At 64.4% G+C, this 53,181-nt stretch carries 66 protein-coding genes (1 of these 66 only partly in view); 25 read left to right on the plus strand and 41 right to left on the minus strand.

Annotated features, from left to right (window positions below; genetic code table 11):
• Window positions 1–50: 50 nt before the first annotated feature.
• The 3 genes from ISM_RS17725 to ISM_RS18260 all read left to right on the plus strand — a co-directional run bounded on the left by ISM_RS17725 (window position 51) and on the right by ISM_RS18260 (window position 2,365).
• Entirely contained in the window at window positions 51–1,085 is a 1,035-nt protein-coding gene (locus ISM_RS17725; RefSeq protein WP_156783351.1) for an AraC family transcriptional regulator, read from the plus strand.
• A gap of 50 nt (window positions 1,086–1,135) precedes the next feature.
• Window positions 1,136–2,026, plus strand: coding sequence for an alpha/beta hydrolase (locus ISM_RS08565; RefSeq protein ID WP_009813741.1), 891 nt, complete (start codon window positions 1,136–1,138; stop codon window positions 2,024–2,026).
• Between the two features lie 129 nt (window positions 2,027–2,155).
• Window positions 2,156–2,365: a hypothetical protein gene (locus ISM_RS18260; protein ID WP_156783352.1), complete on the plus strand. Its 210-nt coding sequence runs from the start codon at window positions 2,156–2,158 to the stop codon at window positions 2,363–2,365.
• Between the two features lie 33 nt (window positions 2,366–2,398).
• Here the strand turns inward: ISM_RS18260 and ISM_RS08570 are convergent, their stop codons facing one another.
• Window positions 2,399–3,007, minus strand: coding sequence for a TlpA family protein disulfide reductase (locus ISM_RS08570; RefSeq protein WP_083780917.1), 609 nt, complete (start codon window positions 3,005–3,007; stop codon window positions 2,399–2,401).
• 34 nt (window positions 3,008–3,041) lie between these two features.
• On the opposite strand from ISM_RS08570, the gene argH reads away from it, so the two are divergent.
• The 5 genes from argH (at window position 3,042) to ISM_RS08595 (ending at window position 9,892) form a co-directional block, all read left to right on the plus strand.
• A complete protein-coding gene (gene argH / locus ISM_RS08575; RefSeq protein WP_040617972.1) occupies window positions 3,042–4,433 on the plus strand; it encodes an argininosuccinate lyase in 1,392 nt (463 codons plus the stop codon).
• Window positions 4,430–4,609, plus strand: coding sequence for a hypothetical protein (locus tag ISM_RS08580; protein WP_009813745.1), 180 nt, complete (start codon window positions 4,430–4,432; stop codon window positions 4,607–4,609). Before argH ends, ISM_RS08580 begins: the two co-directional genes overlap by 4 nt.
• A gap of 107 nt (window positions 4,610–4,716) precedes the next feature.
• On the plus strand, window positions 4,717–5,910 hold the full coding sequence (locus tag ISM_RS08585) for a sugar-transfer associated ATP-grasp domain-containing protein (RefSeq protein ID WP_040617973.1): 1,194 nt from the start codon (window positions 4,717–4,719) through the stop codon (window positions 5,908–5,910).
• A 96-nt stretch (window positions 5,911–6,006) separates the two neighbouring features.
• Complete coding sequence (gene lysA / locus ISM_RS08590; RefSeq protein ID WP_009813747.1) at window positions 6,007–7,272, plus strand: diaminopimelate decarboxylase; 1,266 nt, start codon at window positions 6,007–6,009, stop codon at window positions 7,270–7,272.
• A gap of 37 nt (window positions 7,273–7,309) precedes the next feature.
• Complete coding sequence (locus ISM_RS08595; protein WP_009813748.1) at window positions 7,310–9,892, plus strand: TIGR02302 family protein; 2,583 nt, start codon at window positions 7,310–7,312, stop codon at window positions 9,890–9,892.
• 81 nt (window positions 9,893–9,973) lie between these two features.
• Here ISM_RS08595 and ISM_RS08600 read toward each other — a convergent pair whose 3' ends face one another.
• The 6 genes from ISM_RS08600 to pheS all read right to left on the minus strand — a co-directional run bounded on the left by ISM_RS08600 (window position 9,974) and on the right by pheS (window position 14,038).
• Window positions 9,974–10,255, minus strand: coding sequence for a YrhK family protein (locus ISM_RS08600; protein WP_009813749.1), 282 nt, complete (start codon window positions 10,253–10,255; stop codon window positions 9,974–9,976).
• A 99-nt stretch (window positions 10,256–10,354) separates the two neighbouring features.
• On the minus strand, window positions 10,355–10,909 hold the full coding sequence (locus ISM_RS18520) for a hypothetical protein (protein WP_040617974.1): 555 nt from the start codon (window positions 10,907–10,909) through the stop codon (window positions 10,355–10,357).
• Complete coding sequence (locus ISM_RS18525) at window positions 10,906–11,502, minus strand: hypothetical protein (protein ID WP_254655672.1); 597 nt, start codon at window positions 11,500–11,502, stop codon at window positions 10,906–10,908. The genes ISM_RS18520 and ISM_RS18525 overlap by 4 nt, the downstream gene beginning before the upstream one ends.
• Window positions 11,499–12,095, minus strand: a complete 597-nt coding sequence (locus tag ISM_RS18530) for a hypothetical protein (protein WP_254655673.1) — start codon at window positions 12,093–12,095, stop codon at window positions 11,499–11,501. Before ISM_RS18530 ends, ISM_RS18525 begins: the two co-directional genes overlap by 4 nt.
• A gap of 33 nt (window positions 12,096–12,128) precedes the next feature.
• On the minus strand, window positions 12,129–12,812 hold the full coding sequence (locus ISM_RS08620) for an imm11 family protein (RefSeq protein ID WP_009813755.1): 684 nt from the start codon (window positions 12,810–12,812) through the stop codon (window positions 12,129–12,131).
• A 155-nt stretch (window positions 12,813–12,967) separates the two neighbouring features.
• On the minus strand, window positions 12,968–14,038 hold the full coding sequence (gene pheS / locus ISM_RS08625) for a phenylalanine--tRNA ligase subunit alpha (protein ID WP_009813756.1): 1,071 nt from the start codon (window positions 14,036–14,038) through the stop codon (window positions 12,968–12,970).
• A 221-nt stretch (window positions 14,039–14,259) separates the two neighbouring features.
• On the opposite strand from pheS, the gene ISM_RS08630 reads away from it, so the two are divergent.
• A complete protein-coding gene (locus ISM_RS08630) occupies window positions 14,260–14,523 on the plus strand; it encodes a hypothetical protein (protein WP_009813758.1) in 264 nt (87 codons plus the stop codon).
• A gap of 3 nt (window positions 14,524–14,526) precedes the next feature.
• Here the strand turns inward: ISM_RS08630 and ISM_RS08635 are convergent, their stop codons facing one another.
• Window positions 14,527–15,456 (minus strand): fatty acid desaturase, encoded by a 930-nt coding sequence (locus tag ISM_RS08635; RefSeq protein ID WP_040618405.1) that lies wholly within the window; start codon window positions 15,454–15,456, stop codon window positions 14,527–14,529.
• Between the two features lie 112 nt (window positions 15,457–15,568).
• Here ISM_RS08635 and ISM_RS08640 point away from each other — a divergent pair, with 112 nt between their 5' ends.
• Both ISM_RS08640 and ISM_RS08645 read left to right on the plus strand, forming a co-directional pair.
• Window positions 15,569–15,922 (plus strand): cupin domain-containing protein, encoded by a 354-nt coding sequence (locus tag ISM_RS08640; RefSeq protein ID WP_009813760.1) that lies wholly within the window; start codon window positions 15,569–15,571, stop codon window positions 15,920–15,922.
• Entirely contained in the window at window positions 15,919–17,235 is a 1,317-nt protein-coding gene (locus tag ISM_RS08645) for an NAD(P)/FAD-dependent oxidoreductase (RefSeq protein ID WP_009813761.1), read from the plus strand. The genes ISM_RS08640 and ISM_RS08645 overlap by 4 nt, the downstream gene beginning before the upstream one ends.
• A 19-nt stretch (window positions 17,236–17,254) precedes the next feature.
• Here the strand turns inward: ISM_RS08645 and ISM_RS08650 are convergent, their stop codons facing one another.
• The 10 genes from ISM_RS08650 to mbfA form a co-directional block, all read right to left on the minus strand.
• Entirely contained in the window at window positions 17,255–18,181 is a 927-nt protein-coding gene (locus tag ISM_RS08650) for an alpha/beta fold hydrolase (RefSeq protein ID WP_009813762.1), read from the minus strand.
• Window positions 18,178–19,095 carry an ornithine cyclodeaminase family protein gene (locus ISM_RS08655; RefSeq protein ID WP_009813763.1) on the minus strand — a complete coding sequence of 306 codons (918 nt, stop codon included), beginning with the start codon at window positions 19,093–19,095 and terminating at the stop codon, window positions 18,178–18,180. The genes ISM_RS08650 and ISM_RS08655 overlap by 4 nt, the downstream gene beginning before the upstream one ends.
• The gene (locus ISM_RS08660; RefSeq protein WP_009813764.1) at window positions 19,092–19,709 is read right to left on the minus strand and encodes an HAD family hydrolase; all 618 of its coding nucleotides are present in this window, start codon (window positions 19,707–19,709) and stop codon (window positions 19,092–19,094) included. The genes ISM_RS08655 and ISM_RS08660 overlap by 4 nt, the downstream gene beginning before the upstream one ends.
• Complete coding sequence (locus ISM_RS08665; protein WP_009813765.1) at window positions 19,706–20,677, minus strand: DMT family transporter; 972 nt, start codon at window positions 20,675–20,677, stop codon at window positions 19,706–19,708. The genes ISM_RS08660 and ISM_RS08665 overlap by 4 nt, the downstream gene beginning before the upstream one ends.
• 129 nt (window positions 20,678–20,806) lie before the next feature.
• Window positions 20,807–21,259: a YaiI/YqxD family protein gene (locus ISM_RS08670; RefSeq protein WP_009813766.1), complete on the minus strand. Its 453-nt coding sequence runs from the start codon at window positions 21,257–21,259 to the stop codon at window positions 20,807–20,809.
• A 2-nt stretch (window positions 21,260–21,261) separates the two neighbouring features.
• Window positions 21,262–22,695: a Si-specific NAD(P)(+) transhydrogenase gene (gene sthA / locus ISM_RS08675; protein WP_009813767.1), complete on the minus strand. Its 1,434-nt coding sequence runs from the start codon at window positions 22,693–22,695 to the stop codon at window positions 21,262–21,264.
• Window positions 22,696–22,825: 130 nt separating this feature from the next.
• Window positions 22,826–23,656, minus strand: a complete 831-nt coding sequence (fghA, locus tag ISM_RS08680) for an S-formylglutathione hydrolase (protein ID WP_009813768.1) — start codon at window positions 23,654–23,656, stop codon at window positions 22,826–22,828.
• A gap of 4 nt (window positions 23,657–23,660) precedes the next feature.
• Window positions 23,661–24,356 (minus strand): nitroreductase family protein, encoded by a 696-nt coding sequence (locus ISM_RS08685; RefSeq protein ID WP_009813769.1) that lies wholly within the window; start codon window positions 24,354–24,356, stop codon window positions 23,661–23,663.
• Window positions 24,357–24,368: 12 nt separating this feature from the next.
• A complete protein-coding gene (locus ISM_RS08690) occupies window positions 24,369–25,301 on the minus strand; it encodes an AEC family transporter (protein ID WP_009813770.1) in 933 nt (310 codons plus the stop codon).
• A 367-nt stretch (window positions 25,302–25,668) separates the two neighbouring features.
• Entirely contained in the window at window positions 25,669–26,646 is a 978-nt protein-coding gene (gene mbfA, locus ISM_RS08695; RefSeq protein WP_009813771.1) for an iron exporter MbfA, read from the minus strand.
• A 199-nt stretch (window positions 26,647–26,845) separates the two neighbouring features.
• Here mbfA and ISM_RS18405 point away from each other — a divergent pair, with 199 nt between their 5' ends.
• Together ISM_RS18405 and ISM_RS08700 are read left to right on the plus strand one after the other, a co-directional pair.
• Complete coding sequence (locus ISM_RS18405) at window positions 26,846–27,010, plus strand: hypothetical protein (RefSeq protein WP_198011697.1); 165 nt, start codon at window positions 26,846–26,848, stop codon at window positions 27,008–27,010.
• Between the two features lie 123 nt (window positions 27,011–27,133).
• Window positions 27,134–27,757, plus strand: a complete 624-nt coding sequence (locus ISM_RS08700; RefSeq protein WP_009813773.1) for a TetR/AcrR family transcriptional regulator — start codon at window positions 27,134–27,136, stop codon at window positions 27,755–27,757.
• Window positions 27,758–27,769: 12 nt separating this feature from the next.
• Here ISM_RS08700 and ISM_RS08705 read toward each other — a convergent pair whose 3' ends face one another.
• The 7 genes from ISM_RS08705 to ISM_RS08735 all read right to left on the minus strand — a co-directional run bounded on the left by ISM_RS08705 (window position 27,770) and on the right by ISM_RS08735 (window position 33,025).
• Entirely contained in the window at window positions 27,770–28,948 is a 1,179-nt protein-coding gene (locus ISM_RS08705; RefSeq protein ID WP_009813774.1) for an amino acid aminotransferase, read from the minus strand.
• Window positions 28,949–29,806 (minus strand): 3-mercaptopyruvate sulfurtransferase, encoded by an 858-nt coding sequence (sseA, locus tag ISM_RS08710; protein ID WP_009813775.1) that lies wholly within the window; start codon window positions 29,804–29,806, stop codon window positions 28,949–28,951.
• Window positions 29,807–29,906: 100 nt separating this feature from the next.
• Entirely contained in the window at window positions 29,907–30,182 is a 276-nt protein-coding gene (locus ISM_RS08715; RefSeq protein ID WP_009813776.1) for a hypothetical protein, read from the minus strand.
• A 107-nt stretch (window positions 30,183–30,289) separates the two neighbouring features.
• Window positions 30,290–30,766, minus strand: coding sequence for an SsrA-binding protein SmpB (gene smpB / locus ISM_RS08720; RefSeq protein WP_040618406.1), 477 nt, complete (start codon window positions 30,764–30,766; stop codon window positions 30,290–30,292).
• Window positions 30,767–30,908: 142 nt separating this feature from the next.
• Window positions 30,909–31,130: a 50S ribosomal protein L31 gene (gene rpmE, locus ISM_RS08725; protein WP_009813778.1), complete on the minus strand. Its 222-nt coding sequence runs from the start codon at window positions 31,128–31,130 to the stop codon at window positions 30,909–30,911.
• 11 nt (window positions 31,131–31,141) lie between these two features.
• Window positions 31,142–31,525, minus strand: coding sequence for a 50S ribosomal protein L19 (gene rplS / locus ISM_RS08730; RefSeq protein WP_009813779.1), 384 nt, complete (start codon window positions 31,523–31,525; stop codon window positions 31,142–31,144).
• A 297-nt stretch (window positions 31,526–31,822) separates the two neighbouring features.
• Window positions 31,823–33,025 (minus strand): MFS transporter, encoded by a 1,203-nt coding sequence (locus ISM_RS08735; RefSeq protein WP_009813780.1) that lies wholly within the window; start codon window positions 33,023–33,025, stop codon window positions 31,823–31,825.
• A 67-nt stretch (window positions 33,026–33,092) separates the two neighbouring features.
• On the opposite strand from ISM_RS08735, the gene ISM_RS08740 reads away from it, so the two are divergent.
• Window positions 33,093–33,500 (plus strand): helix-turn-helix domain-containing protein, encoded by a 408-nt coding sequence (locus ISM_RS08740; RefSeq protein ID WP_009813781.1) that lies wholly within the window; start codon window positions 33,093–33,095, stop codon window positions 33,498–33,500.
• Here ISM_RS08740 and ISM_RS08745 read toward each other — a convergent pair.
• Complete coding sequence (locus tag ISM_RS08745) at window positions 33,497–34,087, minus strand: TetR/AcrR family transcriptional regulator (RefSeq protein ID WP_009813782.1); 591 nt, start codon at window positions 34,085–34,087, stop codon at window positions 33,497–33,499. The two genes, ISM_RS08740 and ISM_RS08745, sit on opposite strands and share 4 nt — an antisense overlap.
• 103 nt (window positions 34,088–34,190) lie before the next feature.
• Between ISM_RS08745 and ISM_RS08750 the strand changes: the two genes are divergently transcribed.
• A complete protein-coding gene (locus ISM_RS08750; protein ID WP_040618407.1) occupies window positions 34,191–34,772 on the plus strand; it encodes an NAD(P)H-dependent oxidoreductase in 582 nt (193 codons plus the stop codon).
• Here ISM_RS08750 and trmD read toward each other — a convergent pair.
• The 11 genes from trmD to ISM_RS08800 all read right to left on the minus strand — a co-directional run bounded on the left by trmD (window position 34,769) and on the right by ISM_RS08800 (window position 42,062).
• Window positions 34,769–35,593, minus strand: a complete 825-nt coding sequence (gene trmD / locus ISM_RS08755) for a tRNA (guanosine(37)-N1)-methyltransferase TrmD (protein ID WP_040618408.1) — start codon at window positions 35,591–35,593, stop codon at window positions 34,769–34,771. The genes ISM_RS08750 and trmD overlap by 4 nt on opposite strands.
• Window positions 35,594–35,665: 72 nt before the next feature.
• Window positions 35,666–35,827, minus strand: a complete 162-nt coding sequence (locus ISM_RS17965) for a DUF1328 family protein (RefSeq protein WP_009813785.1) — start codon at window positions 35,825–35,827, stop codon at window positions 35,666–35,668.
• A 157-nt stretch (window positions 35,828–35,984) separates the two neighbouring features.
• Window positions 35,985–36,488 (minus strand): ribosome maturation factor RimM, encoded by a 504-nt coding sequence (rimM, locus tag ISM_RS08765; protein ID WP_009813786.1) that lies wholly within the window; start codon window positions 36,486–36,488, stop codon window positions 35,985–35,987.
• 3 nt (window positions 36,489–36,491) lie between these two features.
• Window positions 36,492–36,629 (minus strand): hypothetical protein, encoded by a 138-nt coding sequence (locus tag ISM_RS18410; protein ID WP_198011658.1) that lies wholly within the window; start codon window positions 36,627–36,629, stop codon window positions 36,492–36,494.
• Complete coding sequence (gene bluB, locus ISM_RS08770; protein WP_040617975.1) at window positions 36,629–37,258, minus strand: 5,6-dimethylbenzimidazole synthase; 630 nt, start codon at window positions 37,256–37,258, stop codon at window positions 36,629–36,631. Before bluB ends, ISM_RS18410 begins: the two co-directional genes overlap by 1 nt.
• A gap of 19 nt (window positions 37,259–37,277) precedes the next feature.
• Window positions 37,278–37,682, minus strand: coding sequence for a 30S ribosomal protein S16 (gene rpsP, locus ISM_RS08775; protein ID WP_009813789.1), 405 nt, complete (start codon window positions 37,680–37,682; stop codon window positions 37,278–37,280).
• Between the two features lie 48 nt (window positions 37,683–37,730).
• Window positions 37,731–38,027, minus strand: coding sequence for a chorismate mutase (locus tag ISM_RS08780; RefSeq protein WP_009813790.1), 297 nt, complete (start codon window positions 38,025–38,027; stop codon window positions 37,731–37,733).
• Window positions 38,020–38,589 carry a GNAT family N-acetyltransferase gene (locus ISM_RS08785; RefSeq protein WP_040618409.1) on the minus strand — a complete coding sequence of 190 codons (570 nt, stop codon included), beginning with the start codon at window positions 38,587–38,589 and terminating at the stop codon, window positions 38,020–38,022. Before ISM_RS08785 ends, ISM_RS08780 begins: the two co-directional genes overlap by 8 nt.
• Before the next feature lie 2 nt (window positions 38,590–38,591).
• Complete coding sequence (locus ISM_RS08790) at window positions 38,592–39,122, minus strand: GNAT family N-acetyltransferase (protein WP_009813792.1); 531 nt, start codon at window positions 39,120–39,122, stop codon at window positions 38,592–38,594.
• A 4-nt stretch (window positions 39,123–39,126) separates the two neighbouring features.
• On the minus strand, window positions 39,127–40,638 hold the full coding sequence (gene ffh / locus ISM_RS08795; protein WP_009813793.1) for a signal recognition particle protein: 1,512 nt from the start codon (window positions 40,636–40,638) through the stop codon (window positions 39,127–39,129).
• Window positions 40,639–40,799: 161 nt separating this feature from the next.
• Entirely contained in the window at window positions 40,800–42,062 is a 1,263-nt protein-coding gene (locus ISM_RS08800) for an alpha/beta hydrolase (RefSeq protein ID WP_009813795.1), read from the minus strand.
• 162 nt (window positions 42,063–42,224) lie between these two features.
• Between ISM_RS08800 and ISM_RS08805 the strand changes: the two genes are divergently transcribed.
• Window positions 42,225–42,479 (plus strand): hypothetical protein, encoded by a 255-nt coding sequence (locus ISM_RS08805; protein WP_156783354.1) that lies wholly within the window; start codon window positions 42,225–42,227, stop codon window positions 42,477–42,479.
• Window positions 42,480–42,576: 97 nt separating this feature from the next.
• Here ISM_RS08805 and ISM_RS08810 read toward each other — a convergent pair whose 3' ends face one another.
• Window positions 42,577–43,371 (minus strand): carbon-nitrogen hydrolase family protein, encoded by a 795-nt coding sequence (locus ISM_RS08810; protein WP_009813797.1) that lies wholly within the window; start codon window positions 43,369–43,371, stop codon window positions 42,577–42,579.
• 164 nt (window positions 43,372–43,535) lie between these two features.
• Between ISM_RS08810 and ISM_RS08815 the strand changes: the two genes are divergently transcribed.
• Entirely contained in the window at window positions 43,536–44,078 is a 543-nt protein-coding gene (locus ISM_RS08815; protein ID WP_009813798.1) for a prolyl-tRNA synthetase associated domain-containing protein, read from the plus strand.
• Window positions 44,079–44,137: 59 nt separating this feature from the next.
• Here the strand turns inward: ISM_RS08815 and ISM_RS08820 are convergent, their stop codons facing one another.
• Complete coding sequence (locus tag ISM_RS08820) at window positions 44,138–44,881, minus strand: hypothetical protein (protein ID WP_009813799.1); 744 nt, start codon at window positions 44,879–44,881, stop codon at window positions 44,138–44,140.
• A gap of 579 nt (window positions 44,882–45,460) precedes the next feature.
• Here ISM_RS08820 and ISM_RS08825 point away from each other — a divergent pair.
• Window positions 45,461–46,342, plus strand: coding sequence for a LysR family transcriptional regulator (locus ISM_RS08825; protein ID WP_009813800.1), 882 nt, complete (start codon window positions 45,461–45,463; stop codon window positions 46,340–46,342).
• Between the two features lie 32 nt (window positions 46,343–46,374).
• On the opposite strand, the gene ISM_RS08830 is transcribed toward ISM_RS08825, so the two are convergent.
• Together ISM_RS08830 and ISM_RS08835 are read right to left on the minus strand one after the other, a co-directional pair.
• Entirely contained in the window at window positions 46,375–47,376 is a 1,002-nt protein-coding gene (locus ISM_RS08830; protein WP_009813801.1) for a glycosyltransferase family 61 protein, read from the minus strand.
• Window positions 47,366–47,695: an ArsR/SmtB family transcription factor gene (locus ISM_RS08835; protein ID WP_040618411.1), complete on the minus strand. Its 330-nt coding sequence runs from the start codon at window positions 47,693–47,695 to the stop codon at window positions 47,366–47,368. The genes ISM_RS08830 and ISM_RS08835 overlap by 11 nt, the downstream gene beginning before the upstream one ends.
• Before the next feature lie 240 nt (window positions 47,696–47,935).
• Between ISM_RS08835 and ISM_RS08840 the strand changes: the two genes are divergently transcribed.
• The 7 genes from ISM_RS08840 to ISM_RS08870 all read left to right on the plus strand — a co-directional run.
• A complete protein-coding gene (locus ISM_RS08840; protein WP_009813803.1) occupies window positions 47,936–48,283 on the plus strand; it encodes an AtpZ/AtpI family protein in 348 nt (115 codons plus the stop codon).
• 4 nt (window positions 48,284–48,287) lie between these two features.
• Window positions 48,288–49,085 (plus strand): F0F1 ATP synthase subunit A, encoded by a 798-nt coding sequence (locus ISM_RS08845; protein WP_040617976.1) that lies wholly within the window; start codon window positions 48,288–48,290, stop codon window positions 49,083–49,085.
• Window positions 49,086–49,167: 82 nt separating this feature from the next.
• The gene (locus ISM_RS08850; protein ID WP_008227326.1) at window positions 49,168–49,404 is read left to right on the plus strand and encodes a F0F1 ATP synthase subunit C; all 237 of its coding nucleotides are present in this window, start codon (window positions 49,168–49,170) and stop codon (window positions 49,402–49,404) included.
• A gap of 93 nt (window positions 49,405–49,497) precedes the next feature.
• The gene (locus ISM_RS08855; RefSeq protein WP_040617977.1) at window positions 49,498–50,073 is read left to right on the plus strand and encodes a F0F1 ATP synthase subunit B'; all 576 of its coding nucleotides are present in this window, start codon (window positions 49,498–49,500) and stop codon (window positions 50,071–50,073) included.
• A gap of 4 nt (window positions 50,074–50,077) precedes the next feature.
• Window positions 50,078–50,635, plus strand: a complete 558-nt coding sequence (locus ISM_RS08860; RefSeq protein ID WP_009813806.1) for a F0F1 ATP synthase subunit B — start codon at window positions 50,078–50,080, stop codon at window positions 50,633–50,635.
• Between the two features lie 136 nt (window positions 50,636–50,771).
• Window positions 50,772–52,499, plus strand: a complete 1,728-nt coding sequence (gene ilvD / locus ISM_RS08865) for a dihydroxy-acid dehydratase (RefSeq protein WP_009813807.1) — start codon at window positions 50,772–50,774, stop codon at window positions 52,497–52,499.
• On the plus strand, window positions 52,480–53,181 hold the 5' portion of the coding sequence (locus ISM_RS08870; protein ID WP_198011659.1) for a hypothetical protein. Its footprint extends 72 nt past the window's final position; only the first 702 of its 774 coding nucleotides appear in the window; its start codon is at window positions 52,480–52,482; its stop codon lies off the right edge, out of view. Before ilvD ends, ISM_RS08870 begins: the two co-directional genes overlap by 20 nt.

A 53,181-nucleotide genomic window follows, 5' to 3' on the forward strand; every position in this document is an offset into this window, starting at 1 on the left:
TGGAGGGGGATTCGGGCTATACTGATCGCGGGTGGACAAAGGAGCGGGCTGTGCCAGCGGAACTGGATCTGATGCTGCGGGGGGCAGTGATCAGCATTCCCTTGATGAAATTCTATCTTGTCTGGGCAAACCCGGCCACGCGCCGAAAATCCTGGTCATTGGGGGCGCTCGCGCTCAGCCTTGCCGCGCATTTGGCGCTGGCCCCGGCGATCAGCGGCGACTGGCCGGAGCCTGCACGCCAAGCCACCGAGATGGTCACCGCTCTCCTGCCGCTGGTTCTCACATGGTTCGTCCTCGACGTGTTTCTCGACCGGCCCGAGCGCCAAGCAATTGCCGGTCCGGCCTTTGGGCTCGCGGGGATCGTGGCGCTGGCCTGTCTGTTCGATCTGGGGCCGTGGTATGTGCAGGCGCTTCCCATGCTGCTGCTCTATGCCGGGCTGATTGCCGTGTTGATGCACAGCGGGCGCGGCGATCTGGTCGAAGGTCGGCGCGGGTTTCGGGTGATCTTTGCCAGTCTCATCCTCGTCTATGCCATCGGCTGGCGGATGATCGAGATCCTGCACCTGCCGGGGCTGCCGCCGCCTTGGATGGACACGGGCCATGTGGCGTTTCTCTTCGTGATGATGATGGTCTTTGCCGGGCGGGCGCTCGAACCCGGTCATGATCTTTGGGCAGAGGACGCTCCGCGCGACCCGGTGCCTGCCGCCGACGTGGTGGCGGCGGATGCCATGCTGGTCACACGGGTGCGGACCGCCATGGAGGGCGAGCTGTGGCGGCGCGAAGGGCTGACCATTGGCGGCATGGCAGAAGAGCTCGGCGTGCCGGAACATCGCTTGCGCAAGGCGATCAACCGCGATCTGGGGTATCGCAACTTCCCCGCCTTCGTGAACGGCTATCGGATCAATGCAGCCAAGGCGGCGCTGCTGGCGCCTGAAAACCTCGACAAGACGATCCTCGAGATTGCCTATGATTGCGGCTTTGCCTCGCTTGCCCCGTTCAACAAAGCGTTTCGCGCCCTGACCGGTCAGAGCCCTCGGGATTACCGGCGTGATAGGCTCGAGAATGACGCGGCGGTCCTCGCCTGATATAGAGGGCCTGAGTGAACCAGAGTCACGAGTGCGCGAGGGATAAGCCGATGAAGTCCATTGAAGCAGGATGTCTCGACATCCATTACCATGAGATTGGGCCAGAAACCGGCGATCCCGTCATTCTCTTGCACGGGTTTCCCTATGATGTGCGGGCCTATGACGAAGTGGCCGAGACGCTCGCCGATCGCGGCTATCGCTGCTTTGTGCCCTATCTGCGCGGCTATGGTCCGACGCGGTTTCTGTCACCCGACCGGATGCGGTCCGGTCAGCAGGCGGCGATCGGTGCGGATTTGCTGGCCTTCATGGATGCGCTGGGGATCGAGCGGGCCTTGCTTGGCGGTTATGACTGGGGCGGGCGGGCGGCCTGTATCGTCGCCGCTCTCTGGCCCGAGCGGGTGCGCGGATTGGTCAGCTGTGGCCAAGGCTATAACATTCAGGACATCGCCAACGCCTGGCAGCCGGCCCCGGCCGAGGAAGAGGCGCGCTATTGGTATATCTATTATTTCCAGACCCGGCGCGGGCAGGAGGCGTTGATCCGCAACCGCGCAGAGCTTTGCCACCATATCTGGTCGATCTGGTCGCCGAGCTGGGAGTTTGGGGCCAAGACATGGGAGGCGACCGCGCCCTCATTCGACAATCCCGATTTCGTCGATATCGTGCTGCATTCCTATCGGCACCGTTTGGGCGATGTGCCGGGCGATCCGGCCTATGACGAGATCGAGGCGCGCTTGGCAAAACAGCCCAAGATCACCGTGCCCAGTGTCGTGCTGCTCGGTGGCGATGACGGGGTCGATCCGCCGACAGAGGACGACCCCTGCCGCGAAATGTTCACCGGGGCCTATGCGCGGCATATCCTGCAAGGCGTCGGCCACAACCTGCCGCAAGAAGCGCCAGAGGCCTTTGCCGCGGCGATTGAGGCGCTGGCTGATGCGACCTAGCGCGCGGGCGCTCGATTCTCGAAAATCCTGTGCGATTCCGAACAATGCGGCGCAATTTCGAAAGCGACGAGAGGCGGCAGGCGTCGCGCGGCTAAGACCCCCTATCAGATCATTTAGGGGAGAAAAGTTATGTCGCGATTCGCATTTGTTCTTTTGAGCGCAGGTCTGGTGGGTGCCTCACCTGCTCAGGCATTCCTGACAGAGCCAAGCCTGCCGGTCATGTGGCCCGAAGGCTCGTTCATCGGTCCGGCAGATGACGCGGTCACCCGCGACAACACCCTGTCGACGTCGGATCGGGGCACGGTGGCCAAGCCCGTGACCGAAGACCGCGACCGCTAAGGACGGTCCGCCCCCCAAACGGTCCCTACCGTCTTACTGAGCGATCAGCGTCTCGATCATGGCGCGGGCGCTGGGGCTGTCCCATTCGGCATCGCCCAGCATGCGCGCGATCTCGCGCCCATCTCGGTCGACCAGCACGCTCACCGGAAGCCCCGCCACCCCCATGGCGCGGGCCACCACCTGTTTCGGGTCGCGGTGCAGCGGCAGGTTGTCGACACCGATCTCGGCAAAAAACGCCTTCATCGCGGGCGGCGGGTTGCGGCCCGTGGCGATGGTCAGCACTTCGAAATTCTCACCGCCATACTCGGACTGCAGCGTCGCCAGCATCGGCATTTCCTTGCGGCAGGGCGCACACCACGTGGCCCAGAAATTCACCAGCAGATATTTCCCCTGATAGTCGGCGAGCGTCGCCTCGCCGCCCTCTTCCGTGAGGAAGATCGCCTCGGGCACGGGTTTCGCCGCGCTGTGGAAGGTCAGCTTTTTCATCGAGCCGTCGAGCAGGGCTTGCATCTCAGCGGGCTCATGGCCCAACGGCGCGCCATCGACGGAGGCCGCGTCACCCGTGTCGCGCAGGGCGAGGAATGCCACCGCTGCAATTGCACAGAGGCCAAGGGCGATATACAGGAGGGCGGAACGAGACATAGGCGAAAGTCCTCTTGGCGAAAGGTCCGATATTATGACGCAAAAGTCCTCGAACCAGATGTGGGGCGGCCGGTTTGCCGCCGGCCCTGATGCGATCATGGAGGCGATCAACGCCTCCATCGGGTTTGACAGGCGCATGGCGGCCCAGGACATTGCCGGATCGCGCGCCCATGCGGCGATGCTCGCCGCCGCTGGTATCGTCTCAGATAGCGATGCCGAAGCGATGAGGGAAGGGCTGCTCACCGTCTTGTCAGAAATCGAAAGCGGCGAGTTCAATTTCTCGACCGCGCTCGAAGATATCCACATGAATGTCGAGGCGCGGCTCAAAGAGGTGATCGGTGCGCCCGCAGGCCGTTTGCACACGGGCCGGAGCCGCAATGATCAGGTTGCGACCGACTTCAAACTCTGGGTGCGCGATCAACTCGATGCGGTCGACGGCGCGTTGCAGGCGCTGATGCGTGCGCTTGTGTCGCAGGCCGAGGCGGGCGCCGATTGGGTGATGCCGGGCTTTACCCATCTGCAGACCGCCCAGCCGGTGACCTGGGGCCATCACATGATGGCCTATGTCGAGATGTTCGGCCGCGATCTGGGCCGGGTGCGCGACGCGCGGGTGCGGATGAACGAATGCCCCCTGGGCGCGGCGGCGCTGGCGGGCACGTCCTTTCCCATCGACCGCGAGATGACCGCCCGCGATCTGGGCTTTGACCGGCCCTCGGCCAATTCGCTCGATGCGGTGAGCGACCGCGATTTCGCGCTCGAGTTCCTCTCGGCGGCTTCGATCTGCGCCATGCATCTGAGCCGGATGGCCGAAGAGCTGGTGATCTGGTCCTCGGCGCAGTTCCGTTTCGTGACATTGAGCGACCGGTTCTCGACCGGCTCGTCGATCATGCCGCAAAAGAAGAACCCCGACGCGGCAGAGCTTATCCGGGCCAAGATCGGGCGTATCTTCGGGGCCAATGTGGCGCTGATGACGGTGATGAAAGGCCTGCCCTTGGCCTATTCCAAGGACATGCAGGAAGACAAGGAGCAGGTCTTCGACGCGGCCGACAACCTGATGCTGGCACTGGCGGCGATGGAAGGCATGGTCAAGGACATGAGCGCCAACCGCGAGAGCCTCGAAGCGGCGGCGGGCAGCGGGTTTTCCACCGCCACCGATCTGGCGGACTGGCTGGTGCGGGTGCTCGACATGCCGTTTCGCGATGCCCATCACGTCACCGGCGCGCTGGTGGCGATGGCCGAGGGCAAAGGCGTCGATCTGCCGGATCTGAGCCTTGCCGATATGCAATCGGTGCATTCGGACATCACCGGTGATATATTCGACGTGCTCGGGGTCCATAATTCGGTGGCCTCGCGGACAAGCTATGGCGGCACGGCCCCGGTGCGGGTGCGCGAACAGGCCGCCCGCTGGAAGGAGATACTGGGATGAGAGCGCTTGGCCTTCTGGCCCTGCTGACAAGCCTCGCAGCCTGTGGCGCGGATGGTGAACCCGTCCGCCCCGGCATCAACGCCACCATCGGCGTCGGCAGTGGCGGCGTCCATGGCGCCACCGAAGTCACGGCGAGCCGGGGCAACTGGTCCTTCGGTCTCGGCCTCGGGGGGTGATCCTAAAGCGTGGTCAATCCGGTTTGATTATTGCGGATTGTTGCCCAATTTCGAACAAATTCACAGGCTACATTCTACCTAACCCCTAGAATGGCGCAGGAGTGAAAATGTCGGATACTGTACTGGAGGCAACTCTTCTCGAGAAAGCGAAGAAGCCCAAATCCCCCGCGGCTGAACTCATCGTAGAGGTGGCGCGCGAACATAAAGTAAGCCCGTTCCGGCAGATGCGCGAAATGCTGAGCCTGAACTTCGGATCAACCAAGCTCAGTTTCGACGAATACTACAGCAATGGCGTTTACCACCCAGATTTGAACTCTGCGCAGAAGCGTCAATTTGTTGGCGAAAAGGGCAGCTATAAGCTCAACTGCCGCCTCTCGCCGCTGAAAATGACCCTGCGCGCGCGAAGCCTAATCAGCGACAAGGTCCTCTATTCCGCGCTCATTAAATCTTTTGGGTTCTCCACGACGCGCACGCAAGCCGCCCTGTCAAAGCACCGGTCGCATGGGAATATCACCACTTTGCGCAGCGCGCAGGATTTGTCCGCATTTCTGCGACAGGAAGCACGCTATCCGCTCTTTGTGAAACCCACAGTCGGGTCTGGCAGCGTCGGGTCGGCCCTCATCACCTCTTATGATGAAGGCCTCGACGAAATCATCATGGCGAATGGCAGCCAGGCGCCGGTCTCAGATTTTGCCGAGACGGTCGCAAAAGACTATGGCTCCGGCTTTTTGCTGCAGGACGCGGTGGCTCAGCACCCTGACCTGTCCGATGTGATCGGTCAGGCCGTGGGCACGCTTCGCATTGCGACGGTTTTCGCCGAGGATGGCGCACCTCATGTGCTTTATGCCTTGTGGAAAATCCCGTCGCCCGACGCGATGTCGGACAATTACTGGCAAAGCGGCAGCATGATCGCCGAGCTCGATGCGACGACCGGCGAAATCCAGCAATGTCGTCGTGGGGCCGGGCCGTCGCGCGAAGAAGTGCTGACCCATCCGGTCAGTGGGCGTGCCTTTCGGGGGTTGAAGATCCCCCACTGGGACAAGGTGATCGAGATCACAACCCAGGCGCATCAGCTGTACCCCAATTTCGGCGTGTTCGGCTGGGATATTGCCGTGACCGAGGATGGACCTCTGATCATCGAGTGCAATGCCAACCCGCATCATATGCTCTATCAGCTGGCGACCGGACGGGGCATCTACAACGAAGATTTCGCCCCTGTTTTGGATCAGGTGATTGACCGCTCAAAGCGCCTTCTCTCTGAACTGACTGCGGAGCGGAAAGAAGAGAAAAAGAAGCATTGAGCTCGACCTGAGTGACAAAGGGCAGGCCTGATTGCTTCGGCGCGGGCCTGCCGTTTTCCATTGATCCGCCACGGGTTTCGCCGTAATCGCGAGCCTATGGATCATTTTCTCTATCGCGACGGCGAGCTTTACGCCGAAGATGTCCCGGTGGCCGAGATTGCGGCGGCCGTGGGCACGCCTTTCTATGTCTATTCCACTGCGACGCTGGAACGGCATTTCCGTCTGTTCGACGAGGCGCTGGAGGGGATAGACCATCTCGTCTGCTATGCGATGAAGGCGGCGAGCAATCAGGCCATTCTCAAGACTTTGGCGCGGCTCGGGGCCGGGATGGATGTGGTGTCGGGCGGCGAATATGCCCGGGCGATTGCCGCAGGGGTGCCGGGCGACAGGATCGTCTTTTCCGGTGTCGGCAAGACCCGAGACGAGATGCGCGCGGCCCTGACCGGCGGCATCCGCCAGTTCAACGTCGAGAGCGAGCCGGAGATGGCGGCGCTCAACGAGGTGGCGCTCGAGCTTGGGACGCGGGCGCCGATCACCGTGCGGGTCAACCCGGATGTGGATGCCAAGACCCATGCCAAGATTGCCACCGGAAAGAGTGAGAACAAATTCGGCATCCCGATTGCCCGTGCCCGCGACGTCTATGCCCAGGCGGCGGCGATGCCGGGGCTCGAAGTCATTGGGATCGATGTGCATATCGGCAGCCAGCTTACCGATCTCGAGCCCTTCCGCCTTGCCTATCGCAAGGTGGCCGAACTGACCGAGACCCTGCGCGCCGAAGGCCATGATATTCGGCGGCTCGACCTCGGTGGCGGGCTCGGCATTCCCTATGCACGGGGCAATGAGGCACCGCCGCTGCCGGTGGAATATGGCAAGATGATCAAGGAAGAGTTGGGCCATCTCGGCTGTGAGATCGAGATCGAGCCGGGCCGTCTTGTGGCCGGGAACGCGGGGCTGATGGTGAGCCGGGTGATCTATGTGAAATCCGGCGAAGATCGCGAATTCCTCATCCTCGATGGCGCGATGAACGATCTGATCCGCCCTGCCATGTATGACGCACATCACGATATCGTGCCGGTGGTCGAACCTCAGGCCGGCGCTGAACAACGCCCCTATGACGTGGTCGGACCGGTCTGTGAGAGCGGCGATACCTTTGCCAAAGGGCGCAACCTGCCGGTGCTGAACGCCGGGGATCTCGTCGCCTTTCGTAGTGCCGGGGCCTATGGCGCGGTGATGTCGAGCGAGTATAACACCCGGCCTCTCATCCCCGAAGTTCTGGTCCATGGGCATCAATTCGCCGTCATTCGGGCACGTCCGAGCTTTGACGAGATGATAAATCGCGATACCATCCCCGAATGGTTGTGACGCGATGGTCGCGTCACGCCGCGACCGTCGAGGACATATGCCGGATCTGCCCGAGACCGTGACGCGCCGCCTGCGGCTTCCCCTTGCCCTGACATGGGTGGGGATACTGGCCGAGCGCGTGGCGCGGTGTTTCTGGCCCCTGTGGTGCCTCTGCGCGGCTTTGCTGGGCGGTCTGATGCTTGGGCTGCAGGACGCGCTGCCTTTGGAATTTCTTTGGGTCTTGCTGGTGGGATCGGCTCTGGCGGCGTTGGGCTTGGCCGCTTGGGGCGCGTGGCGGTTTCGCTGGCCCCGCCGGGGCGAGGCGCTGGCGCGGATGGATGCGATGCTCCCACAGCGGCCGCTCGCGGCGCTGGCCGATCGGCAGGCGGTGGGGCGGGGCGATGCGGCGTCCGAGGCGCTCTGGGCCCGGCATCAAAGCCGGATGCAAGAGGCTGCGGCGGGGGCACGGTCCGTGCAGCCAGATCTGCGCCTGTCGCGCCGCGATCCCCATGGGCTGCGCTATATCGCGCTGTTGATCCTCGCGGTGGCGATGCTCTTTGGTTCGGCCTGGCGGATCGGCGATGTGCGTGATCTGCGCGGCACGGGTGCGGCGTTGGCGCAGGGACCGGTCTGGGAAGGCTGGATCGAGCCGCCCGCCTATACTGGCCTGCCGAGCCTCTATCTCGCCGATCAGGCCGAGGCTTTTGAGGTGCCCGAGGGCAGCCGGATCACCCTGCGGTTCTATGGCGAGCTTGGCGCGCTGAGCCTTGCCGAAACCGTCTCGGGCCGGACCGAAGACCTTGGCGCGGCGACCGATGCCGAGCAGAGCTTCGCACTGACCCAGAGCGGCGAGCTGCGCATCGACGGGCCGGGCGGCAAGGGCTGGGTCGTGGCCGTGCGCCCTGATCTCGCCCCGCAAATCGCACTGATCCCCGAAGAGGGGCGGACGAGCTTTGACGGCCAAATGCAACAAGTTTTCAAGGCGGTAGACGATTATGGCGTGACCGGTGGTCAGGCGATCATCCGCCTCGATATGGACGCGGTCGAGCGGCGCTATGGTCTCGCGACAGCGCCCGAGGCGCGCGAGCCGATCGAGCTTACCCTGCCGCTGCCCATCGCCGGTGACCGGGCCGAGTTTACCGAAACGCTGGTCGAGAACCTGTCCCAGCACCCTTGGGCGCATCTGCCGGTGACGATGACCCTCGAGGCCGAGGATGCGGCGGGGCAGACAGGTCAGAGCGCGGCATATGAGATGCCGCTGCCGGCGCGGCGGTTCTTTGATCCGGTGGCGGCGGCGGTGATCGAGCTGCGGCGCGATCTGCTCTGGTCGCGGGACAATGGCCGTCGCGTGGCGCAGGTGATCCGGGCCATATCTCACGCGCCGGAGGACAAACTGTTCCGCCCGGCCTCGGCCTATCTGCGGCTGCGGTTCATCCTGCGGCGGCTGGAGACGGCGATGGAAAGCGGCACCTTTACCGCCGAGCGGCGCGACCAGATTGCCGAGGCGATGTGGGAGCTTGCCGTGCTCATTGAGGATGGCGATATCGGCGATGCCTTGGCGCGGATGCAGCAGGCGCAGGAACGGCTCAGCGAGGCGATGCGCAACGGGGCCAACGAGGACGAGATTGCCGAGCTCATGCAGGAGCTGCGCGACGCCACGCAGGACTATCTCCGGCAGAAGATGCAGCAGGCCCAGCGCGACGAGGATCAGGGGCTCGACAGCCCGCAGCAAGACCGCAATGCGATGGAGCTGAGCCAGCAGGATCTGCAGGATATGATGGACAGAATCCAAGAGCTGATGGAGCAGGGCCGCATGGCCGAGGCGCAGCAGGCTTTGCAGGAATTCCAAGAGCTTATGGAAAATCTCCAGATGGCCGAACGCGGTCAGGGCGGGTCCGAGGGACAGGAGGCCATGGAGGGTTTGGCGGACACCTTGAGAGAGCAGCAGGGGCTGTCGGATCAGGCGTTTCGGGACCTTCAGGAACAGTTCAATCCGGGGGCCAATAGCGGCCAATCGGGGCAGAACGAAGGGCGCAGTGGCGGCGAGGGGCGCGGCCAGTCGCATGAGGGTCAGGGCGGCCGCGGCGAGGGCAGCGGTCAGACGCCGGGCAGCCAGCAGGGGCAGGGCGAGGGCCAGCCCTCGGGCCAGAGCGATCTGGCCGAACGGCAAGAGGCGCTGCGCCGTGAGCTGGAGCGTCAGCGCGGCAATCTGCCGGGCGGCGGATCGGCGGCGGATGAGGCCACGCGCGAAGCGCTCGACCGCGCGGGCGACGCCATGGAGGGGGCCGAAAACGCCTTGCGCAACAACGACTTGGCTGGGGCCATAGATCAGCAATCGCAGGCGATGGAGGCGCTGCGCGAAGGCATGCGCAGCCTCGGCGAGGCGATGGCGGAACGGCAGAACCAACAGCCCGGCGGGCAGGGCGAAACCGAGGGCGCGGCGGGGCAGCAACGGGCCGATCCGCTTGGCCGCGAGCCGGGATTTGGCCGCCATACCGGAACCCAGGACAATCTGCTTCAGGGCGAGGATGTCTATCGCCGGGCCCGCGAATTGCTCGATGAAATCCGCCGCAGATCGGGCGAGGGCGACCGTCCCGAGATTGAGCGGAATTATCTAGAAAGACTTCTCGACCGGTTCTGAGGTGCAAATTCGCACATCGGTAGGACGTCGGTATTGCGTCGGCAACACGACAGTGGCCAAATCCCCCGTCCGCCGACCAGCTCAGACGGTAAACCGCTTCGCCAGATGATCGGTGTCGCCCATGCTCGCCAGGCGGAGTTCCCGGACAAGGCGCAGGGTTGGTTTGAGGCAGAAAAAGCCCGAGCCGGCCACGAAGAGCCAGCGCGCGACGCCGTGCCAGTCGTCATACATGAACATCACCGAGCCGATCAGAAAACAGATGGCCGCGAGAAAGGCGATCACCGTATCGGCGATTTCAAAAGCTGCGTAGGTGCGGCGCGAGCGTTCGGATTTCGTCCGGTTGCGATGGGTGAACAGGCTCATCTCGATCCCTCCGTGTCTATGTCCTCATGTGGGTCAATGAGGGGACCGGGGGGTGAGTTCCATTTTCGGGCGCTTTGCGGTGCCTTGAGGGGGGATGGCCTAAAGACGCTCCCACACCGGGTTGCGATAGGTGCCGAGGAAGAGATCGGGCACATCGCCCTCGAAGGTGACGGTGGAGGGATAGGGATCGGTCATTGTAGGGGTGTAGGCGCTTCCGTCCATCAGCCAGAATATCATCATCACGACCGCGTCACGCCGCGCCTCGGTCCAGACCGGCATTTCAAATCCGGGCTCGGGGATGAACTGGCAGAAATACTCTTGGCCGAAGTCACGCAGAAATGCCGAAATCGCTTCCAGCCTTTCATCTACCGGTAATTCGGTGAGCAAAATACTAAAGCCGAGATGCGCCGCAACACGGCCGTACAGTCCATTTCCCCCCGTGATACGCAGCCGGAGCAGCCATTCTTCGCCCGGCGGCGCATAGATGAGAAGCTCGCGGTATTCACCTCTCTCTTCATACTGAGAGATGGCATGGGTCGCGCCAAGGCCGGTGGAGAGGTGGATCAGCCCGGTCGCTGGGTGATGTTTGCCAACCTCACATGACCCTCTCCAATAGTCCAACTCCGGCAGTTCCAAAGAACCCCATTCGATCATCGCGGCGGTCCTCCTTTGGTCGGGGGTGCCTCTCGCATGAGGCGCTCCCACGCCGGGTTGCGATAGGTGCCGAGGAAGAGATCGGGCACATCGCCCTTGAAGGTGACGGTGGAGGGGTAGGGATCGGAGAGTTTTGGGGTGTAGGCGCTTCCGTCCATCAGCCAGAAAATCATCATCACCACCGCGTCACGCCGCGCCTCGGTCCAGACCGGCATTTCAAATCCGGGCTCGGGGATGAATTGGCAGAAATACTCTTGGCCGAAGTCACGCAGAAATGCCATTTTTGCATTTACCTGTTCTTTTGGCGTTAATTCGAAGAGCAAACTGCTAAGGCCGAGATGCGCTGCAACACGGCCGTACAGTCCATTTGCCCCCCCGGTAATGCGCAGCCGGAGCAGCCATTCTTCGCCCGGCGGCGCATAGATAAGAAGTTCGCGGTATTCACCTCGCTCCTCATACTGTGAGATGGCATGGGTCGCACCAAGGCCGGTGGAGAGGTGGATCAGCCCGGTTGCTGGGTGATGTTTTCCAACCTCACATGACCCTCTCCAATAGTCCAAATCCGGCAGTTCCAAAGAGCCCCATTCGATCATCGCGGCGGTCCTCCTTTGGTCGGGGGTGCCTCTCGCATGAGGCGCTCCCACACCGGGTTGCGATAGGTGCCGAGGAAGAGATCGGGCACATCGCCCTTGAAGGTGACGGTGGAGGGGTAAGGGTCAGACAGTTTTGGGTTGCGCATGCTTGCCTCCATCAGCCAGAAAATCATCATCACGACCGCGTCACGCCGCGCTTCGGTCCAGACCGGCATTTCAAATCCGGGCTCGGGGATGAATTCTTGGCATCGATATTCCTGACCGAAATCACGCAGAAATGCCAACTCCGCTTGAACTGATTCTTCAGGAGATAAATCGAAAATAAGCGAGCGAATGCCAAGATGCGCTGCTATACGGCCGTGCAGTCCATTTCCACCCGTGACGCGCAGCCGGAGCAGCCATTCTTCGCCGGGCGGCGCATAGATGAGAAGCTCGCGGTTTAGACCTCTCTCCTCATAGCGTAAGGTGGCATGAGTCGCGCGCACGCCGGTGCGGCGGTGGATCAGCCCGGTTGCCGCGTGATGTTTTCCGACTTCCCTCCCGCCTTCCCAATAGTCCAACTCCGGCAGTTCCAAAGAGCCCCATTCGATCATCGCGGCGGTCCTCCTATGGTCGGGCGTGTCGTTTCAGACATCCTTCATCGGGTAATGCTTGGGCATTTTGAGACCCGCGTCGTGGATACGGGCGGCCAGCGTGTCTGAGAGGAAATACCAAGGGGAGTGGAGATATTCCTCACGCCAGAGATGGTGCGAGCCGATGGCCGCGCGCGACATGGCGGCGCCCTTCAGGTCGGCCCTGGATTTGCCTCTGATGCTATACCGAATATGATCCCCGATGCTTTTGTCCTCGGCGTGGCCCGGGTCGCACTCTTCGAGCCGAAAGCAATTCAGATGGCTGTGAACCACCATTCCGAAATAGGGCACCGGGTAGGGCTTATCCTTGGGTTGGATCAGTTCAATGGGCCAGAATTGATGTACCCCCGGCTCTAACTCTTCGATGATCTCTTTCAGCCGTATATCGACAGCGGCAAGCCGGTTTTCGAGAGAGATTAATGAGCAAAGCTCTTTATAGGTTTTTCTCAACCGAAACCGTTTTGGCCGCTCATGATCGGCGAGCCATCCCAGATCCTTTACAAATTTATCGCTGAACTTGGTCCAAGGGACGCCACCCATCCCGGAATTCAATTCATTCTGTTCGTCCTCGGTCAGGACCGAATAGAAATAATTCTCGATGGCTTCATCATATCCAATTGTGTCCGCATCAGGCGAGGCTGCCCCAAATGTGCTCGAACTCAACACTCCCCAGGTCATACACAGCTCACAACTGACACCACACACACGCCCGGAACCGCCCGGCCGCCGGGGCAGTCTAGCGGATTTCGGGCGTGACGAAAGCCGGTTTGGGCTGACAGGCCTTCGGGGCGCGCCGTGGGGGCGTCAGTTGATCTGCGGTGATGGCCGGGGGGTTAGCGCGACAACCCGCCGTGCAGCGTCGGCACGTCGAGCGCGGCAAAGCCGTAGTGGCGCAGCCAGCGCAGATCGCTGTCGAAGAAGGCGCGCAGATCGGGGATGCCGTATTTCAGCATGGCGATCCGGTCGATGCCCATGCCGAAGGCAAAGCCCTGCCATTCCGCCGGATCGACGCCGGCGGATTTGAGCACATGCGGGTGCACCATGCCGGAGCCCAGCACTTCGAGCCAATCGTCGCCTTCGCCCACTTTCACGGTGCCGCCTTCAAAGCTGCACTGGATGTCGACCTCGGCGGAAGGTTCGGTGAAGGGGAAATGCGAGGCGCGGAAGCGGGTTTTGACCTCGGTGCCGAAATAGGCGGTGAAAAATTCCTCGAGCACCCATTTCAGATTGGCCATGGAGATGTCGCGGTCGATGGCGAGGCCTTCGATCTGATGGAACATGGGGGTGTGGGTCTGATCGTAATCGGCGCGGTAGACGCGGCCCGGGCAGATGATCCGCGTGGGCGCGCCAGAGGCCTCCATCGAGCGGATCTGCACCGGCGAGGTATGGGTGCGCAGCACATGCGGCGGGCGGTCGTCGCCCTCGGCGCGGTGCATGTAGAACGTGTCCATCTCGGCGCGGGCCGGGTGATGGCCGGGGATGTTCAGCGCGTCGAAATTATACCAGTCGGTTTCGACCTGCGGGCCTTCGGCCACGGCAAAGCCCATATCGGCAAAGATCGCGGTGACCTCTTCGGTGACCTGGCTCACCGGGTGGATGCTGCCCTGACGGCGGGGCCGGGCGGGCAGGGTCACGTCGAGCCATTCGCTGCGCAGCCGTTCGTCGAGCGCAGCGTCCGAGAGCGCCTGTTTCTTGGCGGCCAGCGCCGAGTTGATCTCGTCCTTGAGCGCGTTGAGCTTGGGACCCGCGACTTGGCGTTCCTCGGGGGACATGCGGCCCAGCTCGCGCATCTGGAGGCTGACCTCGCCCTTCTTGCCCACGGCCTGCACGCGGAGCGTTTCGAGCGCGGCTTCGTCACCGGCCTCGGCAATCAGGGTAAGGTATTTGCTGCGCAGCTCATCCATGGGTCAGGTGCTTTCGATGTCTTCCGTCGCTGACCTGCTAATGCCATGGCGGCGCGATTGCAAGATTGCCCTGTGCGGCAGGGGGCGGCGGGGCCGGGAAAGGCGCAAAGCGTCTCAAATCCGCGACGATCTCCGCAGCTTTGCCATGATTGCGCCGTGGCGCGGGCCGTCCCCGGCGCGAGGCTTTGGCCCGGGGGCGTAATCTTGGTGGAGTGGATGCGATGAAACGGTTGGATGTGATGGCGGCGGTGCTGAGTGCGGGGCTGGGGATCGGTCTGGCGGGCGGGGCCCTGGCCTTTGGCGGATCGGGGGCGAAACAGGTCACCGCGCCGCCGCCCGATTATCTCGGGCAATGGTATATTTCGGGCGGCTGTTCCTATAGCCGGGCGCAGGCGCCGGGCTATCCGGTGCATTGGGTGTTGATCCTCAACCCGCATCATCTGGGTCAGGGGCCCGCGCCCAAATATTGTCCCTATCGGCTCTGATCCTTAGCGGCTCTGATCCCCTAGCGTGCCGGTATAGTCGCGGGTGAAGCGCGCGTAGCCCTCGGAGGTGACGCGCAGATCCTCGGCCATCAGGCGGTTGAGCTCGGGGAGCCGGTGAAAGGGCACATTGGGCAGGGAATGATGTTCGATGTGATAGGGCATGTTCCACGCCAGATACCGCACCGCCCGGTTGGTATAGGTGGTGCGGGTGTTTTCGAGCATATTCGCCACGAAGGCACAGCGCCCATGTTCGGCCAGCAGATAGAGCCGCAGGGCGGGCTGGCCCAGCAGCAGCGGCAGGAGCCAGACCCAAAAGAGCAGCGGCGAGATCAGCAGGCTCGCCCCGGTCAGCGCGTAGAGCGCCAGCATCACCCGCGCCTCGCGTCGGATGCGGGGCCGGGCGCGGGCCGGGATATAGGGGGCGGGATCGCGGTCGCGCGCATTGTGCAGGATCTGCCCCAGCATGCCCCACCAATAGGGCAGGCCGGAGACATGGATCAGATAGGCGCGCCAGGTCTCGGGCTTGGCGCCCGAGAGCAGTTCGGGGTCACGTTCCGGGTCGTTGGTGTGGCGGTGATGGGCGAGGTGGAAATAGCGAAACCAGGTGAAAGGCAAAAGGATCAGCAGCCCTGACAGATGGCCCGCCGCCTCGTTGAGCCAGGGCGTCGCGAAGGGCGTCTTATGCGTGGCCTCATGTTCCAACGTGAAGAGAAAGCACAGTGCGATCCCCTGCACGGGCAAGAGCGCCCACCAGAGCACCCAGCCCTGCGCGATCCAGATCCCCAGCCCAAGGATGAGCCCGCCATGGCCCGCCAGATGCCAGAGCCCGGGCGCGTCCGCCGTGCGGTTGAGCCGGGCCAGCGTCTCGGCCCCGAGCCGGGCGGCGACGCTGCGGTGATCCGGGGCGGGGCTGTGCTGCGATGTCTTGGACATGGGGCCGTCCTCCGTGGTCATGACTGGGTCTGTTTCCCGCGTCTCTGTACACTCTTGTCCAGAGCAAGGTTAACGCCTATGCTAGGCGCGGTTTGCCAAGGAGGAAAGAGATATGAGCCAGCCGCGCAGTGTTCCCTTCGATGCGTTGAGCTTTGTGCCGCGCTTTGCCTATGGCGAGATGGCGCAAGCCGCCGAGGTGGCGGGGAGCGCCGATGACACCGATCTTGGCGCCGGGTTTGTTCGGCTGAGCCGCGCCGATATTCCGTGGCAGATCAAATATGACGAGGTGATCCTCGTCCTTGAGGGCGAGATCGACGTGGTCTGTGATGGCGAGGTGCTGCACGCGGGCCCGCGCGATTGCATCTGGCTGCCCAAGGGGACCGAGCTGCGCTATCGCAGCGACGAGGCGCTGGTGTTCTACGCGATCACGCCCGCGGATTGGGCGGTGCGCGAGGGCCAGTCATGATGATCGCCCGGCTGCCGCGCGACGATCGCAGCAACGGCTGGAGCGCGATTTTGCCCGAGCGGGTGGCGGCCTCGCCGCTGATGGGCGATGTGACGGCGGATTGGGTCGTGGTCGGGGCGGGCTATGCCGGCTTGGCGGCGGCGCGGCGGCTGGCCGAGCTGCGGCCAGAGGCGCATGTGGTGCTTATCGAGGCGGGGGAGGTGGGCGAGAACGCCTCGGGGCGCAATTCCGGCTTTGCCATCGACCTGCCGCATAATGTCGGCTCGTCATTGGATGAGCTGGAGGGATCGCATCGCTTCATGGGGTTGGCGCGATTCGCGATTGCGCAGCTCGACGGGCTGGTCGAGCGCCATGGCATCGCCTGCGACTGGTCGCCCGATGGCAAATATCACACGGCGGTGTCGGAGCGCGGGGTGAAAGAGGTGCTCGAGCCCTTTGCCCGCGAGCTTGAGGCGCTGGGCGAGCCGTTTGAATGGGTGCGCGGCAAGGCGTTGCAGTCGGCGCTAGGCAGTCCGCATTTCACCGCCGCCGTGCACACGCCGGGCGGGCGGTTGATGAATCCCGCCGCGCTCTGCCGGGGGCTGGCGGACAGCCTGCCGGACAACGTGACGCTCTATGAGAATTGCCCGGTGCTGGCGATCACCCCGGGGGCGGTGATCCGTCTCGAGACCAAGGGCGGCAGCATCACCGCGCCGCGGATGATCATGGCGGCGAACGGCTTTGCCGAGCAGTTCGGGTATTATCAGAAGCGGTTCCTGCATCTGGTCGCCCATGCCAGCCTGTCGCGGCCCCTGACGGCGGGCGAGCGGGCGCGCTATGGCGTGGCGCGGCCCTGGGGGCTGACCCCGGCCAATGCCTTTGCGGGCATCACCATGCGCTACACCAACGACCATCGGCTGCTGATCCGGCAGGGGCTCGCCTATTGCCCGTCGCAGCGCTTTGACGAGGCGCGGCGCAAGGCGGTGGCGGCGCAGCACAAGCGGCTTTTCGATGCGCGGTTTCCGGGGCTGGAAGAGGTCGAGATGGCGCATACTTGGTCGGGCTTTGTCTGCCTGTCGCGCAATGCCGCGCCGGGGTTCGGGCAATTGGCCGAGAATGTCTGGGGCGCGGTCTGTCAGAACGCGGTGGGGGTCACCAAGGGCACCTTTGGCGGCACGCTGGCGGCGGAGATGGCGCTGGGCGAGGACAATGCGTTGATCGCCGATATGCAGAGCCTTGGCGCGCCGACGCCCCTGCCGCCGCGCCCGTTTCTCGATCTCGGTGTGCGGACCCGGTTTCAATGGGAGCTCTGGCGCAACCGGCACGAGGCCTGAGACAGGGTGCCTGAGGGCGTTAGCGGCGCAGATCGGCGGCGTCGAGCGCGGCGGTGACCGCCGGGCTATGGGTATAGGCGAGCGCATGGCCCGCCTCGGGGATGATCACGTTGCGCGCGCCCGGGTTGAGCGCGGCGAGCCTTTCGGCACCGGCGACCGGGATCACCTCATCCTCGGCGGCCCAGATGGCGAGCAGGGGCGTGCCGGCCTCGGCGATCTTGCGATGGGCCTCGGTCAGGTCGTGGTCGAGCATGTGATGCAGCGAAGAGGTCACGGCGGGGATGAAGCCGCGATAGCGCAGCTCGTTGAGCTGCAGGGGCACGACATTGGGGATCTGGGAGGTTTCGATGTCACGCTCGGCCTCGACCGAGGCGCGGAAAGAGCGGGCATAGGTCAGATGCATCAGCCAGCGCCCGACCCAGTTGTGATTGGCCACGAGCCGCGCCACAGGGCCGAGATCATGGCCAAGCCCGGCGGGGGCGAGCAGGATCAGGTCGCGCACCAGATCCGGGTGGCGGGCGCTCCAGGCGGTGGCGATGGCGCCGCCCATGGAATAGCCCATCACCGTGGCCGGACCGCGCAGCCCGAGATGATCGAGCAGCTCTGACAAATGCGACAGGAAGAATTCCTCGTCCTGCGCGCCGCCAGGCCGGTCGGAATAGCCGCGCCCGTAATGGTCATAGCTCAGCGTGCGAAAGCCTTGCCCGTTGAGGTGATCGGCGATGGGGGTCCAGACAAAGCTCGGCGTGGTGAGCCCGTGGATGAGGATCACCAGCGGGCCATCCTCGGGACCGGCGAGCCGGTAATGGGTGCGTCCGCGCGGCAGGTCGGCAAATTCTCCGGGGGCGGATTGCCGGGCTTCGGCCCCCATGGCGGGGCGCAGCCGGTCGCGGGCGAAAGGCGCCAGCGCGATGAGCGCCGCGACGGAGGCCAGCCCCCAGATCACGCGGCGGCCTGCCAGGCGTCGAGGATATAGCGCGAGGTCATCAGGTCGAGATGCGCGCCGCCGCCGTTCTTGAAGAGGGTGATGTCATCGTCGCTCTGCCGGGAGAAGGCGTCGAGCGTGTAGTAATCGGCGAGCAGGTGATCGCGGCTGATCGCGCCGGAGGCCAGCGGAATCTTGATCTCGCCGATGTGGTCGACCGTGGTGTCAAAACTGTCGACAAAGACCCGGGCGCGTTGCAGGCCCGCGTTGTCCACTTCGCGCATGTCGGGGCGGTAGGCGCCGATGAGGTCGATATGCTGGCCCGGTTGGAACCATTCGCCGCGCAAAACCGGCTCGGTCGACATGGTGGCGGAGGTGACGATGTCGGCGCCGCGCACGGCAGTTTCCAGATCCTCGGCCACGCGCAGGCCGGGGCAGTCGGCAACCATCGCCTCGGCGTTCTTGGTGGTGCGGTTCCAGACGGTGAACCGCGCCTCGGGGAAGGCCGAGGAATAGGCGGCAAAGAGATTGCGCCCGACGGTGCCGGCGCCGACGATGAGGATTTCGCGGCTGTCGGGACGGGCCAGTTTGGTCGCGGCAAAGAGGCTGTCGCCGGCGGTTTTCCATTTCGTCACGAGGTGAAAATCAATCAGTGCCTCGAGCGTGCCATCGCCATCGGCATAGAGGCAGACCGCGCCATTGATCATCGGGTCGCCCTTGGCCGGGTTGCCGGGGAAGATCGTGGCGGATTTGACCGCGATCCCCATGCCGTCGATCCAGGCCGAGCGCGACAGGAGCGTGTCCGGATCGCGGTAGAGGAAGGTGTCGCCGATCTCGGCCTTGGGCAGCTTATGCCCGGCCTCGAACGCGGCGCAGAGCCCCTGCCAGCTCAGCTTGGCCTCACCTTCGGCAAAGGGGATGTGGGTAAAGCTCATTGCGCCTGCTCCTTGGTCAGTAGCCCGTGGCGGACGAGGCAATCGGCCCAGCCTTGCGGGGTGGTGAAAAGATGGGTCTGCCAGCCGCGCGCGGCGGCGGTGGCGATATTGTCGTCGCGGTCATCGGCGAAGAGCAGGCTCTGGGGCGCGAGGCCGCAATCGGCCTCGACCGCCGCATAGATCGCCGGGTCCGGCTTGGCGAGTTTCATCTCGCCCGAGATATAGCGCCGGTCGAAGAGGTCGAGAAAGGGGTAGACCGCGACCGAGAGCGGGAAGTTCTCTGCGCCGAAATTCGACAGGGCAAAGACCGGGATGCCGCGCGATTTAAGCGCCTTCAAAAGCCGCACGGAATGGTCGATCGAGGGCGTCGCCAGATCGGCCCATTCATCGCGCAGGATCGCCAGTTCGTCCGCCCAGTCGGGCGTGGCCTCGGCGGCCTCGGAGATCGTGTCGTGGAAATGCGCGCCCGCGTCGATGCGGTTCATCAGGTCGTAGACATCGAAGGCGGCAAAGAAGGCGCGGCGGCGGTCGGGGCCGATGCGCCGGTCGTAATGCACCTCGGGGGCCCAGCGGATCAGCACATTGCCAATGTCGAAAAGAACGGCGGAAATCATGTGTTGGAATAGACTTTCGTATCGGGGCGGGGCGCCGGGCGGCGCCGGGTTTCGAGATAGATCATGGCGAGGCCAGAGCCGAGGATCAAGGCGATCCCGACCCAGGTCGAGACGCCGGGGAAGGTGCCAAAGACCACCACGCCCCAGATCACCGCCATCGGCATCGACACATATTCAAAGGGCGCGGCAAAGGCGGCCTCGGCGATGCGATAGGCCTGCGAGATGAGAAAGCCGCCGATGATGCCCGAGGTGCCGAGCATCACGAAGATCGGGATGTCGGCGGGATCGAGCGGCGCCCAGGCGCGCAGCAGGAAGGTCAGCACCTCGGGCGCGTCCGAGGCAAAGCGCCCGTCGCCGATGGCCAGCCCCACCGTGGCGCTCACCGTCATGAAGGAGATGAGAATCCAGAAGGTCATAGTGCCGGCGCTCTCGGTGCCGCCGATGCGCCGCGCGATGATATGCATGAGCGCATAGAGCGCGGCCGAGATGGCGGGCAGGATGGCGGCGATCTGAAAGGCCGATGTGCCGGGTTTGACCATGATCAGCACGCCAAGCAGGCCGATGGCGATGGCCGCCCAGCGGCGCGGGCCCACATGTTCGCCCAGAAAGATCACCGAAAAGACGGCGATGACCAGTGGCGACACGAAAAAGATCGCCACCGCATCGGCGATCGGCAGCGACGCGAGGCCGAGAAAGAGAAAGCTGTTGGCGGCCACCACGCAGAGGCCGCGCGCCAGATGCCAATGCAACAGACGGGTGCGCATGGTTTTGAGCCCGCCCGAGATCGGCATGATGATCAGCGCAAAGGTCAGGATGCCGATGAGCGAGCGGTAGAAGACGATCTGATGCAGCGCATAGGTGTCGGAGAGGAACTTGATGCCCACGTCATTGAGCGAAAAGCACATGGCGGCGACGGTGGCGCAGAGGGCACCTTTGAGATTGCTGTTTGAAATACTGGCGCTGGTCATGGAAATCCTCCCGCCGCCGGAGCGGCTGGCGCGAGGAAACGCGAGGCGGGCGGGATTGTAAAGGGTCGGGCCGGTGGGTTTTGCCCGCCGCTGGGGATTTGGGTATTTCCAACCAGAAAGAGCCGCGGCTCAGCCCGCGCGGGCGGCGCGGCGCAGCGCCTGTTCGAGCGCGTCGAGAAAGCGCGAGCGGTCGGCTTTGGAAAACCCCTTGCCGCCGCCTTGGCGGAACGGGTCGGCAGCGCGCAGATCGGCCATCAGATCGCGGGTGGCGAGCACATTGCCGATATTGGCGGCGGTCAGCGGCTCGCCATTATGTTTGAGCACCTCGGCCCCGGCCTCGACGCATTTGGCGGCGAGGGGGATGTCGCCGGTCACCACCACATCGCCCGGACCGGCGCGGTCGGCGATCCACATATCGGCCACGTCGGGGCCTTCGGGGACGATGACATTTTCCACCAGCGGGTTGGGCGAGGGGCGCAGCCCGCCGTTGGAGACGATGAAGATCCGCGTCTTGTGGCGGGTGCCGACGCGTTCGGCCTCGGCTTTGACCGGGCAGGCGTCGGCATCGACATAGATCGCCATGCTCAGTCCGCCTCTGGTTTTGGCGGTTTGAATTCCTCGGGGATCGGCATCCGGTTGAAGGCGTCGAGACCGGCGATCTTATAGGCTTCGGCCAGGGTCGGATAGTTGAACGTGTTCTGGACGAAGTAATCCACCGTGCCTTTGAGGTTGAGCACCGCCTGGGCGATATGGATGAGCTCGGTCGCGCCCTCGCCGACGATCTGCACCCCGAGCACCCGGCGGGTCTTCAGCGAGAAGAGCATTTTCAACATGCCATGTTCGAGCCCCATGATATGGCCGCGCGAGGTTTCGCGGAAGCGCGCGATGCCGACCTCATAGGGAATGCCGCGCTCCTGCATTTCTTCTTCGGACATGCCGCAGGTGGAAATCTCGGGCACGGAATAGATGCCATAGGGATACCAGGGGCTCTCGCTCAGGGTGGGGACGCCGAGCGCGTGGCAGGCGGCGACGCGGCCCTGTTGCAGCGAGGTGGAGGCGAGGCTCGGGTGGCCGATGACATCGCCTGCGGCATAGATATGGCCGAGCTTGGTCTGGTAGGTCTTGCGGTCGACCTCGATGCGGCCGCGATGATCGGTTTCGAGCCCGACGGCAGAGAGGTTGAGCTTTTGCGTGGCGCCCATCCGGCCGGCGGCAAAGAGCAGCATTTCCGAGCGCACATGGCGGCCATTGCCCATGGTGATCTCGACATGATCGCCCGCGTCCTCGATTTTCTCGATAGGTGAGCCTAGGCGGAGATCGACGCCGTTTTCGCGGATCTGATGGGTGAATTCCTGAATGAGCGTGCGGTCGATGAAGTCGAGAAAGCTGTCGCGCGGCTCGATCAGGGTGACGCGCACGTCGAGGGCGGCGAACATCGTGGCATATTCGACGCCGATGACGCCGGCGCCGACCACGGTGAGGCTGCGCGGGATGCGGGCCAGTTCGAGGAACTCGTCGCTGTCGACGATGGTGGTGCCGTTGAAGGGCACGTAATCGGGCCGGTAGGTGCGGGTGCCGGTGGAGATCAGGAAGCGGTCGGCGGTGAGGCTGGTGGTCTCGCCCGCCTCGGTGGCCACTTCCACCGTCTTGGGGCCAGTGAACCGCGCCAGCCCGTTGAGCGTGTCGACATGGTTGCGGTTGAACTGATGTTCGAGCACGTCGACCTCGTAATCGAGCGTCATATGCAGGCGCGATTTAAGGTCCTGCGCCTCGATGTCGTCCTTCACCCGGTAGGAGCGGCCATAGAAGCTGCGTTCGCGCCAGCCGGAGAGGTTGAGCACCGTTTCACGCAGGGTTTTCGACGGGATCGTGCCGGTATGGACCGAGACGCCGCCGAGCCGGTCCTTGCGGTCGATGACCAGCACGCGGCGTTTGAGCTTGCCCGCCTGAATGGCGGCAGAGCGTCCGGCGGGGCCGGAGCCGATGATGATGAGATCGTAATGGGTGGCACTCGACATGGGCAGCCTCGTCTGGGTCAACTCGGGGCGACCCTAAGAGGCAGGCCTCAGCCCCGCAAGGGCAGGGTGCGCCCCGCGCCGGGATGTTTGCGACGCGGGGGCTGGGTTTGCTCGAATTTTGGGCGGGCGATCAGCCGTAGAGCGCCTCGGCATGGAAGGCGACGTGATCTTCCATGAAGGTGGAGACGAAGAAATAGCTGTGGTCATAGCCCGGCTGCATCCGCATCGTGCCTTGCTGCCGGCGGGCGGCGGCGGCCTCGAAGAGGGCTTCGGGTTTCAGCAGGTCGAGGAATTGATCCTTGGTTCCGGTGTCGGTGAGCACCGGCCCGTCGAAACCGGCCTCGCGCATCAGCAGCGTGGCATCATGGGCGGCCCAGGTCGCCTCGTCCTCGCCGAGATAGGCGCCGAGCTGTTTGCGGCCCCAGTCCGAGGCGCTCGGATGGGCGATGGGGGCGAAGGCCGAGACCGAGCGGAACCGGCCCGGCAGACCCATCGCCAGCGTCAGCGCGCCATGACCGCCCATCGAATGGCCGGTGATCGCCTGACGGTCGAGGTCGATGGCGAAATTCTCGCCTAGAAGCGCGGGCAGCTCTTCGGCCACATAGTCCCACATGCGGAAATGCGGGGCCCAGGGGTCCTGGGTCGCGTTGACGTAGAACCCCGCGCCCTTGCCGAGATCATAGGCCTCGTCATCGGCCACGGCCTCGCCGCGCGGCGAGGTGTCGGGAAAGACCAGCGCGATGCCCTGTTCGGCGGCCCAGGTCTGGGCCCCGGCCTTGGTCATGGCGTTTTCATGGGTGCAGGTCAGCCCCGAGAGATACCACAGCACCGGCACCGGCCCGTCGCGGGCCTCTTCGGGCAGGAAGAGACCAAAGGTCATGTCGCAGGCGCAGGCAGAGGAGGCGTGGGTGTAGACGCCCTGGGTGCCGCCAAAACAGGCGTTTTCGGATTGGGTCTGCATGGTGTCAGTCCTTTTGGTTCGTGTCGCCCTGATGGGCTGTCATGAGCGCGGCGAGCGGTTTGCGTTTGCGCGCCGCCGCCGGGGTGGTTGCCTCAGCACTAGCATGGCCGACGGTGAGGATCATCACCGGTTTTTCGCTCTCGGGGCGGTCGAGCAGCCCGTTGAGGAATTTCATCGGGTTGGGCGTATGGGTGAGACAATAGAGCCCGGCGCGGTGCAGCGCGGTGATCAGCATGCCGGTGGCGATGCCGACGCTTTCGGGCACATAGTAATGTTTGGCGCGGCTGCCATCAGGGGCGGTGCCGTAGCGCTGGGCAAAGATCACGATGAGCCAGGGCGCGGTGGTCAGATGCGGTTTCGACGCGTCGGTGCCGATGGGTTCGAGCGCGGCGAGCCAGGCATCGCCGCCGCCGCCCGCGTAGAAGGCGCGCTCCTCTTCCTCGGCGGCCTCGCGGATGCGGGATTTGAGCGCCGGATCGGAGATGGCGGCGAAATGCCAAGGCTGCTGATTGGCCCCCGAGGGCGCGGTGCCGGCGGCGCGAATGCAGGTCTCGATGATTTCGTAAGGCACCGGCCGGTCGGAAAAATCGCGCACCGAGGCGCGGGTTTCCAGCGAGGCGAGGAAATCGCGCGCCTCGCGCAGGGCGTCCTCGTCGCTGAGCGGTGCGCGCGGCGGCAGGGGCTGGGGGCTATAGGACATGGGCGGGCCGTTTCAGTAGAGCGTGTTGGCCCAGCCGATGACCAGCGACAGGGTCACCACGGCGAGGGCGGTGGAGATCAGGATCGAGGCCGAGACGCGCTGGGGCGCGACGCCGTAATGCTGGGCCAGGATATAGACATTGCCCGCCACCGGCAGGGCGGCGGCGGCGATCATCACTGCGGCCGGATAGGGCGCGATGGGAAAGAGAACGAGCGCCGCCACAGCGACGGCAGCCGGGTGCAGCACCAGTTTGCAAAACGACAGATAGCCCGCGATCACCGGCCGTTCGGCGGATTTCGAGGCGAGCGACGCGCCGATGGCAAAGAGCGCACCGGGGGTGGCGGCGCCGCCCAGCAGCACGAGGAAATCATTGGCGACCGAGGGCAGCGGCCAGCCCGAGGCCGACCACGAGAGGCCGAGCACGATCGACACGATCATCGGGTTCTTGAGCAGGCCGATGCCCACCGTGCCGAGCACCGCCAGCGACATCCGTCCGTCGCGCGAGCCGGTGATCAGGATCACGATCAGAGAGCCAAAGACCATGAGATCGACCGCAAGCACCATCATCACCGGCGCGATGGCGGCTTCGCCCATCAGCATGGCGAGCATTGGCAGGCCGAGAAAGCCCACATTGCCGATCACCGCGCATTGCGCCTCGACCGCGGCTTCGGCGACGGACAGGCGGCGCAGGATCGCGATGAGCGTGGCGAGCAGATAGATGGCGAGCGAGGCCAGCGCATAGGCCAGGACGAAATCGAGATCGAAGGCTTCGGCGAGGCTGAGATTGGCGGAGAATCGCAAGAGCATCGCCGAGAGGGCGAAGTAGAAGACGAATTTGGTGAGCCATGCGGTGGCGGCCTCGGGAAAGAAACCGGAGCGCCCAGCGCCATAGCCAAGGCCGATGATCAGGAAGAACGGGATGGTCTGAAGAAATACGGCCAGCATGGCCGTTTGGTAGCATGTTGCGCGGCGGGGGCAAATGCTATTCGCCGCGCCGAGAGAGCCGCCAAAAGAAACGACCGGACGGTTGCCCGCCCGGCCGCAGTTCGTTGATTTCGGTCGCTTATGACGGGCAAGGGAGGAGGTATGCACGCCATCGAAACCGTTCCGGCGACCCCTGCTAAATGGGAGGAGGAGGCAGAAGCCGTCCGGTTGAGTTGATCATTGCCGCATCGCGGCGCGATTCGGAATTGTTCACGCTGCATCTGCGAGAAAAAAGCGGAGGACTGCTTAAAACTTAACCAAAATACCGTGACCTGTCATAAGATTAAACGCTTCTTGCCCAGATTCTGCAGATGCGAGAGGATTCTGCTCAGCCCGAACCGATCAACACCCCGGCCGCAAAGACCAGCGCCCCGCCGAGCACCACTTGAAAGGCCGCGCGAAAGAAGGGCGTCTCCATAAAGCGGTTCTGAATCCAGGCGATGGCCCAGAGTTCGATGACCACGACGATCATGGCGATTACGGTGGCGGTCCAGAAATCGGTGATGAGATAGGGGAGCGCGTGGCCAAGCCCGCCGATCGTCGTCATCAGGCCCGAGGCAAAGCCCCGTTTCACCGGGCTGCCGCGGCCCGACAATTCGCCATCATCGCTGGCGGCTTCGGTAAAGCCCATGGAAATGCCTGCGCCGACAGAGGCGGCCAGACCGACGAGAAAGGTGGTCCAGGTGTCCTGCGTGGCAAAGGCGGTGGCAAAGATCGGCGCGAGGGTCGAGACCGAGCCATCCATCAGCCCGGCGAGGCCCGGCTGCACCCAGGTCAGGATGAACTGCCGGTGGGCCTTGCGGTCTTCGCCTTGGCGGCTCTCGGGGTCGAGATGGGTTTCGGCCAGGGTCTCGGCGCTGTTCTGGTGACCGGCCTCGGCGGCGGCGAGATCGCCGAGCAGCTTGCGGGTGGCGGCGTCTTGGGTGCGGGCGGCGGCCTTGCGATAGAAGGCCTCGGCGTCGCGTTCCATTGCGGCGGCCTCGTCGCGGATGCGGTCGAGCCCGAGGCTCTGGGTGAGCCAGACCGGGCGGCGGGCGTGAAAGCCTGCCACATGTTCGCGGCGGATGAGCGGGATCACCTCGCCAAAGCGGCTTCGGTGCAGGTCGATGAGGGCGCGACGATGCGTATCTTCCTCGGCGGCCATGCCATCGAAGAGCCGCGCGCTGTCGGGGAAATCGGGGCGCAGCCGTTCGGCATAGAGCCGGTAGATGCGGGCGTCGTCCTCTTCGGAGGAAATGGCCAGCGCCAGCACCTCTTGTTCCGAGAGGTCGGCGAAGCGGCGGCGGTTGGAGAGGACGGGGATCATGAGAGCTCGCATTTCGATCAATTAGAATGATTCTAAACTAGCCGCTCGGGCCCGTTTTGCAAGGGGATTTCGCGGGGTGCAGGGCGGGGATGTAAAAAAGTGAACCGATTAGTTCAAAAACTACTTGCGTCAGGCTGCGCATCTCCTACATGAAGTGAACAGAAGGGTTTAGACAGCATGCCTGACGGAGCATATGACCATGAAACGCCTCATTCCCGCCCTCGCCATTGGCCTCACCTTGATCTCGGCCGCCCTGCCTGTTCATGCGCTCAGCCTGGACGCGGGCAATGTCACCCCGACGATCAGTTTTCCGGCACCCGCGGCTGACACTGTCACCCGCGATGCAGGACGCCCGGCCCATTGACCGGGCAGGACAGCGGGCTGAGGCTCCTCCGAGGTCCGCTGTCGCCATATTTCTGGGGGTTTGCCTTGCTCGCCCCCCGCTCGCACCTGTAAGGTCGGATGACTTCGGACCACGGGGAATTTGATGGCGAGCACACAGGCCGAAATCAAGAAGGGCAGAAAATTCGATCAGGTGCTGGAAGGCGCCCGGGTCGTGTTCATGCGGGACGGGTTCGAAGGCGCGAGCGTCGACGATATTGCCCGCGTGGCCGGCGTCTCCAAAGCGACGCTCTATGCCTATTTTCCTGACAAGCGGCTGCTCTTTTCCGAGGTGGCCCGGATCGAGTGCAACCGTCAGGCCGAGGCGGCGCTTGGCCATATGGATATCACCGCGCCGGTGCGTGAGACGCTCTGTGCGGCGGGCGAGCGGCTCGTCTGTTTCTTCCTGTCGGAGTTCGGGCAGCAGATGTACCGGGCCTGCGTCGCCGAATCGCATCGCTTTCCCGAACTGGGGCGGCGGTTCTATGCGTCGGGTCCGATGATGCTCAAACAGCGGTTGGGCGCGGTGCTCGAGGCCTATGTGGCGCGGGGCGATCTGGTGATCGAGGATATGGATCTCGCCACCAGCCAATTTGCCGAGCTCTGCAAGGCGGATATGTTCGTGCGCTGTCTCTGCGGCATCGACTGCGACCATGATCAGGCCGATATCGACCGGGTGGTGCAGGGGGCGGCAGATATGTTTCTGGCCCGCTACGGGGCCAGAAACTAAGGTACTTTCAGATCAGACGCCTGCGTCGATCATCGCCTTGGCGAGGATCGGCACCGATTTGACGTTGAGCCCGGCGATGTTGATGCGGCTGTCGCCCACCATGTAGATGCCGTGATGCTCGCGCATATGGGCGACCTGTTCGGGCGTTGCGCCGAGGCGCGAGAACATGCCGCGATGCTGTGCGACAAAGCCGAACCGGTCCGAGCCGGAGAGTTTGCGCAGCTCATCCGCGAGGCTTTCGCGCAGGCCCAGCATGCCGTTGCGGACCTCTTCGAGCTCGGCCTGCCAATCGGCGCGGAGCGCGTCATCATTGAGGATCATCGTCACCAGCCGCGCGCCATGGTCGGGCGGGAAGGAAAAGTTCTGCCGGTTCAGGAAGTTGAGATTGTCCTGCGCCACGGCGGTCTGGCCTTGGCTCACCGCCATCAGGATGCCGGTGCGTTCGCGGTAGATGCCGAAATTCTTCGAGCAGGACGCCGCGATCAGCGTCTCAGGGCAGGATTTGGCCACCAGACGGGTGGCGGCGGCATCGGCGTCGAGCCCGTCGCCAAAGCCCTGATAGGCGATGTCGATCATCGGCATCGCGCCCTTGTCATTGAGCACGGCAATCACCGCCTGCCATTCCGGCAGGGTCAGGTTGGCGCCGGTTGGGTTGTGGCAGCAGCCATGCAGCAGCACCACATCGCCTGCGGTGAGCCCGGCGAGATCTTCCTGCATCCCGGCGAAATCGACGGCACCGGTGGCGCTGTCGAAATAGCGGTAGGTGACCGTTTCCATGCCGAGATATTTGAGGATGCTCAGGTGGTTGGGCCAGGTCGGGTTGGGCACGAAAATCCGCGCCTTGGGGTTGGCCATGCGGATCAGCTCGAACGCCTGACGCACGGCACCGGTGCCGCCCGGGGTCGCCGCCGCCGCCACGGCATCGCGGGCCACGGCATCGCCGAGCACCAGCGAGACCATCGCGTCGGAAAAGCCGGGATCGCCCGCGAGCGCCACATAGGATTTGGTCTGTTCCTCTTCCCAGAGCCGTTTCTCGGCCGCCTTGACGGCGCGCATGATCGGGGTGTGCCCGCTTGCGTCCTTGTAGACCCCGACGCCGAGATCGACCTTGGTGTCGCGCGGATCGGCGCGATACTGGGCCATGAGGGCGAGGATCTTGTCCTCGGGCTGCTGCGATAGGTTGCTGAGCATTCAAGCGTCTCCGGTGGCAACGTTAACGGTGGGAAAAGCGCCCCATTCGGTCCATGACCCGTCATAGAGCGCGTGATCGGTCTTGCCGATGCGGGCGAGGGCGAGGTTGATCACCGCCGCCGTCACACCCGAGCCGCAGGTGGTGATCACCGGCTTGTCGAGATCGGCGCCAGCGGCGTCAAAGACGGCGCGCAGATCCTCGGGCGATTTCATCGTGCCATCGGCATTGAGCAGATCGGTGTAGGGCGTGCTGCGGGCGCCGGGGATGTGACCGGCGCGCAGTCCCTCGCGCGGCTCGGGCGCGTCGCCGCGAAACCGTTCGGCCGAGCGCGCATCGAGGATCGTGTGATCGCCGAGCTTGGAGGCCTGGGCCACCTGGGTCACATCGCGGACCATCTCGGGGCGGCGGCGCACGGTCATGTGGCGGTCGCGGATCACCGGCGGGGTGTCCTCGGTCGGGCGGCCTTCGTCGAGCCATTTTGGCAGGCCGCCGTCGAGCACCGCGATCTGATCATGACCCATCAGCCGGAAGAGCCACCAGACGCGGGCCGCCGAGAACAGCCCATGGGCGTCGTAGACCACGATCTTGTGCCCATCGCCGACGCCGAGGGCGCGCACGCGCGACATGAATTTCTCGACCGGCGGGACCATATGGGGCAGGTCCGAACGGTGGTCGGAAATATCGTCGATGTCGAAGAACCGGGCGTTGGGAATGTGGCGGGTTTCGAACTCGGCCCTTGCGTCGCGGCCCGTGGCGGGCATGAACCAGGTGCCATCCAGCACCCGCACATCGGGGTCCTTGAGATGGTCGGCCAGCCAGCCGGTCGAAACGAGGGTGGTGATGTCATCAGTGGCCATGGCGCACCTCGTGGTTAGACGAGGGGATCGCTACACCCATGCGCCGGGGGGATCAAGGCCACGGGCGGGTTTGAGGCGCGATGCGCCGGGATTTTCCGTCCTAACGAGAGGTGGCGTTGCGGATCAGGCCGACAAGCGCCAAGAGCGCGCCGCCGCCGACACCGCCGGTGGCCACCTGACCGAGCACGCCTGCCAGATCGACGCCGCCTTGGGTCATGCTGCCTGCACCGAGCATGTCCAGCACCTGTGTGCCGAGCCCGCCGCCGATGATCCCGGCCACCGAGTTCACCAACATGCCCATGTTGAGTTTGCGAAAGATCCCGCCGGCGACATTGCCGCCGACAGCGCCCGCGATGAGGCCTATGATCAATTCCATGTCCCTCTCCCTCTGTCCCGGAATAGGCCCGGGCGACCCTGAGTTCAACCTAGAGCGGTGGGGGGAGAGCATGTCAGGGGAAAAGAACCGGCCCCGCGTCAGCGGGCCTAGCTGTGATCCTTGAGCAGGCGTTGCTTTTGACGGTTCCAGTCGCGCTTGGCCTCGGTGGCCCGCTTGTCGACGTTCTTCTTGCCCTTGGCGATGCCGATCTTGAGCTTGGCCAGTCCGCGATGGTTGAAATAGAGCACGAGGGGCACGAGGGTCATGCCCTTGCGTTGCGTGTCATTCCACAGGCGCGCCAATTCGCGTTTCGAGACCAGCAGTTTGCGTCGCCGCTTTTCCTCATGGCCGAAGGTCTTGGCCTGTTCATAGGGGGCGATATAGGAGTTGATCAGCCACAGCTCGCCATCATCCACCGCCGCATAGCTTTCGGCGATATTGGCCGAGTTCTCGCGCAGGGATTTGACCTCGGACCCTTCGAGAATGATGCCGCATTCGACATCTTCCTCGATCGCGTAATCATACCGCGCCCGCCGGTTCTCGGCGATCACCTTGTAATTCGGGTTGTCCTTCGGTTTTGCCATTTCGCTGAGGTAGTGTGTCAGGCGGCCCATGTCCAGTGGCCAGATGGGCGGGGTCGGGTCAAATCAGGGGGCGGGTGCGGCGCATAGAAAAACGCCGCCCCGAGGGACGGCGTTTTCCGAAATGATGCAAAGGGCGCGTGGCTTAGAAGCCGAGGCCTTCGTATTTCTTCTTGAACTTCGAGACGCGACCACCGGCGTCCATCAGGCGCGAGGTGCCGCCGGTCCAGGCCGGGTGCACGGTCGGGTCGATGTCGAGCGACAGCGTGTCGCCTTCCTTGCCATAGGTCGAGCGCATCTGAACGATGGTGCCGTCGGTCATTTTGACGTCGATCAGGTGGTAATCGGGATGGATGTCTTTTTTCATCTGAGCGATCCTTATGCCGAAGCGCCGGTTTTGGGCTTGTAGTTGCTGTCCTCGGCGATACGGGCCGATTTGCCGCGACGGGCGCGCAGGTAGTACAGCTTGGCGCGGCGCACGCGACCACGGCGCACGACCTCGATGCTGTCGATGTTGGTCGAGAAGAGGGGGAACACACGTTCCACGCCTTCGCCAAAGGAAATCTTGCGCACGGTGAACGAACCGGCAATGCCCACGCCGTTCTTGCGGCTGATGCAGACGCCTTCGAAGTTCTGCACACGGGTGCGGGTGCCTTCGGTCACTTTGTAACCGACGCGCACGGTGTCACCGGCTTTGAAATCGGGGATCTCTTTCCCCAGCGAAGCGATCTGTTCCGCTTCGAGCTGTGCGATCAGGTCCATCTGATCATCTCCTAAACTGCTTGCGGTTTTGTCCGCAAAGATGTCTCGCGTCCTAAGAGCTCTTGGTCTTCGTCCGGGTCCGCCTTGGTCCGATCAACGGGGCGCCCGCCAGAGGTCAGGTCGTCATTGCTTGTTTGGGCTGCTGCGATCCGTGCGCCCCGGTCGAAGCGATCCTGGGGCCAAGCGAATATACAACAGGTCCGACCGACTCATAAGAGCCGCAGACGCGCGGTGTATAGGCGCTCTGGCCTTGTCGCGCAAGGCCCCAGAGGTGGGACGGTCGCGGGCTGTGCGGTCTCAGCCCGGCAGGAAGCGGCGCGCGCGGCCTAAGTGAATGGCGAGCCCCGCCAACGCGGCCAGAATGAGCACCGCGGCAAGCGTGGCGAACATGCCCGCGAACCCCACCGCCTGCAAGAGCGGCAAGGTCAGCAGCGGCGACAGGATCTGCCCCAGAAACACCGCCGTGGTGAGCACCCCCGCCGTGCGCCCGCGCCGGTGCGGCGGCGTCGCGGCGAGGGCGATTTCGTTGAAATTGGGAACCACCGTGGCAAAGCCCAGACCAACGAGGATCGCGCCCGCGACGATCATCTCGATCCCTTGGGCCAGCGCCAGGGTCAGCATGCCGCCACCCATCAGCGCATAGCCCAGGGCGAGCAAACGGGCGTGTCCCAGTCGCGGCTTGAGCGCAGAATAGCGGCTCGCCGCCAGCGCCCCGGCCAGCGTCAGCGCCACCATCGCGCCGCCCATAACGGCGGCATTGTCGATGCCATGATGCGCGATAAAGAAGGGGAGCTGGGTCGGCATGGTGAAGAAACAAATGACCGTCAGCATCTGCAACCCGGCCATTGACCAGAGCGCCGTGTCAAAGCGGCGGGCGACGGGCTCGGCCATTTCCGGCGCGGGCGTCGGAGGCGCGGCGCGGGCCGGTTCAGGCAGCGAGCGCCAGAGCACCGGCAGGATCAGCAGGGCGAGCGCATGCACCGCAAAGGCATGCATCGGAGAGATCAGCGCCAGAAATCCTGAAAGCCCGATCGCCACCAGCCCGCCGATATTGCGGGCCGAGACCTGCAGGCCGAGCAGGCGGCTCCGTGCCGCCCCGTCGAAATAATCCGCAATGAGCGCGGTTTGCGAGGTCATGATCAGGGCCACCGCGATGCCGAGGATCAGGCGGCTGATCAACAGCGCCTCGAGCGTGGTGAGGGCAAACCCCACCGTGCCCGCCGCCGCAAAGAGACCGACACCGCCCATCAGCATCCGCCGTTTGCCGAACCGGTCTGCGAGGCTGCCGCTCCAGCCAGCGACGAGCACCACGGCGACGGAGGGGGCCGAGACGAGAAACCGGGTCAGCAGCGCCGCCTGCGGATGATCGGCAAACCGCGCCTCAAGCCCCGGGAGCGCCGGGCTGATCGCGGCATTGGCCATGGTCGTGAGGGTCGCGGCAAGCAACAGGGCGATGGCGCGGGGATCGTGATGGATGGGGGGCGATGAGAGGGAGGGCATGCGGTTTTCCTTGTCATTTGCTGAGTCGGAGATCACGCTACGAAATCAAGTCAACTTGAGGTCAATCATGAAGCTGCTCGATATCGGAGAGGTCGCCGAGGCCACCGGCCTGCGGGTCTCGGCGCTGCGCTATTACGAGGAAAAGGGGCTTATCGAGGCGCTTGGTCGCAAGGGGCTCCGGCGGCAATATGGGCCAGAGGTGCTGCAACAGCTGGCGCTCGTCGCGCTCGGGCGGCAGGCGGGGTTTTCGCTCGATGAAATCGGTGGGATGTTCGGCGCGGGCGGCGCCCCCGCCCTGCCGCGCGCGGAGCTCAAGACACGGGCCGCCGCGATGCGCGATCAGGCCCGGCAGCTCGAGGCGCTGGCGCAGATGCTCGGCCATGTGGCGGACTGCCCCGAGCCCAACCACCTCGATTGCCCCAAGTTTCAACAGTTGCTCAAACTGGCGACCCGCGCCCAGAGACGCGCGACCTAAGCCGTGGCGCCTCCGGGCGGCAGAAGCCAAAGGTCGAAATAGGCCTCGAGCCGCCCGTCGAGCGGATCGTCGCTGTGCAAAGCGCAGAAACTCAGGCCCAGCGCGTTGAAAATAAAGGCTTGCACCCCCTCGGCCAGCATGGCGGGATCGGCATCCTTGCGAAACGGGGCGGCGGCCAGTTTCGGCGCGAGCAGGAGAATGAACCGCTCGAACGTGGCGGCGATGGGCCCGATCTCTTCGCGCGCGGCGGCCCCGGAATAGCGCAAGATCACGTCGAACACATAGCGCTCGGACCGCATGAAGGCCACGAAGGGCCCGAGATCGCGGACCAGATCGGCGGTGCTCTGCGGTGGCGGGCAGGCCTCGAGATCGCTCAGGAGCAGATCCATCCGCTCGCCGATCAGCCGGTCCATCAGCGCATCCTTATCCTTGAAATGCGCGAAAAACGTGCCCTTGGCGACCCCGGCGCGGCGCACCACCTCCTCGACGCGCAGCGCGCCATGGCTGGTCTCGGAAATCACCTCGCGCGCGGCCTCGAGAAGCCGCGCCCGGGTCTTGAGCGTGCGGGTCTGAACGGGTTGGGTCATGCCCCCCTTGTGCCATGCATTCTGACCGTGGTCAAAAATAAATATTGACCGTGGTCATTTTTGCGAGATAAGAAAGTGACCGTGGTCAATTATGGAGTCGGACATGACACGGAAACGGATTTGCATTCTCGACGGGCACCCCGCCCAGACATCGATTTCTCGGCAGATGACGGAAACCTACGCCGCCCGCGCCCGGGCGGCGGGCCATGAGGTCCGGATCTGGCATCTGCATGATATGGCGTTCGATCCCGATTACGGGTTTGGCGGCTACAAGAACCAAAAACCGCTCGAGCCGCAGCTCGAGGATTTTCTCGCAACGCTGGAATGGTCCGAGCATTTCGTGCTCGCCTGTCCGATGTGGTGGGGCGGCATGCCGGCCAAGCTCAAGGGACTTTTCGACCGTTGCCTGCTGCCGGGGCGCAGCTTTGATACGCGTGGCAGCGGCCTGCCGAAACCCTTGCTCACCGGGCGCAGCGCGCAGGTGCTGCTCACCTCCGATAGCCCCTGGTGGTACTTCCGGCTGCTGCACCGCCCGCTCATGTGGCAGGTCAAGCGGCAGATCTTCGGCTTTGTCGGGTTCAAACCGGTCCGCTTCACCCATTTCACACAGGCGAGCCACCCGGCGCCGGGTCAGGTCGACAAATGGCTCGACCGGGTCGGGCGGATCGCGGCGCGGGCGGCTTAGCTGTCGTCAGCGCCCTTGGTCAGCGCGTGCCACAGATCCGGGCGGCGGGTGCGGGTGATCTCTTCGGCCTGAGCGCGCCGCCACTCGGCGATGCGGCCATGATGGCCGGACATCAGCACTTCGGGAATGTCGAGATCGCGCCAACGCGCCGGGCGGGTATATTGCGGATGCTCCAGAAGCCCCTCGGAAAAGCTCTCTTCCTCGGTCGAGGCCTCATTGCCGAGCACCCCGGGAATGAGCCGCACCACCGCATCGAGCATCGCCTGCGCCGCAATCTCGCCCCCGGTCAGGACGAAATCGCCGAGGCTCACCTCTTGAATGCCGTAATGGTCGATGACCCGCTGATCCATCCCCTCGAACCGGCCACAGATCATGGTGAGCCCAGGTTTCGTCGCGAGATCGCGCGCCATGGACTGATCGAACCGCTTGCCGCGCGGGCTCAGATAGAGAAGCGGCCAGTCACCCGGCGTCCCCGCCATGGCAGAATCGATGGCCCGCCCCATCACATCGGGGCGCAGCACCATGCCAGCACCGCCACCGGCGGGCGTGTCATCCACATTGCGATGCTTGCCCTCGCCAAAGGGTCGCAGGTCAATCGGCTCGAGCGCCCAGAGCCCGTGCTGCAAGGCCCTGCCGGTGAGGCTCTCGCCGAGCACGCCGGGGAAGGCCTGCGGAAAGAGGGTGATCACCCGCGCGGTGAACGCGCCTTTGAGCCGCGGCGTGGGCGTGATCAACGCGCGCGGCTGCAAGGAGGCCGAAATGGACTTGCGCCCGAGCGAGCGGGCGGGCGGTGTCTTTGGAGGTTCATCAGCGTTCGACATGCCCGCCTCATAGGCGATGCGGGCGGGCATGCAAACTCAAATCGCGTGGGCCCGGCGGCCAAAGCCCCGCCACTAGGCGAGCGTAAAGACCCCAAGCGCCATGAGCAGGAAGACCACCAGCGCGAGAATAACCAAGAGCTTGGCCCCCGAAAGCGCCACCCCAGACAGGCGACCGAAACCGAACATGGCGGCGATGGCCGCGATGGCGAGCAATATGAGAATCCATTCAAGCATAATCCAAACCTTTCCCTGTGGGGCAGGGCCTGAACGCCCCGCTTGCCGTGACAACACCGGCGCAGGCAAACTGGTTCCACGAGGCGTGGCTTCTTCTGGCGTGAAATATCCCGGGGGAGGCCGGAGGCCGGGGGCAGAGCCCCCGCAACCCTTGCTGCTAGAAGAGCCCTTCGGGGGGATCGGCGACGATCCGGCCGGTGGCCAGATCAACGGTCGGCACGGCGGCCCGGGTAAAGGGCAAGAGCACCGTGGATTTGAGCCCGGGGCCATGGATCTCCAAGAGATCCGACGCCCCGTGATTGAGCACCGCCTTGACCCGCCCCAAGAGCGCACCGCCGCTGTCGAACACCTCGAGCCCGATGAGATCGGCGTGGTAATATTCGTCATCCGGCAGGCTCGGCAGCCGGTCGCGGGCGACATAGAGCTGCGTGCCGCGCAGCGCGTCGGCCTCTTCCTTGCTCTGCACGCCAGAGAGCCGGGCGGTGAGCGCATTGGTGGTCTGGCCGGTGAGGGTCACGGCAAAGCTGCGGGCGCCATCTTCGGTCTCGAGCGGGCCATAGGTGGCGATATCCTCGGGCGTGGCGGTAAAGCTCTTGAGCCGCAGCTCGCCCCGCACGCCAAAGGCCCCGGCAATCGCGCCCACACAGATCTTATCGGTCATCTCTCATACTCCCCGGCAGAGCCCGTCGCGCATCTCGCCCCCGGCGGCGGCGCAGCGCTCGCTCTGCTGATAGCGTTCGGCCATCATGCCTGCAAACAAAAGCACCAGCATCAACAACAGGCTGCGAATGGGTCGAAACATCAGCGCTCCTCGACCGGCACGGCGCGGCGGCGGGTTTCCCAGCCTGCCTCTTCGAGCTCGGGGGTGAGGCTCGCCTCTTCAGGGTGGCCGACACAGAGATAGGCCACCAGCCGCCAGTCCTCGGCCACATCGAGATCGCGGCCAAGCCGGGCGGGGTCGAGGATCGACACCCAGCCGACGCCGAGGTCGAGCGCCCGGGCCGCGAGCCAGAACTGGGTGATCGCGGCGACGACGGAATAGCGGCGCATCTCGGGCATGGTGCCAGCACCGAGTCCGGATCCCTTTGCCGTGGCCTCGTCACAGAAAATCGCGAGCTGAACCGGCGCTTCCTGCATGCCCGAGAGCTTGAGCCCGGCATAGAGCGCGGCGCGGTCGCCATCATAGCCCGCCAGAGCGCGGGCATTGGCATCGCGGAAATTATCGAGCGCGGCGGCCCGGGCCCTGTCCGAGGTCACGCGGATCACCCGCCATGGCTCGGACAGCCCCACAGAGGGGGCCAGCGCAAAGGCATCGAGGCAGCGCATGAGCACTGCCTCGTCCACCGGGTCTGCGCGGAAGCGGCGCACATCGCGCCGCCACCGCATCAGATCCCAAAGGTCTTGCTGGAAGTCTTTGGAAAACGTGGACATTCCAGACCCGCCTTTCGGCTTACTCTTCAGCGGCTGCCTCTTCGGCGGGCGCGTCTTCGGCCGGTGCATTGGCGGCCTCGGCAGCGGCTGCTGCTTTCTCGGCTTTCTCTGCAGCGCGTTCCTGGGCTTTCTTGCCCGGCTCGGCTTTCTTCAGGTTGGCGCGCTCTTTCTTTTCGACAACGCCAGCCGCTTCGAGGAAGCGCGACACGCGGTCGGTGGGCTGGGCGCCCTGGCCGAGCCAGTACTGAACGCGCTCCATGTCCATTTTCACGCGCTCTTCGCTGTCTTTCGGCAGGAGCGGGTTGTAGGTGCCGAGCTTCTCGATGAAGCGGCCGTCACGGGGCATACGGCTGTCGGCCGCCACGATACGGTAGAAGGGGCGTTTTTTGCTGCCGCCACGGGCGAGACGGATTTTCATGGCCATTGGTGTATCTCCTTTGAATGGCTGGGTGGGACGGGCCTGTGACCGGTCCTAGGATTGGTGTTTCTTATGGTGTTGGATCACTTCGCCGATGATGAAGTTCAGGAAGTTCTTGGCGAATTCGGGGTCGAGATCGGCTTCGCGCGCGAGGCGTTGCAGCCGCTCGATCTGCTGGCTTTCGCGCAGCGGATCGGAGGGGGGCAGGTCATGCTCGGCCTTGAGCTGACCGACGGATTGCGTGTGCTTGAACCGCTCGGCGAGGGTAAAGACCAGCACGGCATCGAGGCGGTCGATGCTCTCGCGGTGCCCCTTGAGAAGCTCAGCGGCGCGGGCGGCGGTATCAGTCATCGGCTTGGCCTTTCGTCTCGGCGGCGGTCTCCGCCAGTTTCGGGTGACGCCAGACCTGGCAGGGCTGGTCGAGAAGGGTGCCGTCGCGCTCATGCACACAACCGAGCCGTTCGGCCAGACGCCGCGAGCGGGCGTTTTCGGCGGCGATATAGCTGATCACCCCATCAAGCCCCATGTGGCGCGCCGCATGGTCACGGGCGGCGAGGCAGGCCTGATAGGCGTAGCCCTGGCCCTCGAACCCGTCGAAAATATGCCAGCCGAGCTCGGGCTCGTCCCAGCTCTCGTTGAAGATGACGCCGACACGCCCGGCCACGGCGCCGGTTTCGCGATGTTCGACCATCCACATGCCATAGCCGCGCAGCACCCAATGGCCCATCCCGGCCAAAAGCGCGCGCCAGCTGGCCCAGCGGTCCATCGGCCCGCCGACAAAGCGCGACCGTTCGGACGCGCCAAAGGCGGCCAGCGCCTCGAAATCCGTCTCGCGATAGCCGCGCAGGATCAGGTCGGGCGTCTCGACCACGGGCACATTGGCGGGCAGCTGGGCCGGGGTGGCGTCGGGCATGTTCACGCAAGCGCCTCCGGTCCGGGATGCCGATAGAGCATGTCTTCGCCCATTTCGACATTGGTGTAGCTGCGTTCAAACCGCGCGCCGAGCCGTTCGGCCAGCGCGATCGAACGGTCATTGCCGGGCACGATATTCGAGGTGAGCGTCGTCATCCCGAGATCATCATAGGCCCATTGCCGGGCGCGGGTCGCGGCCTCGCGGGCGATGCCGCGGCCTTCAAACCCTTCGAACACCACCCAGCCGATTTCCGGCTCGGGCCAGCCTTCGGGGTTCCAGATGCCGGTGAGCCCACAGGGCGCGCCGCTCTCCTTGTCCTCGATGGTGAAATAGCCGTACCCGTGCAGCGCCCAATGCCCGATGTTGAGCGCGAACCAGCGCCACGCCTTGGGCCGGTTCTTTTCGACGCCAAAGCCTTCGGCACGCACCGGATCGGTGAGAAAGGCGCAATAGGCCTCGAAATCGCTGGCCTCGGGGCCGCGCAGGATCAGGCGGTCGGTCTCAAGCCGGGGGATGTTCAGGGTCAGGCTCATGGCGTCACTTCTTCTTGCCAAAGCCCGACAGGCCGGGGGGCATACCGCCACCGAGACCGGGCAGGCCGCCCATGCCGCCGGGCAGCTTGCCGCCCATCTGCTTGGCCGCCTGTTCGAGCGCCTTGGGGTCCATGCCCTGCGCCATTTCCTCGGGGCTCGGACCGCCCTTGCCAAACATGCCTTTCATCGCCTGTTTGAGCATGCCGCCTTTGCCCATCTTGCCCATCTTCTTCATCATGTCGCCCATCTGGCGCTGCATTTTGAGAAGCTTGTTGAGCTCGGCCACTTCGAGACCCGCGCCCTTGGCAATCCGTTTCTTGCGGCTCGCCTGAAGCAGTTTCGGGTTGGCGCGTTCTTTCTTGGTCATCGACTGGATCAGGGCGATCTGGCGGGCGATGATCTTGTCGTCGAACCCGGCCTCCTGCACCTGTTTGGCCATCTTGCCCATGCCGGGCATCATGCCCATCACGCCTTCCATGCCGCCCATCTTCTGCATCTGTTCGAGCTGCATCTTGAGGTCGTTCATGTTGAACTGACCCTTCTGGAAGCGGCGCATCATCTTTTCGGCCTGTTCGGCCTCGATGGTTTCCTGCGCCTTTTCCACAAGGCTGACGATATCGCCCATGCCGAGGATGCGACCGGCGATCCGGTCCGGCTCGAAGGTTTCGAGCGCGTCCATCTTTTCGCCGAGGCCGACAAAGCGGATCGGCTTGCCGGTGACCGCGCGCATCGACAGCGCCGCACCGCCGCGCCCGTCGCCGTCCATCCGGGTCAGCACGACGCCGGTGACGCCGATCTTGTCGTCGAATTCGGTGGCGACGTTGACCGCGTCCTGACCGGTGAGACCGTCGACCACCAGAAGCGTTTCGCGCGGGTTGGCCACGTCGCGGACATCGGCGGCCTGCTGGATCAGCTCGGCGTCAATATGGAGACGACCGGCGGTGTCGAGCATATAGACGTCATAACCGCCGAGGCTCGCCTGGGTCTTGGCGCGTTTGGCGATGGCGACGGGGTCTTCGCCCTTGACGATGGGCAGCGTGTCGACGCCGATCTGCTGGCCGAGGATCTGCAGCTGTTCCATGGCGGCGGGGCGGTTGACATCGAGCGAGGCCATCAGCACCCGCTTGCCGTCACGCTCCTTGAGCCGCTTGGCGAGTTTCGCGGTGGTCGTGGTTTTGCCTGAGCCCTGCAGGCCGACCATGAGGATCGGCGCGGGCGGGTTGTCGATCTTGAGCGCGCCGGGGTCGCCTTCGCCGCGCAGCGTCTCGACCAGCGCGTCATGCACGATCTTGACGACCTGCTGACCGGGGGTGACCGATTTGGTGACCGACTGGCCGGTGGCCTGATCCTGCACGCGGGCAATGAAATCCCGCGCCACGGGCAGCGATACGTCCGCCTCGAGCAGCGCCACGCGCACTTCGCGCAGGGCGGTTTTGACGTCCTCGTCAGACAGCGCGCCCTGTTTGGTCAGCCGGTCAAAGACACCGGACAGGCGTTCGGACAGATTTTCAAACATGGCCGCGGCCTCCTTTGCCGGTTTCTCTATTGCCTCCCAAGATATGGGCGACGCTGCAAATCACAATTGCCCCCACGGGCGCAACGCGCTGGTGGGGGGCGATCCCGGGCAGGGCCCAAGGGACCGGAAGCAGTGACAGACTCCCGGATATGCTGGCGCGTTTAGCCCTCAGAGGCTGGTGAGTCAAGCTCTGGCGCAGGTTTTGGCCCGCCCGCCTCCAGCTCTGACAGAAAGCCATCGATCTCATCAAGCATGAGGTGCCATGCGGGTTCCTGGGGCAGGGGGACGTGATTGCGGCTGCGCAGCGGGACAAATCGCGCACCCGGTATCCCGCAGGCCAGCTGCCGCCCTTCGGAGACCGGATGGATCGCATCGTCGAGCGCATGAAACACAAGTGTCGGCGCCCGGACAGTGCCAAGCAGATCGGCCACGTCGAACCGGTCAACGATCTGGCGCAGCTCTGCGGCCTTGTCAGGGGCAATGGTTTCAACCTGCATGGTGATGAAACTGGCCAGCTGTTCTGGCGTGGCGTCCGGCATGAACAGGCTGGAAAAGGCTGTCATGAAGGCGCTGCGCGGTTGCCCCCAGCCGGCCCGGATGAGCGACAGCACGGTGGCTTCGTCCATCTGACCGGGGGCGGGCGGACGCAGGGAGCGCCCTTTGGAATAGCCCCCATAGAGGATTAGCCCGCTCACCCGTTCGGGAAACTGCGCGGCAAAGCCGATCGCCACCGGCACCGCCTGCGAAGCGGCAAATATCGGAAACCGAGTCAGGCCATTGGCATCGGCAACACAGAGGAGATCCTCTACGAAAGGGGTGATGCCCGCCCCGGTCGCGGCGTGCAACTCGCGGCTCGAGAGGCCCGTGCCACGCTGGTCATAGCGCACGAGCCTGTGCCGCGCGCCAAGGGCCGTGAGCAACGGCTGCCAGACCGGGCAGTGCCAATCGAGCTCGACATTCGACAGCCAATGCCCGAGCCTGAGGAGCGGCGGCCCCTCGCCGCTTTGGGCATGGGCGATGCGGCTCCCATCCGCGCTCTGGGCGAAGCGCAGCACGTGGCGCTGTGCCTTGGCCGTCGCGGGGCGCGATTGCGCCTTGTCCGGCCCTCCGGCCTGATCGGTCGAGACGGGGGCGACGAGCCGAAACCCGCAACCATGTACCGTTTTCAGGATCGCCTGCGCCTGGCCTGTATCGCCGATTGCCTTGCGCGCCGCCGAGATGCGGGCGCTGATCGTCGCGTCGGATATTGCAAGCCCGCGCCAGACCGTTTCCACCAGTTCCTCCTTGGTGATCAGCTGCCCGGCCCGTTCGGCCAGCACCTGCAAGAGGGTAAAGACCTGTGGTTCGACATGAACCGGCTCGCCATCGCGCAGGAGCAGGTGGCGCGCGGGGTCGAGGCGGCAATTGGCAAAGCGATAGACCATAGCACATTGAATATCGCGGCCCCGTCACCCGGCAAGCCATTTCTGTCAGGTCTGTCAGGATCGACCGCGCGGCAACGAAATGACAAGACATTCGCAAGCCTCTCTTCAAGCGCGCGCATCGGTCTTCTGCTGAGATGGGGAAAAGCAGAAAGGGAATATGCGATGACACGGGAAAGAGATCAGCAAACACCGCAGGACACAGAGAGTTCGACGGCGATGGAGCCCGCGATCCGCTATCGCGCCGATGGGTCCATAGATACCGCCTATTACATGGCCAGAGGCCGTCATATGCGCTCTTGCCAATGCCACAAGCTCGCCCGGGATGGGGCCGCGCGTGGGGGTGGCCTGGTGGCGCGGCTGGTCGGGCTTTTGCGGAGCGGGGCGGTCTGGCCGGTCGCTGCCGGGCGGTCGCATTGAACCCAGAGAGGTCTTGTGCCTGACAGGGTGCAGGGCAGCCCCCGAAAGCCGAAAATCGCCCGATTTGGCCGTCTGGCTTTTCTGCGGTTTTCGGGGGTTAGTCTCTGGTCTGGGCCCGCTGGCTGGCGCGCCATTCGGCGAGATAAGGGTTCAGGCGGCGGCCCTCGGCATAGGCGGCGGGGGTGATCTCGGCTTGGATCATCGCCTCGCCTGTCTCGGGGGCTTGGGCCAGCAGGGTGCCATCGGGGGCGGCGATGCTGCTCAGCCCTTGATAGGCAAAGGCATCGTCGGCGTCGGCATGGTCGCAATAGGCCACGAAAACCTGATTTTCATAGGCACGAACCGGGATCATCGCATTGGCGACAAAGGGGCTTCCGGGCTGCGCGGGGAGCGCCGTGGGGACGAGAATGAGCTCGGCCCCGGCAAGGGCGAGAGATCGGGTGCATTCGGGAAATTCCACGTCAAAACAAATGAGTAGACCGATTTTCAGACCGGCATACTCGAAGGTCACCACATTTGGCCCGGCCGGGGTGAAGATGGCCTTTTCATAGTCACCATAGAGAAACCCCTTGCGGTAGATCACCGGCGGCCGACCGGGGCGGAGCGCCATGGCGGAGATGTGCAATGTGTCGCCCAGACGTTCGGGAAAGCCGGTCACCAGGGCACAGCCGGAGGCCTCCACAACCTCTTGTAAATGCTGGCACCATTGGCCCTCGGCGGGCTGGGCCAGATCGCGCAGCGCGTCGCCCGCGCCATAGCCCGAGAGCGCCAATTCCGGGGCGACCATGAGATCAGCACCGGCGGCGCTGGCACGGGTCAGCGCTTCGCTGATCCGCCGGGCGCGGGGGGTGGGATTGGCGGTGGCGGACATCTGATAGAGGGCGAGTTTCATGGCGCATGATTGGCGCTCTGGCGGCCCGAAGGCAATGAAAATCCCATGTCGGTAAGACGTCGGTAAAGCGACAGCAAAGCGACTGTGCGCAAATCGGGGCTGCGGGCGCTTGATTTTGCGGGCCGGTTTGGCCAAGAGGGCGCGACCAGCCAAAGGAGCCCGCCATGACCGTCGACGCCTCATCCGCCCATCAGGACAGCCTGCCGGTGAGTTCGGACAAGATGCTCGATCTCTTGCGCGCGGCGGGCTGCGAGGTCACCGCCTATAGCCATATCCCGCTGCGCACGGTCGAGGATGCCAAGACGGTGCAGGGCGATGTGCTGCCCTCGGGGGCGGGGGTGGTCAACATCAAGAATTTCTACCTGCGCGACCGGAAGAAGCGGAATTACCTCGTGGTGCTCGAACAGGACCGCGAGGTCGATCTCAAGGCGCTGGGGGCGCAGATCGGCGCGCCGGGGCCGAGCTTTGGCTCGCCCGAGCGGCTGATGGAACATCTGGGCGTGCGCCCCGGCGCGGTGAGCCCACTGGCGATGGTGACCGGGGCCGAGATGGGCGTGACGCTGGTCATGGACGCGGCGCTGCGACAGGCGGAGGTGGTGCATCTGCACCCGCTGGTCAATGACCGGACGGTGGCAATGACGCCCGATGATCTCGAGCGGGTGCTGCGCGGCTGGGGCGCCGAGATCCGCTGGCTCGAATTGGGCTGAGGGTCGGTCGCGGAGGGCAGGGCCCGGGCCGCTGGCGCGGCTGTTCCGGGCGGGGGGCGTTACCTCTCCGTTGTTGGTGGGGACGCGGTTTCCATCGTGGGTGCTGAGAGGGTCCGTAGGATGCGATTGACCGGCTTTGAGGCGGGCACGCGACGGTGAGCCTCGAGAAGGCGAGTGCGCAATGTTTCGGTGATAGCACTCATATCGCTACCCTTGATGCTGATCCAGCAGGTGTGGCGCCATTGGCTCAGCACGCCCGGAATGAACCTGTACCGGCTGGAGCGCAGTGTCAGTTGAACAAGCGAGATCTCTTCGCCCTGGGGAGGGAGACTGAGCAGGGTGATATCCTTCAGGTCGATTGTGTCGCCCCTCGGCAGAAATGTGATTTGCTCTTCACCAATCAGGATCTCGCGGACGTTGCGCTGTGCGAGGAGGAAGGTCACCCCGATGAACATTACGATCGCCCCTATGGGAAGACTCAGGCTCTTGAACGGGGGCTTGCCCAAGAAGAAGGCTGACCACAGGACTGACGACAGTAGGACGACGCCACAGCAGAGATAGAGGGCGCCCGAGACCATTCCGGCCTTTCGGTCGACCGGAAAATGGTCTGCGCCGGTGAGCGGGTTGTATTCGGGGGGAAGGGGAGACGATTGCCGAGACCGGGTGTACGAAAGGTCGTATGCGGTCAGGCCAATCGTAAAGAGGATCGGGGCGAAGAGGGGAATAGGTGTTGGATAGAAGAAATACACCCCCCAGAATGCAGCGATTGCAAGACCGCAGGACAGATGATCGTTCAACTTCATGGAAAACTCCTGAACTGGTTAACGGTACGACAACAGGTGACATTGAGACCTTGTCATTATGGCCGGAGTTTGGCCGCGAAAGGGAAAGAGTGGAGCGCTGGGGGCAGGTCGCTAGGGTGGGCCGGGGTGGTGAGGTCTCTCAGGGCTTGCGATGGGCTGAGGCAGGGCTGGGCCCGACCGCGGGGGGGCGTTGTGCCGGCTGTGCGGGGCAGTTTATCTCGCCGGGGTTTTCGTCGGGGTGAAGGCAGGGCTGCGGCCGCCAAAGAGCCCGCCCGGGGGGCGGTCGGGCTCTGCCCGGGCCGCTGGCGCGGCGGATCCGGGCGGGAAGGGCCTGTGTCGCCAAAGAGCCCGCCCGGGGGGCGGTCGGGCTCTGCCCGGGCCGCTGGCGCGGCGGATCTGGGCGGGGGAGGGCCTGTGTTGCGAAGGAGCCTGCTCGTTGGGCACTCGGGCTCTGGCGGGGGCGCTTGGCGGCCGATCCGGGGCGGGAAAACCAGAAAAACCCTCCGGTGACTTGTGCCGAAACGTGGTGCGCGATAACCATTCTGCACGAACTGTTGGTTAGTGCACAGAGGATGAGTTATGGATAATTGGGATGAAATTCGCACCGCCTATCATGTGGCGCGGGTCGGGACGGTCAGTGGCGCGGCGGAACGGTTGGGCGTCCATCACGCCACGGTCATTCGCCATATCGACGCGCTCGAAGAGCGGCTGGGCGTCAAACTCTTTCAACGTCATGCGCGGGGCTATACGGCCACCGAGGCGGGCGATGATCTGCTGCGCGTGGCGCAGGCGACCGACGATCAGTTCAGCCAGCTTGTCGGCCGTATCCGGGGCCGGGGCGATGGTGTTTCCGGCGATCTCGTGGTGACCTCGCTCGGCGGGTTGAGCCATCTTCTGGTGCCGGTGCTGACCCGCTTCCGCGAAGACTATCCCGAGGTGGTGGTGCGGTTTCTCACCGGCGACCGGCTGTTTCGGCTCGAATATGGCGAGGCGCATGTGGCGATCCGTGCCGGTTCGGTGCCCGATCAGCCGGACAATGTCGTCCAGCCCTTTGTGAAGCAGCGCGTCGCGCTCTATGCCAGCCGGTCCTATGTCGAGCGCCATGGCGCGCCCAAGGATCTGGCCGATATGGCCAATCATTTCTTTGTCGGGGCCGATGATCCCAATTCGCGCGCGCCCTTCATGCGCTGGATGCGCGAGCATATCCCGGCGGAAAACATCGTGTTCCGCAGTGGCGATTTCCACGCGTTGCGCCGGGCGATCATCGAGGGCGCGGGCATCGGGTTCATGTTTCAGCTACAGGCGCGCGAGCTCGACGATATGGTCGAAATCCTGCCGCCGCAGGATGACTGGACCTCGCCGCTCTGGCTGGTGACCCATATGGATCTGCACCGCACCACCAAGGTGCAGGCCTTTCTCACCGTGCTCAAAGAGGCGGCGAAAGAGTGGGAAAATATCTGAGCCACGCGGCGCGGTGATCCCGCGCAGCCTCCTCAGAGGAAGTTGCGGGATTTGAGCGCCGCCAGCAGGGCCGCGAGGTCGATCGGGGCGGCGGCGTCCCGATCCGTCGCGGCCTCTGCCTCCGCGCAGAGCGGGTGGAACGTATGCAGCTCGACATCGACGAAGGCGCGGATCTGGGCCACCAGCGCGTCAAAGGCGGGCTGACGCGCACGGCGCTGGATGAGGCCGACCCGCGTCCCGGGTTTCAGGGCGAAGGGCGCGAGGTGAAAGGCCGAGCCATCGGCGCCGACGATTTCGCGGGCGGACATATAGACCTGGCATTGCTCTTCGAGCGTGTAATGCTCGGGGTGAAAACTCACATAGCCCGCCTTGATCATCTTGCGCTCGAGCGCCTCTTCCTGATCCATGCGATGCGCCGGGGTTTTGAACCGGGTGCGTGAGACATAGACCCGTTCGGGCCCGTCGGGGGTGATCCTCTCGGCGATGCGGCGGCGGATGAAGGCGCGGAACTCGGGGGTGCCGATGGTCCAGTTGCCATGACCAAAGCCGGGGCTGGGCAGGAGCAGCTCGTCGACGCGGGCGGGGCTGTCGATAAGCCAGAGCGGCTTTTCCTCGCACAAGAGGCTGTAGAAGGGCAGGAAGCGGCGGTGGATCACCGCCTCGATGTCCTTGTTGTGCTTGGGCACGATGAGGATGCCGTCGATCTCGTCGGCGTGGCGGTCGAGCGCCCAGAGCCGGCCCAGCCCCTCGACGAGGAAATGGCCGAAATGATGCCGCCCGACCCCGGCATAGAGATGGCGGCCTTGCAGATGTTTGAACTGGCTCTCGTCTGGCGGGCTGGGCGCGATGCTGAGCCGGTTGCGAGACAGGAGCGTCGCGGAGCCGGGGCAGAAGCTGCCGTCGGGGCGGAACACCCCATGCGCCATGCCGCGGCCGCTTTCCATCGGCACGATGCGGGCGTCCTTGATCCGGTCGATCTGCGCCGGGGGCAGCGCCTCGGGGGAGAGATTAAACGCCCCCGGTTCAGTCGGCATCGTCGAGCTCCGTCGCGAGAAAGCGTTCAAAGGCGTCAAGATTGACCGCCTCGAACTGGCCAAAGCTCTGCATCCAGATGCTCGCGTCGCGCAGCGCGTCGGGTTCGAGCTTGCACCATTTCACCCGGCCCCGGCGTTCCTGGGTGATGAGCCCAGCGCGGCCGAGGATCGCCAGATGTTTGGAGATGGCGGCGAGGCTCATCTCGAAAGGTTCGGCCACGTCGGTGACGGCCATGTCATCCTCGAGCAGCATCGACAGGATCTGTCGGCGGGTCGGATCGGCCAGGGCGGCAAAGACGGTGTCGAGCGGGTTGGACATGCCCCCCATAAGCCCCGAGCCGGGGCGAAGGTCAACGGGGTGCATGGGGGCATGGCGGTAAAGCTCAACCATCGGGTTGAATATAGCGGGCGGGTGGGTTTGGGGCGCCAAGGCCGGGTTTGGCCGGGGGTGCGAAAATAAAATACAAGATATTTCAGTAGTTTACGTGGATTTCCCCGCGCTTGACTCAATCGCCCCCCGCGCATAGCAATGGCGCAAACCTGACGTGGGGGCCAAACCGTGTCGAACGGCGACGATCATCAGCGACTTGCCGAGCTTGATGCCAAGATCAAGGCGCTGAAAACGCCGGTCAAGGAGAAGGCCCATACCGAGGAGCACTATAGCCAGGCGCATCTCGCGTGGCGGATGGTGATAGAGCTTGTGGCCGGTCTGTTGATCGGCTTTGGCATTGGGTACGGGCTGGACAGCCTGTTCGGGACGATCCCGATCTTCCTGGTGCTGTTTACATTTCTGGGTCTGGCGGCCGGTGTCAAAACGATGATGCGCAGCGCCAGCGAGATCCAGGCCAAGAAAATGGCCGAGACGGCCGAAGGGACCGCGTCGGAGACCGACGCAAACGAGAGGTAAAAGCATGGCGTCTGAATCGCTGGGAATGGAAGCTGGTGCCGAGAAGAGCGACGGCTTGGTCTTTCACCCGATGGACCAGTTCATCGTAAAGCCCTTCTTCGGTGAAGGCGCGGTTGGCACGTTCACCTTTACCAACTCCAGCTTCTGGATGGTCATGACGGTTCTCGCCGCGACCGCGCTGCTGGTGCTGGGCACCTCGGGTCGTTCGGTCATCCCGTCGCGCATCCAGTCGATCGCCGAGCTCTGCTATGGCTTTATCCGCAAGATGGTCGAGGATGTGGCTGGCAAGGACGCGCTGCCCTATTTCCCCTATATCATGACGCTGTTCGTGTTCATCATCTTCGCGAACTTCCTCGGCCTGCTGCCGGGCGCCTTTACCCCCACCTCGCATATTGCCGTGACCGCGATCCTCGCGATGGCAGTGTTCCTGACGGTGACGGTGATGGGCTTTGTCAAAAACGGTGCCGGCTTCCTCGGTCTGTTCTGGGTGAGCTCGGCCCCGCTGCCGCTGCGTCCGGTTCTGGCGCTGATCGAAGTGATTTCCTACTTCGTCCGCCCGGTGAGCCACTCCATTCGTCTCGCTGGCAACATGATGGCGGGCCACGCGGTGATCAAAGTCTTCGCGGCCTTTGCCCCGATGATCCTGCTGTCGACCGGTCTCGGCCTTCTGGTGACGCCGCTGTCGATCCTCGCGATCACTGCTGTCTATGCTCTCGAAGTGCTGGTGGCCTTCATCCAGGCCTATGTCTTCACCATCCTGACATGTGTTTATCTCAAGGATGCGCTTCACCCGCATCACTGAGCCCGAAAGACCGGTGGGGCGGGCATAGGCCTGCCGCATCGAGACAACCTAACTACGCAATTCCAACGTAAGGAGAATCGAAATGGAAGGCGATATCGTACAAATGGGCGCATACATCGGCGCGGGTCTGGCATGCATGGGCATGGGCGGCGCGGCTGTTGGTGTGGGCAATGTTGCAGGCAACTACCTGGCGGGCGCACTGCGCAACCCGTCGGCCGCTGCTGGCCAAACCGCCACTCTCTTCATCGGCATCGCATTTGCAGAAGCACTGGGCATCTTCTCGTTCCTGGTCGCTCTGCTGCTGATGTTCGCCGTCTAAACCCAGCGGAACCTGATCCTTACGACGGGGTGGAAGGCCTGAGCGCCTTTCACCCTTTGTAACCGGAAAGTTTCCCACGGGGAGGACGACGACATGGCAACCGAAGCCACACAAACGGGTCACGTGAGCCCGGTCTCTCTCGAAGAGGCAGGCGTCTGCGTTGACAGCCATGGCGGTGCCATTGGTATGCCCCAGCTCTGTGGTGAGTGGATGGGCAACCAGATCTTCTGGCTGCTGCTGACGCTCGTCGTGCTCTATTTCGTTCTCTCGCGCGTGGCTCTGCCGCGTATCGAGGCCATTCTGGCCGAACGTCAGGGCACGATCACCAATGATCTGGCAGCCGCCGAAGACCTGAAGGTCAAGGCCGAAGAGGCTGAACAGGCCTATCAGAAGGCGCTGGCGGATGCCCGGGCAGAAGCCCAGGCCATCGTGGCCGAAGCCAAGGCCGAGATCCAAGCCGATCTCGATGCGGCGACGGCCAAGGCCGATGCCCAGATTGCAGCCAAGGCCGCCGAGGGCGAAAAGAAGATCGCGGAAATCCGCGAGACCGCTCTCGACAACGTCAAGGCCGTTGCCAAGGACACTGCCAAGGAAATCGTTGCGGCGATGGGCGGCAAGGCCGATGCACGGACCGTGACGGCAGCCATCAATGCGCGGATGAAAGGGTAAGATCATGCGGATCACAGCAACGCTCTTTGCCCTGTTTGCCGCCAGCCCTGCGCTGGCTGCCTCCGGGCCTTTTCTGTCCCTCAAGAACACGAATTTCGTCGTTCTGATTTCCTTCCTGCTTTTCGTGGGTCTGATCGTGGCACTCAAAGTGCCCGGCAAGATCGGCGAAATGCTGGACAAGCGCGCCGCAGGCATCAAGTCGGATCTCGACGAGGCCCGGGCCCTGCGGGAAGAGGCGCAGACGCTGCTCGCCTCTTATGAGCGCAAGCAGAAAGAGGTTCAGGACCAGGCCGCTCGCATCGTCGAGCACGCCAAGGCCGAAGCGGCCGCCGCCGCGGACAAGGCCAAGGAGGACCTGAAAGGGACCATCGCGCGCCGTCTGCAGGCCGCCGAAGAACAGATCGCCTCGGCCGAAGCCGGTGCTGTCAAGGAAGTGCGCGACCGCGCCGTGGCCGTGGCAATCGCCGCCGCCCGCGACGTGATCGCCAAGCAGATGACCGCGGCAGATGGCAACAAGCTCATCGATGAGGCCATCGCGGAAGTGGGCGACAAGCTCCACTAACCCGCGCAACTGCCCGGAACAGCCTGACAAAGCCCGTGCGACAGCGCGGGCTTTTTCGCATGGCGGGGGCCGGGTGGCTTGTGTCGCCGCGCGCAAGCGAATATTGCGGATACGAGAGTTTTCCGGGAGCCCAGCCATGACCAAATTCGACAAAGCAAAATTGCCCAGCCGCCATGTGACCGAAGGCCCGGCGCGTGCGCCGCACCGGTCCTACATGTATGCGATGGGGCTTCAGGAAGAAGAAATCCATCAGCCTCTGGTCGGCGTGGCGACCTGCTGGAACGAGGCGGCGCCGTGCAACATTTCGCTCAACCGGCAGGCGCAATCGGTCAAGATGGGCGTCAAGGAAGCGGGCGGCACGCCGCGCGAGTTTACCACCATCACCGTGACCGACGGCATCGCCATGGGCCATGAGGGCATGCGCAGCTCGCTCGCGTCGCGCGAGGCGATTGCCGACACTGTCGAGCTCACCATGCGCGGCCATTGCTATGATGCGCTCGTCGGTCTGGCGGGCTGTGACAAGTCGCTGCCGGGGATGATGATGGCGATGGTGCGGCTCAACACGCCGTCGGTCTTCATCTATGGCGGCTCGATCATGCCGGGCCGGTTCCAGGGCCGTGACGTGACCGTGCAGGACGTGTTCGAGGCCGTCGGCCGCCATCAGGCAGGGGCCAATTCGGACGAAGAGCTGCGGGCGCTGGAAAAGGTGGCCTGCCCGTCGGCCGGGGCCTGTGGCGGCCAGTTCACCGCCAACACCATGGCCTGTGTCTCTGAAGCGATCGGTCTGGCGCTGCCCAACTCGGCGGGCGCGCCCGCGCCCTATGAAAGCCGCGATCAATATGGCACCGCCTCTGGTGCGGCGGTCATGACGCTTTTGGAAAAGAACATCCGGGCGCGCGACATCGTCACGCTCAAGAGCCTTGAGAATGCCGCGCGGGTCGTGGCCTGTACCGGTGGGTCGACCAATGCCGGTCTGCACCTGCCCGCGATTGCGCATGAGGCGGGGCTCGAGTTTTTCCTCGATGACGTCTGCCAGATCTTCAAGGACACGCCCTATTTCGTCGATCTCAAACCGGGCGGGCAATATGTCGCCAAGGACCTCTATGAGGCGGGCGGCGTGCCGGTGGTGATGAAGGAGCTGCGCAAGGCGGGGCTCATCCACGAAGATTGCATGACCGTCACCGGGCGGACCATTGGCGAAGAGATCGACATCGTCGAGCGCGAGGCCGATGGCCGGGTGATCTATCCCGTCGAGAAGCCGATCACCAAGACCGGCGGCGTCGTGGGCCTCAAGGGCAATCTTGCCCCGCAGGGCGCCATCGTGAAGGTCGCGGGTATGAGCGAGGAAGAGCAAGTCTTCTCGGGCCCCGCGCGGGTTTTTGAATGCGAAGAGGACGCCTTTGAGGCGGTCAAGGCGCGCAGCTACAAGGAGGGCGAGGTTCTCGTCATCCGCAACGAGGGCCCCGCAGGCGGTCCGGGCATGCGCGAGATGCTCGCCACCACGGCGGCGCTGTCGGGGCAGGGCATGGGCAAGAAGGTCGCGCTCATCACCGATGGCCGGTTCTCGGGCGCGACGCGTGGCTTCTGCGTCGGCCATGTCGGACCGGAATCGGCCCATGGCGGCCCGATTGCCCTGGTCCAGGATGGCGATGTGATCACCATCAACGCGATCACCGGCGAGCTCAGCGTGGCGCTCAGCGATGAGGATCTGACGGCCCGCAAGGAGGCCTGGAAAGGCCCGCGCGAGACGATCTATTCCAGCGGCGCGCTGTGGAAATACGCCCAGCTCGTGGGCGAGACCTACAAGGGCGCTGTGACCCACCCCGGTGCCGAAGCGGAGAAGCATGTCTATATGGATCTCTAACCCGATGGGCGGGATCCGCCGCCTTGCCCTCGTGGCCGCGATGGCCCTGCCTCTGGCGGGCTGTCTGGCGACGGGCGAGGCGGGGACAGGGCGCAACAGTTTCGCAGCCTCTGGCGACGACGGCGCGGGGCGCAAAGCCCCGGCGGCGCGGCGTCAGGCGGCGCTGTTCGATGGCGAGGTCGTGGTCGCGGGACCGCAGGGCTATTGCATCGACCCCACCAGCCTGCGCAAGCGGGGCGGCGGGCATGTGGTGCTGATGGCGAGCTGTGAAGCGCTCACCGGGACGCCGGGCCATTCGGTCGAGCCGGTGCTGATGACCGTTTCGGTGCTGCCCTATCGCAAGGACGCGACACCGCCCGATGCGCGGGCGCTCGCCAAGCAGATGCAGCCCGCCAAGGTGCTCGACCGGATCGACGGCGATGGCGTGTCGCTGGTGCATCTGGGGGCCGGGGGCGCGCAGGGCATCGATGGCGGCGACCCGCGCCACTGGCGGGCCGCGATGGAGATCAACGGCCATGTCATCGGCCTCGCCGTCTATGCGGCGCGGGGTGGCAAGGCGGCCGGGCCGAAGGGCCAGCGTCTCATCGTCGATCTGGCGGAAATCCTGCGCGACAAGAGCCCGACACGGATCATCCGACCCGATGCCGCGCCGATCGCGCAGCCGCTGTCAAACGGGCCGAAA

This window comes from Roseovarius nubinhibens ISM, assembly GCF_000152625.1.
Classification (GTDB): domain Bacteria; phylum Pseudomonadota; class Alphaproteobacteria; order Rhodobacterales; family Rhodobacteraceae; genus Roseovarius; species Roseovarius nubinhibens.

Coding starts and splice junctions, on each gene's coding strand:
- ISM_RS08565 (WP_009813741.1), top strand. CDS start 1,136: ATGAAGTCCATTGAAGCAGGATGTCTCGACATCCATTACCATGAGATT.
- ISM_RS18260 (WP_156783352.1), top strand. CDS start 2,156: ATGTCGCGATTCGCATTTGTTCTTTTGAGCGCAGGTCTGGTGGGTGCC.
- ISM_RS08570 (WP_083780917.1), bottom strand. CDS start 3,007: ATGTCTCGTTCCGCCCTCCTGTATATCGCCCTTGGCCTCTGTGCAATT.
- argH (WP_040617972.1), top strand. CDS start 3,042: ATGACGCAAAAGTCCTCGAACCAGATGTGGGGCGGCCGGTTTGCCGCC.
- ISM_RS08580 (WP_009813745.1), top strand. CDS start 4,430: ATGAGAGCGCTTGGCCTTCTGGCCCTGCTGACAAGCCTCGCAGCCTGT.
- ISM_RS08585 (WP_040617973.1), top strand. CDS start 4,717: ATGTCGGATACTGTACTGGAGGCAACTCTTCTCGAGAAAGCGAAGAAG.
- lysA (WP_009813747.1), top strand. CDS start 6,007: ATGGATCATTTTCTCTATCGCGACGGCGAGCTTTACGCCGAAGATGTC.
- ISM_RS08595 (WP_009813748.1), top strand. CDS start 7,310: ATGCCGGATCTGCCCGAGACCGTGACGCGCCGCCTGCGGCTTCCCCTT.
- ISM_RS08600 (WP_009813749.1), bottom strand. CDS start 10,255: ATGAGCCTGTTCACCCATCGCAACCGGACGAAATCCGAACGCTCGCGC.
- ISM_RS18520 (WP_040617974.1), bottom strand. CDS start 10,909: ATGATCGAATGGGGTTCTTTGGAACTGCCGGAGTTGGACTATTGGAGA.
- ISM_RS18525 (WP_254655672.1), bottom strand. CDS start 11,502: ATGATCGAATGGGGCTCTTTGGAACTGCCGGATTTGGACTATTGGAGA.
- ISM_RS18530 (WP_254655673.1), bottom strand. CDS start 12,095: ATGATCGAATGGGGCTCTTTGGAACTGCCGGAGTTGGACTATTGGGAA.
- ISM_RS08620 (WP_009813755.1), bottom strand. CDS start 12,812: ATGACCTGGGGAGTGTTGAGTTCGAGCACATTTGGGGCAGCCTCGCCT.
- pheS (WP_009813756.1), bottom strand. CDS start 14,038: ATGGATGAGCTGCGCAGCAAATACCTTACCCTGATTGCCGAGGCCGGT.
- ISM_RS08630 (WP_009813758.1), top strand. CDS start 14,260: ATGAAACGGTTGGATGTGATGGCGGCGGTGCTGAGTGCGGGGCTGGGG.
- ISM_RS08635 (WP_040618405.1), bottom strand. CDS start 15,456: ATGTCCAAGACATCGCAGCACAGCCCCGCCCCGGATCACCGCAGCGTC.
- ISM_RS08640 (WP_009813760.1), top strand. CDS start 15,569: ATGAGCCAGCCGCGCAGTGTTCCCTTCGATGCGTTGAGCTTTGTGCCG.
- ISM_RS08645 (WP_009813761.1), top strand. CDS start 15,919: ATGATGATCGCCCGGCTGCCGCGCGACGATCGCAGCAACGGCTGGAGC.
- ISM_RS08655 (WP_009813763.1), bottom strand. CDS start 19,095: ATGAGCTTTACCCACATCCCCTTTGCCGAAGGTGAGGCCAAGCTGAGC.
- ISM_RS08660 (WP_009813764.1), bottom strand. CDS start 19,709: ATGATTTCCGCCGTTCTTTTCGACATTGGCAATGTGCTGATCCGCTGG.
- ISM_RS08665 (WP_009813765.1), bottom strand. CDS start 20,677: ATGACCAGCGCCAGTATTTCAAACAGCAATCTCAAAGGTGCCCTCTGC.
- ISM_RS08670 (WP_009813766.1), bottom strand. CDS start 21,259: ATGGCGATCTATGTCGATGCCGACGCCTGCCCGGTCAAAGCCGAGGCC.
- sthA (WP_009813767.1), bottom strand. CDS start 22,695: ATGTCGAGTGCCACCCATTACGATCTCATCATCATCGGCTCCGGCCCC.
- fghA (WP_009813768.1), bottom strand. CDS start 23,656: ATGCAGACCCAATCCGAAAACGCCTGTTTTGGCGGCACCCAGGGCGTC.
- ISM_RS08685 (WP_009813769.1), bottom strand. CDS start 24,356: ATGTCCTATAGCCCCCAGCCCCTGCCGCCGCGCGCACCGCTCAGCGAC.
- ISM_RS08690 (WP_009813770.1), bottom strand. CDS start 25,301: ATGCTGGCCGTATTTCTTCAGACCATCCCGTTCTTCCTGATCATCGGC.
- mbfA (WP_009813771.1), bottom strand. CDS start 26,646: ATGATCCCCGTCCTCTCCAACCGCCGCCGCTTCGCCGACCTCTCGGAA.
- ISM_RS18405 (WP_198011697.1), top strand. CDS start 26,846: ATGAAACGCCTCATTCCCGCCCTCGCCATTGGCCTCACCTTGATCTCG.
- ISM_RS08700 (WP_009813773.1), top strand. CDS start 27,134: ATGGCGAGCACACAGGCCGAAATCAAGAAGGGCAGAAAATTCGATCAG.
- ISM_RS08705 (WP_009813774.1), bottom strand. CDS start 28,948: ATGCTCAGCAACCTATCGCAGCAGCCCGAGGACAAGATCCTCGCCCTC.
- sseA (WP_009813775.1), bottom strand. CDS start 29,806: ATGGCCACTGATGACATCACCACCCTCGTTTCGACCGGCTGGCTGGCC.
- ISM_RS08715 (WP_009813776.1), bottom strand. CDS start 30,182: ATGGAATTGATCATAGGCCTCATCGCGGGCGCTGTCGGCGGCAATGTC.
- smpB (WP_040618406.1), bottom strand. CDS start 30,766: ATGGCAAAACCGAAGGACAACCCGAATTACAAGGTGATCGCCGAGAAC.
- rpmE (WP_009813778.1), bottom strand. CDS start 31,130: ATGAAAAAAGACATCCATCCCGATTACCACCTGATCGACGTCAAAATG.
- rplS (WP_009813779.1), bottom strand. CDS start 31,525: ATGGACCTGATCGCACAGCTCGAAGCGGAACAGATCGCTTCGCTGGGG.
- ISM_RS08735 (WP_009813780.1), bottom strand. CDS start 33,025: ATGCCCTCCCTCTCATCGCCCCCCATCCATCACGATCCCCGCGCCATC.
- ISM_RS08740 (WP_009813781.1), top strand. CDS start 33,093: ATGAAGCTGCTCGATATCGGAGAGGTCGCCGAGGCCACCGGCCTGCGG.
- ISM_RS08745 (WP_009813782.1), bottom strand. CDS start 34,087: ATGACCCAACCCGTTCAGACCCGCACGCTCAAGACCCGGGCGCGGCTT.
- ISM_RS08750 (WP_040618407.1), top strand. CDS start 34,191: ATGACACGGAAACGGATTTGCATTCTCGACGGGCACCCCGCCCAGACA.
- trmD (WP_040618408.1), bottom strand. CDS start 35,593: ATGTCGAACGCTGATGAACCTCCAAAGACACCGCCCGCCCGCTCGCTC.
- ISM_RS17965 (WP_009813785.1), bottom strand. CDS start 35,827: ATGCTTGAATGGATTCTCATATTGCTCGCCATCGCGGCCATCGCCGCC.
- rimM (WP_009813786.1), bottom strand. CDS start 36,488: ATGACCGATAAGATCTGTGTGGGCGCGATTGCCGGGGCCTTTGGCGTG.
- ISM_RS18410 (WP_198011658.1), bottom strand. CDS start 36,629: ATGTTTCGACCCATTCGCAGCCTGTTGTTGATGCTGGTGCTTTTGTTT.
- bluB (WP_040617975.1), bottom strand. CDS start 37,258: ATGTCCACGTTTTCCAAAGACTTCCAGCAAGACCTTTGGGATCTGATG.
- rpsP (WP_009813789.1), bottom strand. CDS start 37,682: ATGGCCATGAAAATCCGTCTCGCCCGTGGCGGCAGCAAAAAACGCCCC.
- ISM_RS08780 (WP_009813790.1), bottom strand. CDS start 38,027: ATGACTGATACCGCCGCCCGCGCCGCTGAGCTTCTCAAGGGGCACCGC.
- ISM_RS08785 (WP_040618409.1), bottom strand. CDS start 38,589: ATGCCCGACGCCACCCCGGCCCAGCTGCCCGCCAATGTGCCCGTGGTC.
- ISM_RS08790 (WP_009813792.1), bottom strand. CDS start 39,122: ATGAGCCTGACCCTGAACATCCCCCGGCTTGAGACCGACCGCCTGATC.
- ffh (WP_009813793.1), bottom strand. CDS start 40,638: ATGTTTGAAAATCTGTCCGAACGCCTGTCCGGTGTCTTTGACCGGCTG.
- ISM_RS08800 (WP_009813795.1), bottom strand. CDS start 42,062: ATGGTCTATCGCTTTGCCAATTGCCGCCTCGACCCCGCGCGCCACCTG.
- ISM_RS08805 (WP_156783354.1), top strand. CDS start 42,225: ATGACACGGGAAAGAGATCAGCAAACACCGCAGGACACAGAGAGTTCG.
- ISM_RS08810 (WP_009813797.1), bottom strand. CDS start 43,371: ATGAAACTCGCCCTCTATCAGATGTCCGCCACCGCCAATCCCACCCCC.
- ISM_RS08815 (WP_009813798.1), top strand. CDS start 43,536: ATGACCGTCGACGCCTCATCCGCCCATCAGGACAGCCTGCCGGTGAGT.
- ISM_RS08820 (WP_009813799.1), bottom strand. CDS start 44,881: ATGAAGTTGAACGATCATCTGTCCTGCGGTCTTGCAATCGCTGCATTC.
- ISM_RS08825 (WP_009813800.1), top strand. CDS start 45,461: ATGGATAATTGGGATGAAATTCGCACCGCCTATCATGTGGCGCGGGTC.
- ISM_RS08830 (WP_009813801.1), bottom strand. CDS start 47,376: ATGCCGACTGAACCGGGGGCGTTTAATCTCTCCCCCGAGGCGCTGCCC.
- ISM_RS08835 (WP_040618411.1), bottom strand. CDS start 47,695: ATGTCCAACCCGCTCGACACCGTCTTTGCCGCCCTGGCCGATCCGACC.
- ISM_RS08845 (WP_040617976.1), top strand. CDS start 48,288: ATGGCGTCTGAATCGCTGGGAATGGAAGCTGGTGCCGAGAAGAGCGAC.
- ISM_RS08850 (WP_008227326.1), top strand. CDS start 49,168: ATGGAAGGCGATATCGTACAAATGGGCGCATACATCGGCGCGGGTCTG.
- ISM_RS08855 (WP_040617977.1), top strand. CDS start 49,498: ATGGCAACCGAAGCCACACAAACGGGTCACGTGAGCCCGGTCTCTCTC.
- ISM_RS08860 (WP_009813806.1), top strand. CDS start 50,078: ATGCGGATCACAGCAACGCTCTTTGCCCTGTTTGCCGCCAGCCCTGCG.
- ilvD (WP_009813807.1), top strand. CDS start 50,772: ATGACCAAATTCGACAAAGCAAAATTGCCCAGCCGCCATGTGACCGAA.